This window comes from Ruegeria sp. BB10, from assembly GCF_056535725.1.
Genome location: NZ_JBQFIW010000001.1, coordinates 1526890 through 1580370, shown reverse-complemented (window position 1 = coordinate 1580370; position 53481 = coordinate 1526890). Strand labels below are relative to the sequence as shown.

The window sequence follows — 53481 nt, the reverse complement described above, 5'->3', positions numbered from 1 at the left end:
CTCATCCCTTTGCTGCACAAATGAGCCTGAACGCCATTGCCGCCTGCCGCGATACCGGGCTGCCGCTGGCTGCGCTGACTCGTCCGGCCTGGACGTCGCAAGACGGGGATCGCTGGCAGCACGTTCCCGATATCGGCGGCGCAGTGGCTGCCCTGTCCGGCCTGGCGCAACGTGTCTTTCTGGCGGTAGGGCGGATGCACCTTGAGGACTTCGCCGCCCAGCCCCAACACCACTACCTGCTGCGGCTGGTGGATGAACCCGGTGAATTGCCCTTGCCGAATTGCAATGTGGTTGTGTCGCGCGGGCCGTTTACCGAAGCGGATGACCGGGCGCTGATGCAACGCCATGAAATCGAATTGGTCGTGTCCAAGAACGCAGGCGGCAGCGGCGCACGTGCCAAGATTGATGCCGCGCGGGCGTTGGGCCTGCCCGTACTGATGATCGACCGTCCGATCCTGCCACAACGACACGAACTGACGAGCGTAACGCAAGTTTTGGACTGGCTGGCTCATTCCGGTGTGAACCTCGGGGTGTAGACGATCGGGGCGCTGTTGCGATCAATCACACGGGTCAGGGATGATCCCACGATAACCACCGTCTGCATGTCCGCCATATCCGGCGTTGCCTCGGCCAGTGTCGAAACCCGGATCGCCTCATCCGCGCGGGATACGGCGCGGGCGAACAGGATCAGACGTTCGGGCTCACATTCCTCGCGCAGGATTTCCAGCGTCTTAACAAAGCCTTCGGGGCGGGATTTTGAGCGCGGGTTGTAAAACGCCATCGCGAAATCACCCTGCGCCGCCAATCGCAGACGTTTCTCGATCAGCAACCAGGGTTTCAGATTGTCGCTGAGGTTGATGGCACAGAAATCATGCCCCAAAGGTGCCCCAGCACGCGCCGATGCGGCCAGCATCGCGGTGATTCCCGGCAGCACGTCGATGGGAATTTCGCGCCATTCAACAGGGCCATTTTCCAGCGCCTCAAACACGGCGGCCGCCATGGCAAACACGCCTGGATCGCCCGAGGACACAACGACCACGCGTTTCCCCTCGGCCGCCATCTGCAACGCGTGCTGAGACCTGTCAATCTCGACCCGGTTGTCGCTGGCGTGCAGCGTCAGGCCGGGGCGTTCGGCCACGCGCGCGACGTAAGGGATATAGCCGACGATATCCGTGGCCTCGGCCAATGCGGCGGAAACCTCGGGCGTTACAAGGTCCTCGTTTCCGGGTCCGAGGCCCGCGATCTTGACCCAACCGCTCATGGCCGCCGCCCCTGACCATGCACGATGATGATCGAGAAGTAGGGGGTGACCTTGTCACATGCCTCGGACAGTTTCGTCACGGTCTGGTTCGGCATCTGAGCGTATTCGACGATCCATGCTCGATCATACAGGCCAGCCGTTTTCAGGGCCCGTTTCACCTTTTCGATGTTGCGCCCGATCTTCATCACCACCAAAGCATCGGTCTGCGCCATGCGTTCCGCCAGAGTATCTTCGGGGAGTGTACCGACCAGAACGGTCAGGACATCATCGCCCCACGTGATCGGGTCACCGGTTGCCGTCCACGCGCCGGACATACCGGTGATGGCGGGAACAACCTCGACGTCAGCTTCGTCACGCAAGCGGCTGTAAAGATGCATGAAAGACCCATAGAAAAATGGGTCACCTTCACACAAAACCACCACATCCTCACCTTCATCCGACAGGTTTTTTAAATGCGCGGCGCAGTCTTTGTAGAAGGCAGACAGCAGCTCGTTATAGCGCGGATCGGTTAGGGGGATTTCCGTGGTGACGGGATATTCCATCGGAAATTCCACAGCATCGCCGGGAATCATGCCATTGACGATCTTGCGTGCCTGACCGCTGCGGCCGGGCTTGCGGAAAAACGCCACGTGGCGCGCATTGCGCAGTAGACGGTCGGCCCGAACGCTCATCAGGTCCGGGTCGCCGGGGCCAAGGCCGACGCCGTATATCTTGCCCGCGCTCATTCCGCGCGGCTCGCGATGGCGTTGACGGCGGCGACGGTGATGGCGCTGCCGCCCAGACGACCTTTGACGATACAGGATGGCACCGGTTGCGCCGCCCACAAAGCGTCCTTGGATTCGACCGCGCCGACAAAGCCCACCGGGCAACCGATGATGGCTGCAGGACGCGGGCAGTCGGGATCTTCCAGCATGTTCAACAGGTGGAACAGGGCAGTCGGAGCATTGCCGATGGCCACAACAGCACCTTCAAGATGCGGGCGCCACAACTCCAGCGCTGCGGCCGAGCGCGTGTTGCTCATCTCAGCGGCCAGCGGACGTACGCGTTCGTCATGCAGGGTGCAGATTACCTCATTGTCGGCGGGCAGGCGGAATCGGGTCACGCCCTCGCTGACCATACGCGCGTCACACAGGATCGGCGCGCCGTTTTCCAAAGCGGTGCGGGCAGCAGAGACGAAACCGGGCGAGAAATGCACGAACTCTTCCAGCCCGACCATCCCGGCGGCATGGATCATGCGGACGGCAACCTGCTCTTCGTCGGCGTCGAACCGGGCCAGATCGGCCTCGGACCGAATGGTGGCAAAGCTTTCCTTATAGATCGCTGCGCCATCGGTTTCATATTCATAGGGCATCAGGTCAGGTCCATGGTCATAAGTGTTTCGGGGGTCAGCCCGCGTTGGCAGGGCTCATCCCCTGCGCGGCCGTGTTTGACAAGGTCAAATCGCCCATCGCGACCGACCAAAGTGACATCCGCTGTTCCCATTCGGGCGCATCCTTTTGAGCAGCCCGAGACATGCAGGCTGCCTTCCACATGCGGTGCCAGCGCTCGGGCGACAGCACGGGTTTCTACCTGCGCCTGCGGGCAGAACGGTGCACCGGTGCAGGCGTCGGTGGTCATCAGCGGATCGGTGCCATCTGTGACAAAGGCCGGGGCCGGGATCGCCGCCCCGCCTTCCAGCAGGAACAGCCGCCAGGGGGTCACCCGCAGGGCGGAAGCGCCTGTGTCCTCGATCAAGCTGAACAGACGCCGCGCAGGCAGTTGCCCGAATGCTGCACCATAAAGTGTGCCCAGTTCACAAATGCCAGGTTGGAGCAGTGAGCCAACAGCGTTGGCTGGGCTGCCTTGCCATTCCAGAGGCAAAGCTTGTGCTGCGACCACGCGGGCCATGCGGCGATTGTCCGAGGTTTGGTTTTCGGCAAACCATTCAGCCAACGCGATAAGCTGGTCTATGGCTTCGACTTCTGAGACGGCGCGCCCCGTCTCGCATCCATCGGCGCGAAGGATCAGGCCCTCCGCGCCGGTCTCCAGCCGGATATCCGCAGAATCCGCGGCCATCAGACGGGCCGGGCCAGTGTCGATGGCAAAACCGAATTTCGCAGGCACGGCGGGCAGGTCTGCCAGTCGATGGATCAAAGATTGCGTCAGCCGCGCGGTCAGATCGCCCGTTTCGTAAAGCGGTGAAACCAGAATGTTGCGGCGTACTTCGATGCCCGACTCGGCGTCCAAAAGATCCAGCGCGGAAAGCTCAGAAAGCAACGATTGATGATCGGCCTCTTTCACGCCACGTAATTGCAGGTTGGCTCGGTTGGTCAGGTCGATGGTGCCATTGCCAAACCGCTCGGCCAACTCGCACAAGCCCAAAGCCTGCGTCGCATTCAGACGTGCCAACCGGGGGCGCACCCGCACCACCAGTCCGTCGCCCGACATCATCGGACGATGGGCGCCGGGGCACCAGCCCTGAACAACAGGTTTTGAGGTGGGGGCGCTCATCCCAACCCCTCCAGATCCGCGCGGATCGAGTTCCGGCGTGTGTTCCACAACCCCGCGTCAAGCAATGCGCGGAACCGGTCCTGCATGGCTTGATGTGCTTGCGGATTGGCCTCTTGCAGGAAGGCGTCAACCTCGGCGTCACCCAGCGTGGCACCGTGGTACAGATCGAACAGGTGCGGAGCGACTGTGCCGGACAGGTGGGCAAAAGACGCCATATGGTCCAGCGTCGCCGCGATCTCTGCGGCCCCGCGGAACCCGTGCCGTTGCATCCCTGCAATCCAGCCGGGATTGGCAGCGCGGGCATGAACCACGCGGCTGATTTCTTCGGACAGGGTACGAGCGCGGGGAGTGTCGGGGTTGGTATTGTCGAGGTGGTACAATTGCGCGCTGCCGCCGGTGACGGTCTTGGCAGCGGCAAACCCGGCCTCGTGCGTGGCATAGTCGTTGGCCAGCAGCAGGTCGGTCTCGGTCAGGTCCTGCAGGTGGACAAAGCTGTCGGCATTGGCGACGCGTTCGGTGATGCCGGTGACATCCTGCGCGATATGGTCGCCCTCCAACGCAAAAGAGCTTGCCTGCAGCCATGCTTCACCCGCCTGCGCGCGGGCTTCATCGGTATAGATTTCAGACAGATGCGTCATATTCACGCCATAGCTGCCGGGCGCGGGGCCAAAGACTCGCGCGGCAGGGGCTTGCCCGGCATAGGGGTTCCAATCCGGGGCTTCATCACGGTCAGACAAGGCACGGACGGCCTGACCGAACAGTGCCGAAAGCGTCGGGAACACGTCGCGGAACAGGCCCGATACGCGCAGGGTCACATCAAGGCGGGGGCGGCTGAGATCGGTGATCGGCAGCACTTCGATGCCTGACACTCGCTCGGACCCCTTGTCCCAGACTGGCTTGACGCCCAACAGGTGCAGCGCCATGGCGAATTCTTCGCCTGCCGTGCGCATGGTGGCCGAGCCCCACAGGTCGACGATCAGGCCCTTGGGATAATCACCTTCCTCTTGCAAATGCCGCCGCACCAGCTCTTCGGCCAGCTTCACGCCTTGGGTATAGGCGGCGCGGGTAGGAACCGAGCGCGGATCGGTGGTATAGAGGTTCCGACCGGTAGGCAGCACATCCGACCGCCCACGATAGGGTGAGCCGGACGGTCCGGCCTCGATGCGTTTTCCCGCCAGCGCGTCAAGCAGAGCCCTGCGTTCCGCACGGGCGGAAGGAGCGGGGTCGAAATTACCGGTGACCTCAGGCGTGCGACCAAAGATGTGCAACCCGTCACCGAACTGGCTTTCCTTGATATCGCAGACAAAGCGGTCGATGCGAGTGATTGCCTCGGCAGTGCAGGTGGCCTGATCCAGACCCAGATCGCTTTCCAACCCGATGGCCTGCGCCTCATCCCGGATATCTTCTTGCAGGCGGTCCCGGCGCTTGGGGTCCAGCCCGTCGGCGTTCGAAAACTCGTCCAGCAGGGATTCCAGCCGCACCATCCTGTCGGGCGTGCCGCTTTCCTTCATCGGGGGTGGGATATGACCCAACGTGACCGCCCCGATCCGGCGCTTGGCCTGCGCGGCCTCGCCGGGGTCATTGACGATGAAGGGGTAGATCACCGGCAGATCGCGGATCAGCGCCTCGGGCCAGCAATTCGCCGACAGGGCGACCGATTTGCCGGGCAGCCATTCCAGCGTGCCATGCGCGCCGATATGGATCAGCGCATCCGCGCCCAACCCTCTGCGCAGCCACAGATAAAAGGCCACATAGCCGTGGCGTGGGGTGCGTGAGAGGTCGTGGTAATCATCCTCGCGCAACTCGGGCGTGCCGCGTTCGGGTTGCAGCGCGATCAGGGCCTTGCCACGACGCAAAGCGGTGAAATTGAAAGCGCCGTCTGCTAATGCTGGATCATCCTCGGGCCGTCCCCAAACGGTTTCGAGGTCCCTGCGCAATTCATCCGGCAGATCGGCCAGCGCCGCCAGATAATCCGCAAGCGGCCACGATACCCTTGCATCCATAAGGGTTTCGGTAATGGGTTGGGCGGGGGCGGTGTCGTACCCTTCGCCCTGCAGATCGGCCAACATCGCCTCGGCTGAGGCCAGCGCGTCCAGCCCCACAGCATGGGCCATCTGCCAGTCCTTACCAGGGTAAGTGGACAGCACCAGCACCGGGGTTTGATTGGCCTTGGGCTTGTCATGCAAAGCTAGCCACCCGGTCACCCGGTCGATGATGGCCTCGATCCGTTCATCTTCGACCCGGTGGGCAAATCGCGAGTATTCCAGATGTGGGTCACGTTTCCCGGGTTCTTTGAATGAGGCGATGCCCGCCGAAATCCGCCCGTCTACCTCGGGCAACACCACATGCATGGCAAGGTCGGCGGGCGAGAGGCCACGTTCCGCCTCGGCCCAGGCCTTGCGACGTGCAGTTGACAAAGCGACCTGAAACACAGGGACATTAGCCGCGTCCAGCGGAGATGTGCCAGACGCGCCCTTGCCCGAGAATGAAGTGGCGTTGATGATGGCCGACGGCTGCATTGCTACGATGTTTCCGCGCAACCATTCGGCGGCGGTTGGGGCTTTCAACGACGGCGCGAACAGGCCCACAGCCTCGAACCCGCGCGCGCGTAGGTTACGGATCAGGGCCGCGACCGGGGCGGTGTCCGCAGAGGTCAGGTAAGCGCGGTAGAAACTCACGAGAATGCGTTTTGCATCGCCCGTGAACGCCTTTTCCACTGGGATCACGCCACGGTCAGGGCACCAGGCGCCGCACTCGGGGATGGTTTTGGCCCCCATCACAGGGCCTGCATAAAGCCCCGCCGCCAGCGCCATTTGTGCCAGCGCGGCCTGCGCTGCAACTTCGCCGCCGGTATCGCACAGATGCGCCAGCCGCCGCAGAGTTGACACGGGTAGGGTGGAAAAGTCGTCCAACCGCGTATCTTCGCGCCCATCCGCTGGCAGGACAGCCAGCGCGATGCCCTTGTCTTGCGCCAGCGCCAGAACCTGCTGCAGGCCATAGGACCAATAAGGCACGCCGCCGATCAGGCGGATCAGAATGCCTTTCGCACCTTCCAGAGTTTGTTCGACGTAGGTATCGACGGACAGAGGGTGTTTCAGCGCCGTCAGATTGGCCAACCGCATCGTGGGCATCCGCCCCTCAGCTCCGCCACCGCGATGCCAGCCTGCCGCGAAAGCTCCGAGGTCGCTGTCCGAAAAGGACAGCACCACCAGATCCGCCGGGCTTTGGCCCAGATCGGTCGGGGTCTCGGTTTCCTCGAGCCCGTGGCTTTCGCGGAAGACGACGTGCATGGCTTACTCGGCGGCCTCGGTCACACCCACGAGGATCTCGCGGATCGCGGCCTCTTTGATGTCGTCATGTTCGGCAATCACCACCAGACGCGAGCGGCGCTCTTCGCCGGGTTCCCATGGGCGGTCGTACTGATGTCGCACGCGTGCGCCAACCGCCTGCACCAACAAGCGCATCGGTTTGCCCTGGACAGCGGCGTAACCTTTGACCCGCAGGATGTTCAGCTCATTTGCCAAGCGTTCGATATTGGCAACCAGTGCTGCCGGATCGGTCTGTTCCGGCAACTCGACGATAATGCTTTCGAAATCGTCATGTTCATGATCGTGGTGACCGTCGTGATGCGAGGGGCGGGCATCCATGTCATCTTCGACCGCTGCCTCAAGGCCCAGAACAACGCGGACATCTACAGCCCCCTCCGCGACCTCAACGACGGGCAGGGGACGCGGAGCTTCGGCCGCGATGACCTCTTTGGCTTTGGCAACGCCTTCCGGGCCAGCCAGATCGGGCTTGGTCAGCAGGATGATGTCGGCGCAGGAAATTTGATCCTCGAAAACCTCGGACAGGGGTGTTTCGTGGTCGATCGAGTCATCGGCCAGGCGCTGGGCGTCCACAGCCTCGACATTCGGGGCGAAGCGACCGGCGGCGACAGCCTCGGCATCGGCCAGAGCGATCACGCCGTCCACGGTGATTTTCGAACGGATATCGGGCCAGTCAAAGGCTTTCAGCAGCGGCTTGGGCAGGGCCAAGCCCGAGGTTTCGATCAGGATGTGGTCAGGGCGCGGTTCCAGCGCCATTAGGGCTTCGATGGTCGGGATGAAATCATCGGCCACGGTGCAACAGATGCAACCATTGGCCAATTCCATGATGTTTTCTGCGGGGCAATCGGGAATGGCGCAGGACTTCAGGATATCGCCATCGACGCCAACATCGCCGAACTCATTGACGACAACGGCCAGACGCTTGCCCTGCGGGTTCTGCATTAGATGTTTGACCAGCGTGGTTTTGCCCGAGCCCAGAAAGCCGGTGATCACAGTGACGGGGAGTTTTTCGAGGTTGCTCATTTCAGGGCTCCAATCGGGGGAATGCGGGCCGCACAGTTTTTGCGGAAATGTTCGGGACGTTCGCGCCATTTGACCAGACCGTCTTCGGCGGCGAGATACTTGGAGACGCCTTCGACGATGGTGTCGACATGGTCGATTTCGTTCAGGTTTTCGTACACAAAGGTCCAGCGGGTCGGTCCGCCGCGCAGCACTATGGAACAACCCTGATCGCAATTTGACAGGCACTCGACCGGCTTCAGCACGATACCTTCGGGCAAATCTGCGTCTTCCAGTGCCTTGTGCAGCAGGGCACCTGGACGTTGCGCATCGTCTTCAATCGGCAGGCCACGCCGACAGGTCGTGCAGACCAGCAGCTCGACTGGTGCAGTCTCGGTCACGTCTCTCATCCCCCCAAATCCTCTTTGCAGGGGACGGGGTTTCATGCGGGCCACGTCTGCACATGGACCCGACACCGGATCACCCCGTCCGGTTTCAACTTCGGGCGCTGGCAGGTCTCCCGGCTTGCGGATGTCGGGGCGTTTGCCCCGGCAGATGTCCCGCCTTCCCGGCCTTGCGGGCCAGTGGCATTGGGCACCCTCTCCGGTCACGGTCGCGGGGGCGGCTGCGTTTGACGGTTGCCCGCTGACGCATTCCCTTTTCATCCATCCGAAGATGGACACCAACGCATGCGACATGCGGCACGGGCAGGGGGCTTGTCAAGCACGAGGCGCATGGTGAAATCGTTCAAACCAAAAAAGCGACCAGCCTGTGTCAATCTGCGGCATGCATGGACAGCCGTTCCCGCAGCCAGGCGCAAAACAACCCTGCCGCAGCGGTCGGTTGCGCAGAGCCTTGTGTACTGATCAGGTAATGCGACTGGGCAAAGGGAATCGCAGGGCCCGCAATTGCAATCGGCGCAGCCTGCCGGATCGCATTCCTGGCGAACCGTTCCAGAACCGTTGCATAGCCCGCCCCGGCCATCACAAGTTGCAGTGCTGCGACCGAGGTGTCCACAGAATGTCGGGGCGGCTGGTCCGGAAGCGAGAGCCCGTTGGCCTGAAAGTACCGCGCCCAGTTATCTTCGTATCCAAGGATATGAATCAGAGGGCCTTGCCACAGTACGTTCAGGGTCGCGGGCGAGTCCCCGGCCCGGCATACCGGTACCAGCTTTTCATCTGTCAGCTTTTCGGACTGAACGCCGGGCCAATCGCCATAACCCAGCCGGATTTCCACATCCACATCGCCGGGGGCCACGCTGTCATTCCAGATGTGCGAGACAAGGCGTACGGGGATCTCGGGGTGGCGAGCGGTAAAGTCGGGCAGTTCCGCCGCGACCCAATAGGTGGCCGTCGATATCGCCGCACGGATTGTCAGGGTCTGGCGCGAGGCAGGGCCGAACAGGCTGTTGGTGGACAGGGCGATGTCGCCAAGCGCACGCCGCAGAGTCAACGAATAAGACTGCCCCAGCTCAGTCAGTTCCAACCGGCGGGCATTCCGGGTGAACAACTTTTGCCCAAGCTCGGCCTCAAGCGACCGGATATGCAACGAGACCGCCGTCTGCGTCAGGCCCAGCTCTTTTGCTGTGGTGGTGAAATTCAGATGCCGCGCGGCGGTTTCAAAGCTGCGCAACCATGTGGGGTTTGGAAGGCGATCCATATATCACCAAATTATTTTGACCATAATTGGCATTATTAATCATTTTCGTTTCTAACAGACAACACTGATACTCGGCCCGAATACGACCGTCAGGAGGGAAACATGAAAGTCGGATTTATCGGTTTAGGAAATGTGGGCGGCAAACTGTCCGGCTCGCTTCTGCGCAACGGGATTGACCTGACGGTTCACGACCTTAACCCCGATTTGGTGGCCGAGTTTGTGGCCAAGGGAGCCGAAGCCGCGGAAAGCCCGACGCAGATGATGCGGGACTGCGATGCCGTTATAACCTGCCTGCCGTCCCCGGCGGCCTCGGACGCAGTGATGCAAGATATGCTGCCCGAGGTCGGGCCGGGCAAGATCTGGATGGAGATGTCGACCACCGACGAAGCCGAGGTTAAACGACTGGGCGCCATGGTGATCGAGCGTGGAGGTGCGGCGGTGGATTGCCCGGTTTCGGGCGGGTGCCACCGGGCGGCTACTGGCAATATCTCGATTTTCGCCGGATGTGATCGCGAAACCTTTGAGCGGATTCTGCCGTTTTTAACCACGATGGGGCGGCGCGTGCTGCACACGGGGGAGTTGGGCTCAGCCTCGGTCCTAAAAGTTCTGACCAACTATCTGGCGACCGCCAACCTGATCACCTGTGCCGAAGCGCTGGTAACGGCCAAAGCGGCCGGGATGGATTTGAATACCACTTATGAGGCGATAAAGATTTCGTCGGGCACTTCATTCGTGCATGAAACGGAAAGCCAAGTCATTCTGAACGGGTCCCGCGATATCTCTTTCACCATGGACCTTGTCAAAAAGGACATCGGACTGTTCCAAGACGTCGCAGACCGCGCCGGAGTGCCCTTGGAAATCAACCCGGTAATGATCCGCATCTTCGACGACGGTATCGCCCGCTATGGTGAACGCGAACTGTCACCGAATATTATCAAGCGGTTGGAGGACGCGACCGGGCTGGATATCACGGCGCCCGGTTTCCCGACCGAGATGCACGATGATGAACCGGAGGAGCCGGGTTATGAAGTTATCCCACAGAGAGGTCAGGCCGAATAGCGCAGACTGCGCGCATTTGAAAACTTGTTAGATAATCAAAGAAGTGGAGGCGAGTACCGGAATCGAACCGGTGTACACGGATTTGCAATCCGGTTAAAAAGCAATGAAAAACATCGGGTTAGTGTTTCAATTTGCCCCGGGACATACTGCGAACAGATCGCGAATGTTTCAAATGCGGAATTGTACTGTCTAAACGCAACAAAGAAAAGACCCGTCACAGCGGCAACTGTGATCGGAGCCCAAATTTTCAAAGCCTCATCGCTTCCAGCAAAGCGTAGCACGTTATCGTGTGCCACCGCAATCGCGGGAGGCGCACATGCCTAAGCTCAATCGCTTTGAATGGCTGAAGGCTGTTTTACAGTGTGCAGACCTCAATTCATCAACGAAAGCAGTTGCCTCTGCGCTCTCCGTTCAATTTGCCAATGACAAGACGGGGCAGTTGAACCCTTCGCTAAAGACTCTGAACGAGTTCTTGGCGGGTATGTCGCTCGCTACCATCAAACGCTGCCTGAAGCAGCTTGTCGAGTTCGGCTGGCTGTTCCGTTCGGAAGGGCGCGGGGCCGGTAATCACACAGAATATGACCTTCGTGCTCCGGCAAAAATCATCCCGTTTCGCTCGAAGAAAAGGATGCATCGGTGAGCCTTTCAGGAGGGCGAAAGGGTTCACCTGTAACAGACAAAAGGTGCATGGGTGATCTTTCCTATATGACGATAGAACAATCTACAGAACAAAGCCCCGCGCTTGAACCGGATCTGCCGAATGGAGGACCATCCGGCTCGGCGCGCGAGGGCGTTTCGCGAGCCGTCTTCGTTTCGCGCCAATCTTTCGGTTGCCGCCAATGGGAGCAGTTCACCGAACGAATGTTTGCAAGATGGATCGATCGGGTTCTTCCGGAAACCGTTGTAAACGGCGAACGCGGCTACTGGCTTCCTAGGAGGTTCCCTCCGGCCAACAAAGATGATTGGCCAATGTGGCGAAACTGGCTCATCACCGAACGCTGGACCTTGTTAACATCATCAAAGCATGAGCTTCACCATGCAGTCTGAGCAAAGAGCAAGGCGACCCAGTTCTAGGTCTGCGACCTGCGAACCGGGACCTTGCGAGGGGCGGCAAGCCTCCCCTTCGAACCCCAACCAGACCGCGCAGGGCGCGGTCTCTTCAGAGAAGCAAGAAGCGGTGTTCTTTTATTGCTCCTCCGATGAAAAGGTGCTGATCCGACAGGCGGCGGCGGATCGCGGGCTGTCGATGTCTGCCATGCTTCGGCAGCTTGCCACCGGTGCGGCTCCGAAGCGGCGCAAACCCCCGCCCCATGTCGATCCGGCGCTTATTCTGGCTGTGTCCCGCTACGGCGGGAACCTCAACCAGATTTCTCGTTGGCTTAACACCGCAACCCGCGCGGGCTCAGCCAGAGAGGTTGATGCCCTGCGTGTGGCGGCGGCCTTGGTGGGCATCGAACGGCGGTTGGCGGAAATTGTCGCTCAGCACAGGAGGCCGTCCTGATGCTGATCAAATTTTTCCCCAACGGCCAAGGCAGCGGCGTGGGTCCTGTCCAGTATCTGACCGCCCGCACGGTGCTTGCCTATGACGACAACCGCGACCTGATGCGCGATGCCTCGGGGCGGCCCATGTCCGTGACCCGCGAGCCCTTGCCTGAAATCGTGCGCGGCGATCCCGTGGCATGATCGACCTAATCAATGCCTGCCCGCACAAATGGACCTACCGCGCCGGCGTTGTAAGCTTTGCTCGCGAAGACGCCCCGACCGAAGAACAGCAGCAGGAGGTGATTGATCGTTTCGAGGAGATCGCTTTTGCCAGCCTTGATTTCGATCGTTACGCCTGCCTTTGGGTGCGACACACTCACGAAGATCGTGTTGAGCTGCATTTCTGCACACCGCGTATGGAGCTGCACAGCGGGCGCAGTCTCAACATCGCTCCGCCCGGCTATGAGCGTGCCTTCGACAGTCTGCGCGACCTGATGAATATGACCCACGGCTGGGCCGATCCCATGGATGTGGATCGGGCGGCGGAGGTCAAGTCGGTGTTGGAGGCCCCGGACCGTTCAGCCGGGCGCGACGGGCTCCATGTCTGGATCAGCGACCAGATTTCCGTGGGCCTGATCAACGATCGAGCTGAGATGATTGCCGTTCTGACAGATGTTGGCTTCGAGGTGCCCCGTGCGGGAAAAACTATCTGACCGTCAAAGACCCCGATACCCAAGAGCGGTTTCGGCTGAAAGGAGAGATTTTCATGAAGACTGGCGTGCCGAAACAACGTCTGAGCGAGAAACTGAACGAGGATATGGAGCGGATCAGAACAGAGAACGCCGCCTTGATAGATTCTCAATTGAAGAGCTTCAGGAGCGATTTGAAAGCCACTGCCGAAAGCGCGCTAGCTATAATCAAGACCGATACGGAAGGGTATCTTCTGCGGGTGAGGAAACACCTGCTGAGGCAGAGCGCGAACAAAGCACACTCGGAAGCGAGGGCGATGATCTGGCCGGTGTTGGTGGCCTGTTGCCTGATGATCAGTTCGTCGACGGCCACGTGGTCGGTGCTGAACTGGTTGACGCCATCAATGGCGTCGATGGGTATCAGGAAAGTCGAACGACCAGAGGCGACTTATTTGATTCCACTAAGCGACAACGCGGTGCTGACCAGATGCACGCTCGCAGCTCAAACAGTGAGCTGTCTGAAAATCAGCGAGGACTGAGCAATGGATGGTCTGACACCGCTGGAATGCGAATTGCTGAGCTACGTCGAGCGGTTGACGAAAGCCTCCGAGGCATCAGCGAGGGAATTGGTCAATTCAAGGAAAGGCCTCGAGGAAGAAGTGGATTGTTTACGCAACTCCGTGATCGCGTTGCTCAGATCACAGATCTCATTGGTCGAAGCATTAAACGGTTGGATGCAGGATGCCTCAGGCACGGAGCAGACCTCGTCGAAGCTGAAAGACAGCATGGAGCACGTAAAGAGAGCCCAAAAGCAACTCGCGACACGCTAAGCCACCAAGATGGGGAGGAACTTCATGGCCTTCGCCACTGATCTGCAGGGAACAAGCAACATGTTGCAGGGAACAACGAACACGGCACCTTCAACAGGCAACAGGCAACAGGCAACAGGCAACAGGCAACAGGCAACAGGCAACAGGCAACAGGCAACAGGCAACAGGCAACATGGGAGTAACTTTATGACATTGAAAATTTTTTTGACTTGCTGCGTTGGTGCGGCATCGATCGCATTTGCCGATGCTCCACAGCCCCAATTCAACAATGAAGGCCTTGAGGTTGATCGCTTCGGATGTCAGATCTTGCAGCGCCCGGAACATCTGACATTTATCACATTCCGAGATGCCTGGCGTTCGATTGCCGCTGACAAACTCTATGATATCCATCGCTATGGCGCGTCGTTAAAAAATCAGAGCTGCAATTGTGCAACTTTGCGACCCGATTGGTCTGTCATAGAGGGTGAATATCAAGCACTGGGGTTTGCAGGAGGAAAATCAAGCGCTTATGATAATTGGGTGGAAGCCGATTACTTTCCGGTAATCTCAGATATTCGCGATGCCGTGCAAGTGCTTTGCGGGGAGAATGAGTGATGGGGATAGTCAGCTTCATTGTAGATGCGGCCGACCAAGGTCTCGAAACCGTAGCTGCCTCTCAGTTTGCCGCTGTAGCAGGCGGCCTCGGAACGGTAATCCTCGTCGTCGCCACGTTTGCCATGATTACATTGTTCATCAATTTAGCCTTGCAGATCAAACCAATGGTCGCCAGCGAGGTTTATCCCCTTCTGTTCAAAATTGCGTTGATCAATGCTTTTGCCTTCAACTGGGTGAATTTCAACTATGTTAGTGGCTTAATCTTTGACGGCCTTGATAACATCGCTGGCATGCTCATTGGGTCAATAACCGGCGATAATGGTTCAGGTGCTGGGTATTTCTCCGATCGGTTCGATCAGATGATTGATGATCTTGCCGACTATGCCAATGAAATCGGGTCGAACCTAAATTGGATGACTGGAGCAGTATTGAGCGTGGTTCTTACTGTTCTGCTTTCAATTCTTGGCGGTGCGGCGGCGCTCGTGCTTGTGCTGGCCAAAATGGTGGTGACACTGTTGATCGGCATCGCCCCGGCGATGATTATGATGTCACTGTTCAGAGTTACTCACGACTACTTCCAGCGCTGGTTGGCAGCGCTAGTAAGTTGGTCGTTCTATCCCGTTGTGATAGCGGGTGTTTTTCGGTGATATTCGGCCTTATGCGCGTAATGCAGAGCGCGTTAGGTGGTTCTGGCAATGCAACCAGCATCGGTGCTGCTATTCCCTTTCTTGCGCTTATTTCACTGTCGCTGGCGCTGATTTGGTTTATCCCGACCATTGTGCGGACCCTTTCGGGTGACATCAACGCCGGTATCGTGGGATCGTTTGCGGGGGGCATGGGGCAACGTATGACACGACCTCCACAAGCTGGCATTCGGTCAAGACCAGATGTCATCCACCGAAATATGGAGCGAGGAAATTTTCCTAACAGTGATGCGACGATTGGCAAATCAGATCCACAGAGTAGTGGCACAGGCGCTAAACTGCTAAGAATGAAGGAACGGGCGGATCGACTTACAAGTTAGTCCACTTGAGCCGGATCGATCCATCGTCGATCACCGTCTTCGACCTTTCTCCGCAAAGCGGTATGTTTTCATTTGTAATATCTACAGGACGAGGCTATTCGCTTTACGTGGTGCAAGCAGATGAGGAATTGGGAATGGGAAAAATTGGTCAAAGCCTCATCCGAGGTGCACATGAAGCTTTGGCGATAGCCAAGAGTGTAAACATGCCTGATGTCGTCTGTTCAGTTGAAAAAGAGCATTCTAACTCCGAGCCAAAGGCTGACATCTCACCTAATACTTCGTTTCAAATACGAGAGAAGTAGCAAGCGCACGTCGACCACTTGCCGAATCCTGCGCCTAATTTGTGAGGCAATAAGCACCTGCACATTCATCTTCCTCATACATCCTCGGGGAGCGCCGTCAGGTGCGGGGTAGACAGCCCCTACATTTTTATTGATCGGAGGTTTTGAGTGCTGACGATTGACTAAAGTGCTCTTCGGACACCAGAACAAATTCCCGTTTTTCCGGATCGATGAAATAGATAGGTTCTTTTGGCAACCGACAACACATCATCTGTCTGCCTCATAATAAATCCCGTTGAAATCGGCTGTTCCCGTGTGGACGGATTGTAGCCAACTTTCAGAGCAATTATCTGACTAACCAGTGTCTCCGCGTCTGTTACGTCAGCCTTCGCAACTTGATTGATGCGCTCGTGAAGCTCATCCGAAAATTCGATTGTAAGGTCTGGCATAGCAGGGTCATACCGGTTGCTAACAAAGTAACTTCAGTCGAGCATGCATTGGCACACAATTCAACCAATGCTTTGTCTTGAAGTCGGTGATTTCTTCCATGTTTCTGGACAAATCTTAAAGGGCCCTGATGGTCTCATTCTTGGAACGCTCGCGGATACATTGACCACTGAAGAGAGTGGGTCGGCAGCTCAAATGTGCGCTATATCTTGCTATCCCAAGGCAAGGAAGCCTGCAGCAGGGATCTCAGACCGGCCCTTGGTGCAGATCGCGGTGAAGATGCCGGAGAGCCCTAAGGAAACCTCTGACCTTTCCGCTGGGCGTGCTGGCAGCGGTAAATGTTCTGCGAAGGCACGCAACACTGTGACGCAGCGTAGCGGCGGTTCCGGCCATTCGTACCGGGCCTGCAAAACCTCGGCGACAAAGCGGAACCCGGCTCGCCGATACAAGGCAATCGCAGGCTGATTGGCGGCGGAAACCTGCAACGAGACAAACGCGACCCCGGCCCGGTCCAGCCGCCTGACCAAATGTAAAACCGTGTTCAGGGCAAGGCCTTGCCGCTTATGGTCCGGACGCGTTTCGACATTGGCTATGACCGCACAACGCTCTTCATGCGAATAAATATGCGTTCCTGCCAGAGACACCAGATCTGCTCCTGAAAACACTCCTGAAAACCTGCCATATCCCATTTGCAACGGTTCAAAGAATGTCTCGTCAAATCCTGTCAGGAACGCTTCGATCTTGGGCACGTCGCCCATATTCAGCGCGCGCGGTACAAAACGCGTTCTGGCGGGTGCGCGGCTTGCATCAGTCAGCCCCATGATCCAGTCCAAACTTGTTTGCCGAAACCGTGTATCGTCTGTTCAGGCATCATAATGCGACGCGGGTATCTTGGCCCAGCCATCGCGCGGCAAGGCAACGGCCTGTTCCGAGAGGATTACAGCATGCCCAGCGTCACCCGCGCTTAGCACACAGGGCTCGGCCAGCTCTTCAAACAGCAACACGACAGAGACCAACCGGTCATCCCGCCGGGCGGTGAACCAATGGCACCAATCGAAAAACGGTGCCGCCAGATCCCCGATCAGATAGGTATTCAAGTGCGGATCGTCATGCAATACCGCCCGCAATGCATCCCGATCGCGGGTTTCACCGATACAAAGAGGTGAGGCATGCGGCATCACCCGTACCCTAGTTCGGCATTCAGGGCGCAATAGGGGTCCGCAGCAAACACGTTGCCGATTTCGGCTAACGCATGCGCACGACAACCGCCGCAGGCCCAGCGTTTTTTTCACCCGCCACAGTCGCCGCCACGGAAATCGCGATCCTTCAGCGCAGCAATGATGTCGGAACGGTCATAGCAATCGCGCAAATCCTCGGTCAGCACATTGCCAATCTGCACAGGAAGCAACGGGCATGGCGTCACATCCCCGTTGGGCATCACCCCCAGCCAGCCGATTCCGGCGAAACAGCCGACCTCGGTCTGCAGGCTTGGGATCGTTTCATCCATCAGCCCGACGGTGCGCCAGTGTTCGTTCAGGGCCGGATCTTCACTGCGCACGCTGATGCCCCGCCTGCGGCCGGTCTGAACCATCTGGGCGGCCAGGTTGCGGTAGTCTTGCAGATCAAGCCCTAGGTTTTCCTGTTCTTCCAATCCGCGCCCGACCGGACGAAAGCGTTTGATGTAAACCGCCTTCGCATCCAGCGACGCCGCCAGCTTGACCACGTCCTCCGCCTCGCCACCATTGTAACGCGTCGCGGTGTAATCGATGAAAACCTGAACATTCCGATTGCGCAGTCGCGAAATCGCCACCCGCGCCTTGGCCAAGGCGCCTTTTAAGACGCGGAAACTGTCATGCACATCCGGATCGGCGCCATCCATGCTGACGCTGACCCCAAGCACACCGGCATCAGAAATTTTTCTGCAACCCGTTCGGTGATCGGAGACCCGTTGGTACAGATCCAACTGGTCATGCCATGGCGATGGATACGCTCGATCAGGTCGAATATACGCGGCACCATCAACGACTCGCCGCCTGACAGAAAAACATTGCGTACCCCGGCTTTGGCAAATTGATCGATAGCGGTTGCGCGTTCATCGAAATCCATTTCAGGCGCGTCGTATTCCGGCCCGGATTCTGGATAGCAATGCACACAGTGCATTTTGCACTTGCCGGTGATGACAAAGCTCACCATCGGGGAAAGTCCGGCAAAACCGCGTTTGCCGCGCCACTTTCGATCGTCGCATTCTCTGTTATGCCACTCCTCCGTATCCGCCCACCAACTGCCCGGCCGCGGCTCCCGGCACATCCTGCACTTTGCGGGCGCCTTCCTCATTCAGAGTCCGCAATGTAAGCGAAACGCGAAATCGCGGGTCGCCCGTGCCAAGTTCCGGGATCGCATGATACCAGGTCCAACGCGCTGGACCTGTCATCAAAGCAGGCTGCCTTCCGGCAGGTAATATCGATGGCGCTCCGGTGCATCTTGCGGGCTGAACCGCATCGGCGCCTCACGGCCCAGCGATAACGACCCGATCACCGGGCCCCAGAAACCGCCGTCAGTATGCAGATCTAGGCTCTGGCCTGGCGGTATTCGATCACCATGATCTCGTTCGGGAGTTCGTGGAAGTAGCTACCCATTCGGTTCAGTGCTGATTGAATGATCGGCGGCACGAGGGCTCGCTTTTCCGGGTCCGGATCAACCGATAGTTCGGGATAGGCGGCGCCGTAATGTTGCGTTCTTTTGGGCGTGCACACATCTGTGCGCCAGGGCCGGCACACCAGATAGGCAAACAGGGCAGACGCCTCAGCCGGGGCCAGGAACCCGTAGTGAACATAAAGCCCGGGAACCCAGGCCGACATATCGCACAATTGCCCTGAAGCCGTCTGCGCCGTGTCAATTCGAGAGGACATCATGATCTTTCTCCTTGTCTGCGCATTATCCGGCCGTCACCGCATCCCCGGCCAGACGAGCCGCGGTCCAGCGATGCGCCCATGCTTCCTCGATCGGATAGGCACCCTGCGCCTTAGCCAGCGCCACAAGACGCCGCCCTGCATCGGCGCCGTGTTCCGCAAAGAAAGCCTCGGGCGTTCCCCAGACGGGTAGAGCGTCTGACAGAAAACGGAAAATCCACTTGTACGTGGCACGCGAAATCAGCTCGTGGCGCAGATAGTAAAAGCTGGAAAATGCTTCGGGCATGGCGCGAATCTGCGCTTCTTCCCAATCGGTCAGGCACGTGACCGACGACGCGGCGGCAACGAAACCGTCATATCTCAATCGGTCGGCCCGACGGTCATGGATTTCCGTGCCGGACATCGGTGCAAGCAGGTGAAGCTGGGCCGACTGCAACCCCGGCGTGGCAAATTTCAACCTGAAAAAGACATCCAGTGTTTCTGCCAGATCCCTTTCGTCCTCTTCCGGAAAGCCGATGATCAAGGCGCAGGTCACATTGAAACCGCGACGGATTGACATCGCAACCTTTTCTGCCGCATCCGCAAGGTCGAGCTTTTTCAGAATAGTCGCCTGCATGCGCTGCGACCCGGTCTCCAGCCCGAAGAAGATATCGCGGCAACCTGCCCGCCGCATCAGGTCTAGAAGCTCGGCATCGACACGGTCGGTGCGCGAACTGCAACTCCATTGCACCGGCTCGTCCCGGGCAATCAGAGCGTGGCACATCTCGACCACCAGCTTGCGGTTGGTGGTGAACATGTCATGTACGAAATCCAGCTCGCCGATCTCGATGCCGCTTTCTTCAATCGCATCGATTTCCGCCAGCATTCGGTTTGGCGATTTTAACCTAAACCGCCTTTTAAAGAAGGTCTTTGTAGAACAAAGGTACAGGCATACGGGCAGCCGCGGCCAACCTCGACAGCAATGCGCTGTCCCGGCACGAACCCGTCGTAGGTCCGGTAATCCGTGAAAACCGTTTCATCCAGCTCAGCAATCTCGGCCATCCCGGGTGAAGCCACTTCGCCGGCGGCCCGAATCCACAGTCCGGTTCGGTTTTAGGGTTGACCCCTGCAGCCAGTCAACCATCGCCGCAACAACATTCTCCGCTTCGCCCAGCACCACCGCATCGATGAACGTGTAATGCTGCGTCAGCCAACCAAAGCTCAATGTAATTTCGGGTCCACCGAAGACGATGGGGATCTGCGGATGGCGCGCACGCAGCAACCGGGCAAGCGACAGTGACCGTGGCATCGTGTTGCACATCGTCGAAAACCCGACAAAAACGCAGTCATCCGGCACAATGTCGTCCCAGAACGCCTCAAGCTGCGCCTCCAGCCGATCCGGCTGTTCCATCGGCAGGTCGATGACACAGGTACGAATTCCGTGCTTTGCCTGCAATATGCTGGCAACGGCCATCGGCCCCAACGGCATGCCTTCCTGAAACGGCTGGTTGCTGGAATTGACGATCAATGCCCGAGACATGCCGCCATCCCCTCCAAATATGCAACCGCCCGCCCGGGCAGATCGCATGTTTCAGGATATCGTCGCCCGACATTTCGCATCAGGTCTTGTCCGGCTCGTTCGGGTTGTCGATGTAGAACCCGCTGCCATTGTCGCTACTCACCCAATCCAGCGTGCTGCCGTTCAGGTAAACCGCGGCATCGGGTGAAAACAAAAGCGTACCCGCTCCAAACGCCACTTCAATATCGTCCGGCTGGCATTGATCGAAGTAAAAGTCATAGGCATAACTGAATCCGCGCCGCCGATGATATCGATCCGCAGATGCACGTCGTCCGGCAAACCGCTATCTTCGGCAAATTTAACGACCATTCGTTCGGCCTCAGCCGACATGTTGAATTGCAGGTTGCTCATAGATCATGCTCGTCATCAAATGGTGCGTGTAGGTCCGTTTGGCCGTGCAATAGCCATCGACATCGAAGAAACCCCGGCCTTAGACCATGCAAACATCGCGCTGCCCGACTGGCACAGATCGAAGATGCCGCAGCTACGGCATGCGGGTATCAGCGTCTCGCGCGCCTTGCAGCCCAGAATGGCGCGTTCCACCTTGGCCGAATTCCACGACGTACTAAGGTTTCCTGGCAAATACCGCCCCAGCTGGAACGGCTCTGCATCCAGATAGGCTGTCAGGAACATGTCTCCCTCTGCAGTCAGCCGCAACGTCCGGTCAATTGCCTCGACACGCGCAATTCCGCCCAGAACCCGCTCGGGAAATAGCGCAGGTTCGGAACTTCCAGTGCCGTACCGCCGGGACGGGCCATGATCGCGACAACCGTTTCAATCAGTCTCAGTTTCTGTACGTCGTCCAGCCCGATCGCCTCGTCTTGTTCCGTTGCGCGTCCGCGATCTTCCAGCAGCGAAACATACACTCGCGACCCCGCGCAACTCGGCCCAGCGATGCAACGCTTCGATCTGATCCCAGTTATGCCGCATCGGCGAAATACACAGTGTGATCCTGTCGCCCAGGCCGCGATCCAGCAGCCGGTCGATTGACGCCACTGTCCTAGCGAACGATCCCTCTCCACGGATGACATCGTGCCGTTCGGCATCAGCCGATTCCATACTGATATCGATGCCAATCTCGCGCTCGGCTAGAAAGTCCAGGTCGCGGTCCAACAGACGCGTCCCGTTGCTGATAATCTCGGTCATCAGCCCCGCATCAAGCCCTGCGTCGAGCATGTCGTGCCAGCGCTTGTGCAACGTGGGTTCTCCACCGCTCAGGGTGAAACGTTCACCGCCCATCGCCTTGAATTCATCAACGGCAGCATTCACAGTCTCGAAATCCAACTGTCGCAACCGGCCAACCCCGGCCTTAACGTAACAATGCGGGCATGTCAGATTGCAGTTGCTCGTCACCTCAACGAAAAGCTGGCTCGGCGGCGGCACACGAGTCATTTGACAACCTCTTCGCCAGGGCCTCGAAATCGCGTTTGATCTGCAGCATCGGCAAGGTCACGCGGCGCTCCGGCGCATCGGATTTCCGCTCCTTGATCTTCAGTGTGCCTGCGTCTTTCGATTTGGTCGGGGGCGGCGGCACATAACCGTTGGGATTATCGCCGAACCGCAACCAGGGCGCCGAGGGCGGATCCTGAACCTTGCCGGATTGAATCGCTTCCGTCAGCGCAGCCGCTTCATTATAGACAGCGCGCCGCAATAGGTTGCGTTCGAAATGCTTGGTTGAATAAGTCGGATTGCTCCAGCGGAAGTCTTCCCAATCCGTCGTTTCCAGCGTCACACCGTATTTTTCCAAACCCAGATAAAGCGGAGTTCCCGGATAGGGCGTGGTGATCGAAAGATAGGTGCCCGCACCCAGCTCGCGCATTTCCTGCAGCAGATTCAGAGTCGCTTCGATTGAGGCCGGCGTATCGTCCGGGTGCCCCACCTGGAAGGTGAACATCGGCTGCATGCCCAGATGCAGGATGATCTCGGCCGCGCGCCGCACCTGTTCGATCTTGATGTGTTTCTTCATGTTGTCGATCACCGCCAGATCGGCGGATTCCACGCCTAGTTCGATCCGGTAGCAATTCCCGGCCGCCAGGTCCTGCATCAACTGTGGTGATACGTAGTCAACCCGCGACACACAGTACCAACCCAAGGGCAGGCCGGAGTCCCGCACCATGTTCGCGATCTTACGGGCGCGCCCGCGGTGAGTAGTGAACACGTTGTCGACAAAATAGAAATCGTTGATGCCCCAAGTTTCATACATGTGCTTCATTTCACCGAACACATTCTCTGGACTACGATAGCGGTACGCATCCTCGAACGTGCTGGCGATGCAAAAATGCACTTTAACGGCAACCCCGGCTCGACATGATCGTGCCGGGCCGGATGTATTTTTCGATCGGAAACAGATCCCGTGCCGGATAGGGAAGCGAATCCAGCGTCCGCTCGCGTTCTCGCGTCGGTGTTTTGACAATCTTTCCCTTCTTGTCCAGAAAGGCGATCCGGGGATATCCTTCAGCTTTCCCTTGCCGCGAAGCTGCGCATCCGCCACTTCAACCGAGGTATATTCAGCCTCGAAGATGAAAACCACGTCAAATCCGGTTTCCTTCAGCGCATGCGCGTATTCATAACTGACATGCGGACCGCCGACCCATGTGATTGCGTCGGGGCAGATTTCCTTGCATATCGCAAACAGCCGTTCGGTCAGGTAGATATTCTGCGTCAGCGAATAGAATCCCATCACCTTCGGTTTCGTCCGCTTCAGGAATTCAATCATTTCCGACAAAGGATCATCAGCCACCGCCAGATCGATTGCATCCACAGTATACCCGGTCTCCCGCAGCATCGCAGCGACATAACCGATCCCCAGTGGCGGCGCCATGACCGAGTATTCGGCGTGTTCCGCTGGCGACGGGGTCGGCGGGCTTATGAAGGCGAAATCAACCATGGCGAAATTCTCCGGTTATGGTCCGGCGAACCGGAACGGGATGAAAATGGCAATCATTGCACGACCTGCCCCAGGCACTTCTGGCAAACGGGTTCGGTCAACACGCCCCCGCTCATGGCGTCGCGGATTCGGGTCAGACGCGCGCTGGTCCAGATCTCATCAATGCCCTGGTCACGCAGATTTCCTAGATTTACCGTGTTTTCGTAATCCGGTTGCAGAACGAAACCGACCCGTCGACAAAGATCGACATCTGCTGATACGGCTGTTGAAGGGGCATCGCCCTGCTTTGTCGGCCGAACACTTAATCCGTCCGGCAAGGTGGCATTACCAAATGAACATCCGCTTTTGATTGCAAGGTGAATGCCATGGCCCAGCGCCAACCGTCTGGTCGGGTCGCCACCCGGCGCGATCGGGTCATCCAGGTCCTGCGGCGCGATCGTTGCCAGGCACCGCGAAGATCTAACCTCGCCGCGATGGATGTCGCGAACATCGGTCTGCCACCGCTCGTACAGCCGCCAGACGGCGGAATTGTCGGTCAACAACCCTGTCGCATTCACCGTCGCATCCGGCGCAGTCATGTATTGAAGGTCCACACTGGTGCCAAATGCCCGCGCTTCTACACGACGCTGCAAATACCGCCCGACTCTTTCGTGCTGATCAGCCAGTGTGTCTTTCGCCCCCAGTTCGGAATAGCCACCCTCATCAGATGCGTTGACGCTCAGCGTCACCAGCCTGGCTGCGCAGCGATAAGCTTTTCAATGTTCTTTGCATTCAACAAAGTCACGTTTGTAAACAGCCCGACCGCCAACCCCGCCTTGTGGGCCAAGGCGACAATCTCGGTCAGTTTCGGGTGCAATACCGGCTCACCCATTACGTGCAGGAAAACCATCGGACGGAACTGGACATAGGCCTCGCGCAGGTCCTGTTGGGCAAAATATTCGCTTATCTTGTTAAACACTGTCTTGGCTAGATCCAGCGTCATGTGCTGCCGAGGGCGCTTTAGATCCTTGCTGGGGCAGAATGGACATTCCAGATTGCAAAAGGTCGTGATTTCCACATAAAACCACTGCGCCGGGGTGGTAAGCGCGCTTCCATCCACGTTGAAGTGCCTGTCGATCCGCAACCAAACCCAGATCAACCGGGTACAATTGGGAAAACGCCGGCCACCCGCCTCCACTCGCCACATGCAAAAACAACTGTCGGTGTGGATCGGGCAGGGCATTGAGGGAAAACCCACGACTTACCGGGTTTCCCGTCCCGCCCGAAAACAAAACGCTACCCTGATCCAGCGTTGTCAGATCAATCCGAAGATGCGCCCCCTTGTCCGCAGACATCGGTGCGAAGTCCCACTGTGCAAACACTGCGCCCTGTGCGTCTGTCAGGGCAACTGCCACAGCAACGTTGCCCTGGAATGATGCCGGCAATACGATACGGCCAAGCCCGCCACGCTCAAGGCGCGACCCGTGCGGTTCCGTCTGCACCGGATTGGACGTACGCACCGGCATCGACCGTCACTCCGCGCTTTTCTTCGGTGACAGGTTCTCTTTCGACACATCCTCGGGATAGAGCGTCACGAGATCAGCAATCGATGCGTTCACCAGGAAGTCACCGACAACCAGGCGCAGATCGTCCAAATCGCTCGTGCCGAGCTTGTCGGCAACCTCCTTGATCATATCCGATGTCTTAGTTTTGCCCATTGCAGTCCAGACCATGCTGGCAGGCGGCCACAGCGTATATTGCTGCCCTGCGCGGCGCACATGCACGGTATCGTCGTCTTCATAGTATATGTCCGTGTTGCGCTGCGGCAGGGTGGAATCCAGCGCGTCGAGCATTGATTCGATTAATTGCTTAGGCATCACACCGGCCATCACCATTAGGCTCACGCATGGACTGCCGGCCTGCATCATGTCCATCCCGGCATGCCCCAGCGCCATGTTCGGTGTCACAGCAAGGCCCCGCGCGGCGACATTGCCATGTTTGGCGTCACCGCAGGCCCCGCGCGGCGACATTGCCATGTTTGGCGTCACCGCAAGGCCCCGCGCGGTGAGGTCGCCATGTTTGGCGTCACCGCAAGGCCCCGCGCGGCGAGGTCGCCATGTTTGGCGTCACCGCAAAGGCCCCGCGCGGCGAGGTCGCCATGTTTGGCGTCACCGCAAAGGCCCCGCGCGGCGACATTGCCATGTTTGGCGTCACCGCAAAGGCCCCGCGCGGCGAGGTCGCCATGTTTGGCGTCACCGCAAAGGCCCCGCGCGGCGACATTGCCATGTTTGGCGTCACCGCAAGGCCCCGCGCGGCGACATTGCCATGTTTGGCGTCACCGCAAGGCCCCGCGCGGCGAGGTCGCCATGTTTGGCGTCACCGCAGCGCCCCGCGCGGCGACATTGCCATGTTTGGTGTCACGGCAAAGGCCCCGCGTGGCGAGGTTGCCATGTTCGGAATGCCACCTGGACGTGCGGCAAAGGGTTGGTCAGGCATAATTTCCTCCACTAATGGCTAAACTTGAATGGTGTCGCGCGCTAAAATTTTGGGGCTGCCAGCTGGGCAAGCACATCAACCTGTGCAGCTGTGCGTGCGCCGACCACCGCCAGCGCAAATTCCAGTCGTTCAAGGGTGAACCGCGTTGCAAATGACACCCAGGTCTCACCTGGTCGGCGAAAGCGTGACCAGTCTTCACGCAGCGCATTCATTCGTTGACGCAATTCAATCGACCAACTTGACCGCATGTCATCCGGGTCGAAAACATGGTTGGGTGAATACCGGTCCGTTAAAAGCCCGTTGGCAAGAAGCTCCCGCGCAATTAGCGTTTTGCCATCCTGCGCAAGTGCGGCTATCAGCCCGCTTTCGGTTTCCCAGATCAAAGGATTGTACGGCAACTGAACAACTTCAACCGCTGCGTTGCCTATCAATGCGGCTGCGTGCTCAAAACAACGGACGGACACACCAACAGCACGAATATCCCCTGAGGCCCGCCTTTCCAAAAGCGGAGCAAGAACCCGAGGATCTGAAAGCAATTCAACCGGCGGTGAGTGAATCAACATTACCGGCGGACGATACCCCGACAACCGGCTCAGTGATTGGGCGACCTGCCGTGCGATTGTAGCAGTATCAGTTGCGAAGCTGCCGCGATCCAAGTCCCAGCCGCATTTTGTGATAAGGTCGGGATCGCTAGCTTTCAGGACTTTGGATTCCCCAAGGACCCGTTCGATAAGGCCGTTCCCATAGGCCGCCGCCGTGTCAATGACATCCAAGCCCGCATCGACAGCTTGTTCCAGTAACGCTGCAGCAGAAGCGTAGTTGGACGGGCCGTACCCGCACATGCCAACGTTCCCTGACATCGGCCACGTTCCCAATCCCAGCCGACTACTGAACTGGAAGTCATTCTGGCAGGAAGCCAACACGCGAAACACTCCCGACTAAATATCGGTCATCCAATCGGCATTTGAAATCGAAACGGCAAAGGCTGAACAATGCAGACGCCGAGAGGTATTCTTATAAAAGTCGCGGCGCCTACATCAAATCACAGCGTTTTCGGCGCGCACATCCATTGATTGAATATAATCCAGTAGCACGCCTTTCACTTTTTTTCAACACAGCAAGAGTATCTAACGGGGTTTACTTGCCGGAGCCGTTATTGGTGCCGGTGGAGCAAGAAAGTGGTTTACATTTCGTCGAGATCAGCACGTATGAATGTCCGGTTCGGCGCACTTGTTGCAATGCAGCAATTTCGCTGCTGCTGTTGCGAGCATTTTTGGTTGGCGAAAGCTGTACTGGCAAAAGACCGGAACGTCCGCATCTTTCTAGTTCGTGAGTGGCGCAGCGAACGAGCGGTCTCGTACGGAGTGAGGCAAATAGGACCCTTTCGCGGCGCTTATTCCGCAGCTCCTAAGTCATTGATTCCAATTGTGCCGGATCGCCGCAAAACCTGGTGCAAAAAGATTCTATGAAAATTGGCTATGCAATGGTGTCTACAGAGGAACAGAACCTTGATCTACAGATTGAGGCGCTGACCGAGGTTGGGTGCGACCGTATCATAACCGACCAAGCGAAAAGCGGCGCGACTACAGCCGAAAGCCGGTCTGGTTTTTCCGAAGCGATGGAGTTTCTTGGTGAAGGTGACCTTCTGGTGGTTTGGAAGCTCGACAGGGTAGGGCGGTCTATTGCTGATCTCATCCATCTCTTGAGGCTGTTCGGGGATCGCGGCGTCGAATTTCGTAGCCTGACAGATGGGATCGACACGACGACCGCTGGCGGGAGATTGGTTTTTCACATTATGGGGGCCTTGGCCGAGTTCGAGCGTGACTTGATCCGGGAGCGAACCAAAGCGGGCCTACGTGCTGCGAAAAGCGCGGCAAGCGGCTTGGCCGTCCGCCGGTTCTCTCCGCAACGCAAATCGCCCACGCAAGAACTGCCATCGAGGCGAAGCGTGAGACCGTTTCCGGTATGGCTGAGATCCTTGGCGTTAACCGCAGCACGTTGCAGAGGGCGATGGTACGTGCATTCTCGGAAACCCTGACAAACTGTGAATGTCAGATTGACTCTCGGATTATCCTTGACAAAAGCAAAGTGACGATTCAATTAAGTTGGAACGAAGAGAGAACAAACTGCAATGCCTCCTGCCTTACGTACACGAGAAGAGACTGAGGGAAGCGAAGTCTGCCTTCGACTTGCTCTCGCGAGCAGGTTCAGGTGTGCGTTCCTGGATACAGGCGCAATCTTGGCCACTGAAGCACGGTATGGTGCGGGTGATCGACGCGCAGATTTTTGGTGTTGCGTGAGAGTGCACACGCGTTCGAGATAAAATCCGATTTCGACAGCTTGACCCGTCTTGACGACCAGATTGCAGACTACTCGTGTACGTTTGACTTCGTTTCAGTCGTCACCACACGAAGACATATTCGGCGAGTTAAGCAATCGGTCTCAAAGAAAGTTGGGTTGTGGGTTTACGAAGAGGGTGAGCTCAAACTCATCCGTGACGCTTCCAAAATGCACGTCTTTCCAAACTTCACTTGGCTAGTGGTTGCAGCAGAGAAGTATTATTGGAAGCGTTGGGTGGGGCGCGAACAACTGATAGCCTTGAATTGTTGAAGGAAAAGGCGATTAAACACATGAAGGTTGCAGACCTTCGAGAGCTTTTCACCAGGAGCTTAAACGCCGGTTTTCGGCGACATCTCACTGTTTTATGCAAGAGACGGATGGCAATTTGCATGCTGAAGACCTCCTTCTATTGCGGAAGGCATGTAAGATCGCTGCATAGCCATCCGGCGTTTGCAATCAATGGGTGTCAAGGCCGGTATTGCAGTAGCCTTATGATATGAATCTCCATGCGAACTGATATCCAGTGTGACGGAGAATTACTCGGAACATCTCCATTTGCAGCCGCTTCAATTTCTCCACAACCCCACGAAGATTCTAAATCTTGATAATATGGCGAACGGCTTCGAACCTTGTTCGCTACGGATGTGTAATGACGTGAATAAGGAGCAAGGATGTTCTTATTTGTCTTAGGATTTTCCCGAGGACAAGCCGTTTTTCTCGATAGTAATAAACGGAAAGCCCATCGTAGCTTGAGACGTAGTCGATCCGGGGCCTCCAACCTTGGGTGATTATTACTTCATCATTTCTGATGGGATTAATAGAGCCATAGTCCCCATACTGAACATTTGGATGATCTCTTAACCATTTCGAATAGATATGCTTCCTCGATCGGGAAAGAATCAAATTCTTCCTCACCAATATCGGTGACAGCTTTTGGGAACGATGTAGCAAGACAAACGATCTCAACCTCACTGACAACCGCCAGTATAGATGAAATAATTGCAGAGGTTCGTTTCGAATGAGCTTGACCATTACGGGGTCGAATATATTCGTGATCGAGAACTACAAAGAATGTCCCGCCGGATGCTGAGAAATTTCTTATCTCTCTTTCAATAAATCCAGGTCGTAAACAAATTCGGCGTCCTCAAGTATGGATACCCGGTAAGCAATCTTGCTGTAGCTTCCTGCAAACTCGTCAAATTGCCTTTCAATGTTGTCCTTGTACGTGGCCTCGTCTTCGTCCTCAGAGGGGTTCACAATAATGGTTGGCAGCATTTCCCAAGTATCTCGCAAATTCGCGAGATACTGAACCCATGCCTCATAGCCATTGTTTGAATTGCTGAGTTGGTCTGTTTCGAAGCAACTTAAACTCGGTTCTCGAGTTAGGTCGATGAACAATTCATCACATGGCTTCATTAGTTCAAGCGTGGAGCGCCAATTACTCTCAAAGCCATAAATGCCTGGATTCCACGAAGCTCATTCGCTGGAAGAGGATTGCCGTCCTCGTCCTTACCGACTTTGGTCTCTTCTTGCCACGAGTCAGTTCGACAATCGGAAATAAGGCACGCTTTCTCTCATCAATGAGGTTCCTCCAAGCCCGCTTCTCGGCGTCGGCCGTCTTAAACAATAGAAAATAATTTTCAGACACCGTGGCCTCTCATTCCAAGGTTCTTTGCTCGGTATCTCAAAGCGAGCGTCGACACTCCGAATCTTTTTGCAAGCTCGGATATATCTCCACCAGTCCGCCTTACCTCTTCTCTAAATATCTCTTCTGGCATCAAGATTTCAGCAGCAAAACTATTCGCCTGCTGTTCCACTGTGTTCCAGTCGTCGGAACGATGCAAAATTCTCTCACCTTGTGCCAAATCTGCGAGGTTGTCCTGGTGCAAGCGATAATGAGCATACTCGTGCGCCATGGAGAACTTCTGACGGGTGGCACTATGCTTCGAGTTGATCCCGATTTCGTACTTACCGGGTGATACTTCCTTTATGTATGCATCAATCCCGTCGCGTAACGGTACTTTCACCAATTGAAGGTTTGGGTCTAACTCAATCAAGCCTTCAATATTCGTGCTTGCGCCGTCGATCAGACCATTCTGACAGCAAAAATCAATAACACGCTTTGTCGTATCTAGGCATCGATCTCTAGAGGTGGAGTCGTGACACTGGAGTGTCCTATTGGCCTCTTTGGTGCTTTTCTCATTCTGAAATTTTCCGGTATCTTCGACATCTTCTTCGTTGACCTCTTCATCGTTGAGTCTGGCGACGACTGCCTTGAGAGCTTCGTATTCGCCCTGAAGTCCGTAGAAGTTCTCTTCCGGTCTGATAGCTTGTCCTGCAGCTCGGAGGTCCTTTGTACAACCGCATGCTCGACGGTATCGGAGCTAACTTCTGTAACAACCTTCTTTATTGTGTCATGCGCTTTCATTGTTCCAAAATATGCGGGCAGCTGTACTTCAACTTCATCTTCAATAGCTCTGCGGTTCGTGCTTCGAACAAAGATGAATGCAATGCCCGATACGAGCGCCTGAATAGCAACCAGAACTGCGATGATTGTTGAGTAAAAGCCACTGACAGCTGACAAGTAGGTAGACTGATCCCAGTCGCTACCATAAAAGCAATAAGTAAATGTCGAATACCAGGTGTTGTTTCGAACCGGCGGCACACCGCGTCGGAAACAAAGCTTATATCAACGACATGTACAATAGTCAGCCCAAGCAGCAAAAGTAGAACCACGGCAGTAACAACCGCACATAGAAGATAACCTAAAATATTGGGCGCCATGGCGAGGTTGGGGTTGGTTTTCTTCGGTCACGTGTCTCTATGTTCCGTTGTGCTCAAGATTTTTTGTTGCAGTTAGAAAGATCAAAAACCAGCTTGTCTCGTACAAATTTGGATAGGTGAATTGGTCATGCTATCGACTAGATGCTAATTTGATTAGCCGGATTATCTCGTCGTTGCTGAGGCTCCGTAGTGTGGTTTCCTGTTCCACCGTGATCGCAATTATGTCTGGCAATTTCTTCAAGTCAGGACTGAGCCGCGAAGCTGACGCTAGATCAACGATTTCTTCGAGAGCCTTACGTGAGGCCTTAACTGGATCTAAATAATATGGTCCGCCATGACCCGTAATCAGCCAATGACTATTTAAGCCAAATTTCACGACTAACCTTGAGACTACAGAAATTGGCACCTCTCGGATTCCTAGTTCATAATTTTGATAGCTGCGCGGTGACAACTCTAATTCCTTGGCAAACTCAGACTGAAGAAGTCCAAGGAGGTCTCTAAACTGAGCTAAGCGCGCACCAACTTCTTCACGAAGGCTTGTAATGTCGTTATTTGTGCGTATCATATACCTATATGTGCTGTCATGGTGCAATGCTGGCGACAGCATGCGTTAGTTGGTCTGATCTGGCAACAGCTAGGAATATGAAAAATGAACAAGGAATCCGATACAGTTAATACTGAGCCCTCCAAGAATCTTCCTGCTGCGTTGTCACGCGGTCGAACTGTCGAGGCCTGGTGCGATGCCCTTCGGCAAACTCACGGTGTGAGGGTTGCCGTCCGGACTATGAAGAAGCGAGCTCGCGAGCGAGGTCATTCATGATGTGTGGCAAGCAAATGCTGCTTCTACCGGAACATGTCGACGCACTCCTAGAAGACTAATGGTGGCAAAGATGGCGAATCCGCGCCCTTACACCGCTGCCAAACAAACGATCTCTGCATTGCTCAGGGAGGCTCGTGAGGCGGGCTGGTCTCGGGCACGCTTTGAAATCAAACCAGACGGAAGCGTCACAATTGATGCGGGCATGGGTGACGCAGAGCCTCTAGATGATTTTCTCGACACCGAACTGAGAATGGGCAAGTGACCAGAAAAATTTGCCGACATATGTTTATGAAGATCGCGGCTACCTTCGCTTCATTCGCAGGTCTCGCGGTCAGTCGGTGATGAAAGAGGTATTTGGATCCCCTGAATTCTGGGATCACTACAACCGACTGATTAAGGGAAGGAGCCCGCCCAACACGGCGCACCTTGAAGTCCTGATCCTCAGTTATTTTGAAAGTGAGGCGTACAAGAAGCTCAAACCCCGTACGCAATCAGACTACCGAAAACATATTGAGCACATCCGGAAGATCTGGGGTAGAAAAGACCCGGCGAAAGTCGAGCCTCACCATATCTACAAGCTTCATCAGGCAAACGCAGATCGTTGGCGTCAGGCCAACTACTTGGTTCAAGTCCTGGTCGTCTTGATGAAACATGCGCGCTTAATCGGGTTTATTGGGAATGAGCACGGCAATCCAGCAAAGGTATTCCCCTTTTTAAACAGCAGAGCGACGGCTGGGAACCTTGGCCTAAGGAAGTACGTGACGAGTTTGAGGAAATAGCACCTCCGCGAGCGCGGTTAGTCTATGAGCTTTGTTTGGGTCTTGGCCAGCGCATAGGAGATATTCTGGAGATCAAGTGGGGGCATATCGAAAACGGCTTCTATGACTTCAAACAGGGCAAAACTGACAAGCCCATGTGGATTCCACTCACAGACCGTTTGAAGGACTTCCTGGAGAACGTTGAAAGATGCGGTGAGAATGTTGTTTGCGACGCAAAAGGCCGCGCCGTGAGGTATCGTACAATCGCTCAAGAAATGCGTGACGTAAAAGCCCAAATGAAGCACTCCGATGCTTCAACCTATGTAACGCACGGACTACGAAAAAACGCGACAATCGAACTTTACCTAGCTGGTAGCGACGACGAGATGGTTAAGGCAGTCACCGGCCATTCTGGGGTGGAGATGCTCAAAAATATGGTGGGATGGTGCGTCAGCGCGAGCTGGCTACACGCGCGCAGAATGCTAGAAATCGTATGGAACAGAGCAAGATCGAAACATGAAAGTTTCAACGCATGTTTCAAAAATGGAGCAGAAGGAGAGCGAAAGCTATGCAACCCACTGAATTTGTTGGAGGCGAGTACCGGAATCGAACCGGTGTACACGGATTTGCAATCCGCTGCGTCACCACTCCGCCAACTCGCCTTTTCAAGTAAAATCAAATACTTGCTGTGGTGTGGCAGGCGTTTTAACACCTTTCGTCAGGGGCGTCCAGTGGGTTGATTGCAAAAATCCACCTCCATGTGTTGCGGCATGGCGCGGCGCGACACCAAGTCTCTACGATCTGGTGAAACTTTCGACGTTGCAGCCGTTGCCGGTTTCTTCTGAATGTGGCAAAAGCCGGACGTACTAGGGAAAAACATGGGCGATCCAATGACAGATTTCGCAACCCGGCGCCGCACGATGGTCGATACGCAGATCCGACCCTCGGATGTAACGAAGTTCCCCATCATTGACGCGATGCTGACCGTCCAGAGAGAGAATTTTGTACCTGACGCTCAGCGTGAAGCGGCCTATGCCGAAGGCGTGATCGACCTGGGGGGCGACCGTTGTCTGCCAGAACCGCGGACGCTGGCCAAAATGCTGGATGCGCTGAATATCTCGAATGACGAGGCTGTATTGGATATCGCCCCGGCGCTGGGCTATTCCACCGCGGTTTCCGCGCGTATGGCGCAGCTGGTGGTTGCCGTGGAAGAAGATGAAGATATGGCCGCCGAAGCGCAAACGATCTTGATGGAAGCAGACGCCGACAACGCGATTGTACATGTTGGGCCGCTGGCGCAGGGCGCGACCGAACACGGCCCTTATGACGTCATCATGATACAAGGCGGGGTTGAGCAGGTTCCCGAGGCATTGATCGCCCAGTTGAAGGATCATGGACGCATTGCCTGCCTGTTCGTCGAAGGAGAGCTTGGAACCGTTCGGATCGGGCATAAATCCGGCGGTCGGGTGACGTGGCGTCATGCATTCAACGCCAATGCCCCGGTTTTGCAGGCATTTTCCGCTGAGTGTGCATTTTCGCTATAATTTCATCGCTTATTTTTCTGCGACCTTGATTAGTTGAAAACATCGGCGCAAACTACGCTCAGGGCAGCGTAATTTTGATTTGAGAAGGATTTCGACATGCGTTCAAGGACAGGGGGAAAGCTAACAAAGGCGATGGCGCTGACTGCGGGGCTCGCGCTCAGTGTTGTACCAGGGCGTGCGGTATGGGCTGATAACCTGACCGACGCGTTTATCGGGGCTTACAATACAAGTGGGCTGCTGGAACAGAACCGAGCCTTGTTGCGCGCGGCTGATGAAGACGTCGCAATCGCGCTGTCGGCGCTGCGCCCGATCATCAACTGGGCGGTCGAGGTCAGTCAGAATTACAATCGCAACAGCACGAGCGCTGGTGTTGTGCGGGATGAGCCTGCAAACTTTTTCACCGGCCTCACCCTGAGCCAACTGATCTACGATGGCGGCTTCTCGGTTCTGGGCAAGCAATCGGCGCAGGAAACGGTGCTGGCTACACGGCAAACCTTGCTGGACGTCGAACAGGACGTCCTGTTTCGCGGCTTGAACGCGTATTTGGGTGTTCTGCTGGAAGAAGAAACCGTTCAGATTCGCCTGAACAACGTAGATGTGTCTGCCGAAGAATTGCGCGCCTCTCAGGACCGCTTTGATGTGGGTGAGGTGACCCGGACGGACGTCGCGCTGTCCGAAGCACAGCTGGCCAGCTCGCAAGCGGATCTAGCGGTTGCGCGCGGTAACCTGAGCATTGCGCAGGCGGAATATGTGAACGCCGTGGGCAAGGCGCCAGGCCGTACTGCCGGTCAACCAAGCCTGCCGAACCTGCCGCGATCCGAAGGTGAAGCCGTTAGTCTTGCACAGCGCAACCATCCGGCTATTCAGTCAGCACAACATCAGGTGCGGGCGCTGGATTTGTTCGTTCAACAGCAGCGTGCCAACCTTGGTCCGAATGTCAGGCTGAATGCGGATGCGGGCCTGCGCGAAAGCTATGACAACGATGACAGCCTCGAAGATGCGACTGTCGCGTTGCGCTTTGAACAGCCGATCTATGCCGGTGGCCGTCTGGCCGCCACGGTCCGTCGGGCAATGGCAACACGCGATGCGTCGCGCGCCAATTTGCTGAACGTGCAAAAGGATATCACCCAGGGGGTCGCGGACGCCTATGCAGCTTACCAGGCCGCCAGCGCCAGCCTAAGGGCGTCTACGGAACGGGTTCGGGCCTCGCAAGTGGCATTTGACGGTATCCGCGAAGAAGCAACCTTGGGTGCGCGGACCACGCTGGACGTGCTGAACGCGCAGCAGGATCTATTGGACGCGCAACTGGCCGAGGTTGCATCGCGCACCGAACGGTCGCGTGCCGCTTATCAACTGCTGGATGCGCAGGGTTTGCTGACGGCTGAACGTCTGGGTCTGGCTGTCCAGATTTATGATCCAACCCTGTATTACAACTTGGTTAAAAAGGCTCCGGCGCAGATCAGCAGGCAAAGCCGGGACCTGGATCGCGTCCTCAAAGCGTTGCGTCGCGACTAAGGGCCAATACTACCTGTTGTTAGGACCGGTTTGATTAGCTACACTCGATCCCGAGGATAGAGCGGTAGAGAACAATGACGGATAAAGTCGTAAAAGCGGGAATCGAGGACGTCTTGTCCTCGATTAAGCGTCTGGTCACCGAAGAAGATCGTAAAATTCCGGGTGTTATGGCGTCATCCAACACGCGAAAGCCCGGCAGGCTGGTTCTGACCGACGCATTGCGAGTCGGTGAAGTGGCCGTGAAAGAGAAGCCTCAGCCAGAAAAAGCGGAACCGGTTTACAAGGCCGAAGATTCTGTCAAACCGATGCTTCTGCGGGCTTGTGATATCGTGAAACATGCCGAACCCGCGGTCGAACAGCAAACCACGACTGAGCCAGAGGACGGCCTGACCGGCAGTCTGAGCGCCAAGATCGAAGCGCTGGAAACCGCAATTGCCCGAACCGAAGATCAGTGGGAGCCGGACGGCGACAGCGAAGATGCTTATTCCGGCACGCCGACAAAGCCGCTGGAGTGGGCGGCGGAGGTCGAGACACCGGCAAAACCGCTGGAGTGGGCCGCAGAAGATGAGTTCAACATCACCTACTCGGCAAAGATCAGCCAAGCTGAAACGATACACGAAGACGTTGACACAGCCACAAAGGCAACCTTCGTCCGGGACCCTGCGGTCGTGGCGTCTGCGCAGGCGGTGAAATCAGAAGCAAAAGAACTGCACGTGCGGCCAACTGGCAAAAATGCGCAGACTGCAGGCAAAGACTTGCCAGTGATGAACACAGCTCCTCTGGCTACCGGACAAGGCGCGCTGACCTTGGACGAAGACGCACTGCGCGGTCTGATCGCGCAGGTCGTTCGGGAAGAGCTGCAAGGCGTTCTGGGCCAGCGTATCACTCGCAACGTTCGCAAGATGGTGCGGCGTGAGATTTACCGCGCACTGGCCGAGCGCGAGGTCGATTAACCCTTAGGGCCGCTTCGGCGGCCGGGCCATACCCAGCAGGCGATCCAGGTCCATATGCTGTTCCAGATGGTCCGCCAGCGCGTCCAGCGTATCCTCGACCCCATCCTCATATGACAGGTCCGATTCTGCGCCCAACTGCTGCAGGTAGCGGGCGCGGAAAGCGTCAGAAGAAAAGATGCCGTGCAGGTAGCTCCCGCGGATGCGGCCTGTGCTGTCAGCAGCACCTTCCGGCCGCTCTTCGATCTCAAGCCAGGCGCGATCGCAATCGGGACCTTCGGTTCGGCCCATGTGAATTTCATACCCGGTGACTGGCTCATGTCCCGGAATGGTGCGTGCCGTGCGCAGGGTGACCTGCTTTTGGCCTGCCATCAGGGTGGTCACGTCCAACAAGCCCAGCCCGTCAACAGTGCCGGGTCGGCCATCGACGCCATCGGGATCGGCGATGGTTTTGCCCAGCATCTGATAGCCACCGCACAGGCCCAGCACATGGCCACCCCGGCGAACATGGGCATATAGGTCGATATCCCAGCCCTGCGCCCGGAAATAGGCCAGATCGCCGATGGTGGATTTGCTGCCGGGTAACAGCACCAGATCGGCATCACCCGGCAAAGGACGCCCGGCTGGGATGATTTCAACGCTGACCCCCGGTTCGGCGGACAGCGGATCAAGATCGTCGAAATTCGCCATGCGTTCCAATTGCGGGACAACCACTTTGCAGGCCCCGCCACTGTGCGAGCGGATGTCCATCATATCCTCAGCGGGTAATTTCCAGGCGTCATGAAACCACGGAACTACGCCCATGCATGGCCATCCTGTACGGGTGGCGATGTCGTCGCGCCCTTCGTCAAACAGGGAGACGTCGCCCTTGAACCGGTTGACGGCGAAACCTGTGATCATCTCAAGATCACCGGCATCCAAAACCGCCTGCGTGCCGACGATTTGCGCAATGACTCCGCCTCGGTGGATATCGCCCACCAGAACGACCGGTACATCAGCGGCACAGGCAAAGCCCATATTGGCGATGTCGCCCTTGCGCAGGTTGGTTTCAGCCGGGCTGCCGGCACCTTCGATCAGCACCAGATCGGCATCGCTGCACAGCCGGTCAAAACTTTCAAGCGCGGCACCCAGCAGTTTGGATTTGTCCTTACGATAGTCACCCGCCTTCATCGTACCCGAACGCTGGCCTTGAACGATGATTTGAGCGCCAGTGTCCGTTTCCGGTTTCAACAGAATCGGGTTCATATCCGTATGGGTCGGACGCTTGGCAGCACGTGCCTGCAGGGCCTGGGCGCGGCCAATCTCGCCACCATTCTCGGTCACGGCGGCGTTGTTGGACATGTTCTGCGGCTTGAACGGCGCCACTTTCAGCCCGCGCCGCGTATAAGCGCGCGCAAGCCCGGCCACCAAAACTGATTTTCCGACATTGCTGCCGGTGCCCTGAATCATGATGGCGCGAACCATGGTCGTCTCCTATACGTTAGGGCGCAGATGACCTGATTTGACACCAAAGGGAAAGCCCCGGATGAACACGCCCGCGCATCTTTTGATCGGCGCCGCTGCTTTTGCGCGGCCTGCGCGGGGGGCCATTCTGTGGGCTGCGGTGCTGGGCTCGGTTCTGCCCGATCTGTCGCTGTACGTCATGGCTGGGGTGTCCTTGCACGTCTTGAGCATCCCGCCACAGGTCGTCTTTGACGAACTATACTTCTCACCAGCCTGGCAGACGGTGTTTGCCATCGACAACTCATTCATCCTGTGGGGGTTGGCGTTGATGCTTGGGTACTGGCGGGGATGGCGGTTTTTGACGGTCACCGCATCCGCAGGGCTGCTGCATCTGTCGATGGATTTCCTACTGCATGCCGGTGACGGTCGGCCGCAATTCTGGCCGCTGAGCGATTGGGTCTTTCACAGCCCGGTCAGCTATTGGGACAGTGCGTATCATGCGCTTTTGGTAACGCCTGTTTCTGTCGTTATATGTGCTGGTTCTTATGTGGTGCTATGGAACAGGGGGCTGTCAGCGCCCGCCAAGCTATTCTTTGCCGCATTGCTAGGGGCCGAGATTTGGGTTGCCCGCCAATGGCTGCTGTTTTTCTGACCCGGAAATAGAAAAACGCGCCCGGAAAGTGGGCGCGCTTTTTCCTGCAGATGTTGCCTTGGTTTAAGCGGCTTCTGCCTGCTGAGCGGCATTACGACGCTCGCTTTCTTCACGCGACAGCGCGACCGAGGTACGCACGCCACGACCAACGAACTCCATCAACCCGCCGACAACCCGCTCGTTGGGGTCGATACCTGCGCAGGACAGCACCTCGCGGCCATCGCGCGAGCGGGCCCAACGGGCGATCTGTTCCGGGCCGTTGCCGTATTTCTTGTCATCGGCAATAGCGTCGTCCAGTGCAGCCAGCACAACGGCTGCGAAAAGTTTGCGTGCACGATTGCCTTGCTCATTGTTAAAGGCAGTGCCGTCAACGAAATCTCTCATCTCGTCTTCCTTGTTGTTCTTGCTCTTGCATTTTCGGCGTGACGGTCCTTATGACCTATTAGATGTGATTCGGATACAGCTAAAATGCATAGTTGCGTTGCGTCATTTGCATGGCTTGCTGCAAGTGCAGCACTAGGTCTCGTTGTCTTGTCAGGTGTGGTTACGCCAGATATAGGGACGGGAACTGACGCATCAACCGTTTGTGAAGGATTTATGTCATGCCCAAGATAAATGGGAACGAAATTCGCCCCGGCAACGTGCTTGAGCATAACGACGGGCTGTGGGCTGCTGTTAAGGTCGACCATGTAAAGCCCGGTAAAGGCGGTGCTTTTGCGCAGGTCGAACTGCGCAACCTGCGCAATGGTTCGAAATTGAACGAACGTTTCCGTTCGGCGGATAAGGTCGAGCGCGTGCGCCTGGAACAGAAAGATCAGCAGTTCCTGTACGAATCTGACGGCATGCTGGTGTTCATGGATTCCGAGACCTATGAGCAGATCGAACTGCCCGCCGAATTGCTGGGCGAACGCCGCCCGTTTCTGCAGGACGGCATGACCATCGTGGTCGAATTCTATGAAAGCGAAGCACTGAACGCCACATTGCCGCAAAAAGTGACCTGCAAGATCGTCGAGACCGAGCCGGTGGTCAAAGGTCAGACCGCTGCAAACTCGTTCAAGCCAGCCATTCTGGATAACGGCGTCAAGGTCATGGTACCGCCCTTCATCGGTCAGGATGAGATGATCGTGGTGAACACCGAAAGCATGGAATATTCCGAACGCGCGTAAATCGGTGCTTTGACAAAACACGAAAAGACCGCGATGGCAGGGGCCGCGCGGTCTTTTTTAGTTTAGCTTTCTGGGTCGACGATATCGTTCTGGGTTCGGACCGAACAATTCCAGCATCAATTCATATTTGATGCGATTGGCACTCACTTGTCTGTAAAAGGCGATCAAAAAGGCCGTGGGGCCCTGAATGCGGCCAAGACCGCTGGTGGCGGCTACCACGGTGCCCACATCCGTTTTGCCATTCAGAACCAGGTACCCGCCCAGCATCAGAACACCGACCGTGCCTGCGCCGTTAATTACGCTCAGCAGAAATTTTGCGGACAGCTTCCACAGGAACATGCGGCGGCGCGTGTTGTAGATATCGTCGAACTGAGCCTCGATATCGCGCGCCACAGCGTCAATGTCTTCGGTCGTCAGCCTGTCGGTAGAGCTGCGCAATATGCGGACCCTTTCGGCAACGAAGACGTTCACCTTTCGCTGCGAGACCAGCACAATCACGATCTGCGGCACGATCATTGAAAAGGCGATCATGCCCAGCCCGGGTTGCGTTGATGAGATGTAGCCAATGACGCTGATCAGCGTGCCGATCTGCACAACCGGGTCTGAAAAGGCGCCACCGGCGAACTTTCCCAACTCCTCGGCCTCGGCGGAAATAGCCGTGGTCATGGTTCCCGAGCGCATTTTCTCACCGGTTTCACTCAGGTCCGATGAGCGCAACAAAAGCCGCTGGCGGATCATGCGGATCAGATCCTCGCCCAGCGTCCCGGCGCGATAGCCCAGCAGCCACTTTAAGGCGAGGCTCAGCAGGATGACCGACATCATGCCTGCACCCAGATATAGCAATCGCTCGGTGCTGATATCGTTCGAGGTCAGATGGTTAACGATATCGCGCTGAAACTCTAATGGCACCGCAGCAAGGCCTGCGATGGCGATGGACAGGACAATAAGAAAGATTTGCCGTCCGGCGCTGGCACGCCAGATCGCAGCGTATAACTTAAGCATATGCGCATCCGTTCAGTGGACTGACCGCAGTGTGGCAGCGCCCCGAATGGGTTCAAAGGGTACCGGGCCGCGCAACGGTTCAGCCGTGCCGGAATAGCAACATGTTAGGCGTCAAGCGTGACCGTGGCCTCGGCGGCCTGCATATCGTCGTTGGCGCGGTCAAACCTCAGATAGGCGATCCCCTGACCGTTCGATTGGGTGAACAAGATACCGGCCGGTTTGCCGCCCGATGTGATCTCGGTCCCAACGGGCGCGGTGCCATTGACCCGAACGCTACGCAGCCCTTTGCGCAACTCGGTCTTATGCTTCATCCGGGCGGTGACTTCCTGCCCGACATAGCACCCTTTTTTAAAGTCGACGCCGTTCAGACCCTCGAATCCAGATTCAAGGATATAGCTGTCGGGGGTCAGCTCGATACCGGTTTCCGGAATGCATTGTCGCACGCGGATGGCGTCCCAATCCGTACCATCGTCGCCTTCGGCCTCGACCGTATACGCCCGCCACCCCATATCTGGATGGCGCGGGTCGGGCAGGGCGCCTGCGGGTGCTGGGCCTGTGCCGTGTTGCAGATTCAGGCCGCTATCTTCGATCGAAACATCGGCGCGCAGCTTGTACATGCCCAGCCGCTTGACGAACCCGTCGGCGATATCCTCGGCGACATCCAGTAGCACCGTATCGCCGTCGCGTTTCAGAAAGAAATCCGCCAGATACTTGCCCTGCGGGGTCAGCAGTGCGGCATAAACCAGTCCCTGATCCAGCCCGGAAATATCATTGGTGACCAGCCCTTGAAGGAAGCTGTCAGTGTCCGACCCGCTAAGGCGCAGAATACGGCGATTGGGCATGGGGTGGTCCTCGTCTTTTCCCTTGGCCCCGTGATATAGGAGATCGCGTCGCCATGACCAGAGGATATCCGCCTTGCCAGCACCAATCAGCATCGTCATTCCGACCCTGAACGCGGCTGAGGCTTTGTTGGACTCCTTGCCGGCTTTGATGGAGGGTTTGCACACGGGGTTGGTCCGAGAGCTGATCGTTACCGATGGCGGTTCGACCGACCAGACCCTTGAAATTGCAGAAGAGGCAGGGGCTGAGATCGTGACCGGGCCACTCTCACGCGGGGGGCAGTTGCGGCGGGGCTGCGCGGTAGCCAAAGGTGAATGGCTTTTGGTCCTGCACGCCGATACCGTCCTGCAAGAAGGGTGGAGCAAGGACGTGGGAGAGCATCTGCCCACGGGCAACCCCGCGGCTTTTCGTCTGACCTTTCAGACCAGCGGGTTCTGGCCAGCCTGGGTTGCGGGCTGGGCCAACATGCGCAGCCGGGTGTTTAGCTTACCTTATGGTGATCAGGGACTTCTGGTGTCACGTCGCGCCTATGACAAAGCCGCAGGCTACCCGGACCAGCCGTTGATGGAGGACGTGGCGCTGGTGCGCGCCTTGCCCCGCATCACCCTGTTGAACACCCGCGCGGTTACGAGCGCGGACCGCTATGCACGGGCGGGGTGGGTGCGTCGGGGGGCACGGAATCTGTGGACCCTGACACGATATTTTCTTGGGGCTGATCCGGAACGCTTGGCGCAGGCGTACCGACGCTGAGCGTTGTGCGCAGTTCGACAATGGATTTGCCTAACCGGAAGGGCGCGGCAAAGCTGACCAGACACAGGGCGACGATTTGCAACACCAGTATATGTGCATTTTCCTGCAGGTATTCCCATTCGTCTTTTAGCTTTCCGACCTGTTCAACCAGGTCATCATAGCTTTGGGCAAGGATCAGATAATCCCCGGCAATGGCGGGCACTTTCCGGCGCATGTTGTCGATCGCAACCTGTGTTGCATCGTCCAGCGTGGTGAAAACAAGGAACTGATCGATGCTGAACGCATCGGCCTTGGCGGCCATAGCGCGAATTTCCTCCTGTTCATCTTTCGCTTGCCCACCAAGCAGGAAATGCAATCCCTGCAGCGGCGCCACTTCATTGGTCACAGCGATGAACAATGGCAGGTCAGCATTGCTGGCGGTCGAGGCCGAAAGGAATTCAACCTTATCGCACAAAACGGCGGTGTCCGGGTCATAGGCCGGATCGCAGAACCGCAGTCGGAACCGCGCGGCGTCGCGGTCAAAAGCAAGCGTCGCGGCATAAGCCACATCGATTTGCCGGTCCAACCGCGAACTGTCCGAGGTGTAGAGCCCGGCCAGAACCGCCACCAGTGCGCCGATCCCGCCCAGAACGACCCAGACAAGGTCGGCCAGCTTCCATGCCCGGTGCCCGGCCGGTTTGCGAAATAGAAACGCGGTGCCAACCGAGCCAATAATAAAGAACAATATCAGCAGGGGCAGTTGATTTTCGGTCACAAATGTCATGACACCAAAGTGACCGCGCGCCAGCGCGCTGGCAACACTCCTCACGTTCAGTTGTAGAGATTTCGCATCAATAGGGCTTGGCCTGCAGGGCAGCTATCTTGCGCTGGTCAACGGCACAATCACCGCTTCCTCCTGCGGTGGAAACCCAAACAGACTCACCGAAAACATTCTCAAAACACTGATCGAAGCTGCGTTGTGATCGGCCTCAACCTGTGCAAATAACTTAGCCGGTCCGATTTGCAGGACAGTTTCTTCCTTTACGAAAGGTTCGGATGTGACCCTGTTTGTCATTGCCATCATTTTGACGGCGGCGGTGTTGCACGCGGTTTGGAATGCGATTGTCAAAACCGCGGCTGATCGGACCACCACTCTGGGTCTGGTGGCGTTGGGGCATGTCATTCCAGCAACGGTAATGATCCTGTTGCTGCCACTGCCCAGTGCCGAAAGCTTTCCTTACATCCTGATCTCAACCGTGGTGCATTTCGGCTATTATTTCATGCTCGGCAAAGCCTATCAGCACGGAGACCTAAGCGTCGTATACCCAATTGCCCGCGGTATCGTTCCGGCGCTTGTATCGCTGTGGGCGATGCTGTTGGTGGGCGAGGTGCTGCCGCTGCAAGCGTGGGGTGGGATCGCCCTGATTGCTGTTGGTATCCAGCTCAGCAGTTGGAAGGCATTGCGCTCTGGTGTGGGCCGTTGGGCCCTTGGATTTGCACTGGGCACGGGCTTTTGCATCTCGATTTATTCGGTCGTGGACGGTATTGGCGTGCGCTTGTCCGGCAATACGCTTAGCTACTGGGCCTGGGGTGCGTTTCTGCATCTGTTTATCGCGGGGTTTGTTGGTATCCGTCGACGGAAGACCCTGGCTGAATTGCCTGCCAAAGTCTGGATGATCGGCATTCTGGGCGGGCTTGTTTCGATGACAGCCTATGGTCTGGTGCTTTATGCCAAGAACTTCGCACCGCTTGGTGCAGTTTCGGCGCTACGGGAAACCTCGGTAATATTCGCGGCGCTGATCGGGTTTGTTTTCCTGAAAGAGGGGAACTGGATGCGGCGGCTTGGTGCAGCGGTTCTTATGGCTGTCGGAGTGGCGCTGATAGGCCTGTCCGTCTGATAGGCCTGCGACACAGCCTTGCTGAAGTCGCCCCCGATCTCTCATAGTAGCGAGAGAAAAGGGAGCGTTTTCATGACCAAAGAGATTGTTCTGATCCACGGTGCCTTTGCAGGGCCATGGTGTATGCAGGATTATGCCGGGTTTTTCCGCGACAGGGGCTGGACGGTACACACCCCCGCGCTGCGCTATCACGGTGGGGACTCAAAGGCCGAACCCGACCCGCGCCTGACCGATACCAGCGTGATGGACTATGCCAACGACATAGCAGAGTTCGTGCAGGGGTTGGACAGCAAACCGGTTCTGTTGGGCCACGCCATCGCCGGAGTTGTGGCGCAGCAGGTGGCCTCACGTGGGTTGGCCAGTGCGATTGTCCTGATCAATCCGAACGCGCCTTGGGGCACCTTGCCCGAAACCGATGACGAACGCGCCATCCCGCGTGCTTTGATGGAGGGCGGGGCCTTCTGGAGACAACCCATGCGGGTCGAGTTCGACCTGATGGCCCCCTTCGCGCTGAACAAAATGCCCGAGGCGCAACAGCACGCGGTGTTCGACCGTTTGGGCGCCGAAAGCGGGCGGGTGATGTTCGAGATGTTTTTTTGGATGTTCGACGATCACCACGCGATGAAGGTCGATATCGACAAGGTCGACTGCCCGGTGCTGGTCGTATCAGGGACTGAGGACAGGGCGGTGAACCCCAACACCTGCCGCGCCCTGGCCGATTTGTATGGTGACCGAGCGACTTTCATGCCCGTCGAGAACCACGCGCATTTCTTGTTTATGGAGCCCGGCTGGGAAAAGCCCGCCGCGCAGATCGCGGAATGGCTGGAGCAGAAGGTGGGCTAGCCCGCCCACCTTAAGCGTTCAGTTATTGGTCGAGAACGTGCTCTGCGGTTTCCACTTCATCGTGCCGTCGTCCTCACGGTGACAACGCAGCAGGCGTTCCTGGATCGTGCTGACCGTCTGGGTAACGGTGTTGTCGCCGACCAGCAGAACAAAGGCGTCCTGCGAATAGGCCATGCCGTTGTAGTAGCAGAACTTGGTCTCGGCCCCGTCCGGAATGGGGGATGCGGTGGTCAATGTCTGCTGCGCGGACGCTTGACTGGCCAGCAGCGCAACGGCCAGCCCAAGGGTTAGTGTTTTCATGTCGTCCTCCCGTTCGAAAATCTATTGTTGGTTTCATTGCGTCTTGGACGCTCGGAACCTCAATTGTCGTTCTTGAATGACGGTTTGAGAGTAAGTGTGAACGAGATCAACAGGTTAGGCAAGGGGGGTGTTTGGGAGCTGTTTGAGGAGGATCTCACGCCATCCACCCAATGCTTGATGCGACGCATCAAGCACGCGCCCGACTCGCCCCCATAGGCGGGGCACGAGGCTCGTCAGGTTACTATCAGATTTACGACCGTCCGGTTTTTTTTTGATTTCTCTTAAACAGGCCCGCTGGAGGTCAGGGAAACCCTACTTGGCGAAGCCTGTTAGCTAAGCTCAACTTCTTAGAGAACAAATGCGCACCCAAAGTTTTTGCGTGAAATGAAAGATAGTTCAATTACCAAATTTTTGATTCTTGCAGTTGCAATTTTTGCCGCTTCTATGCCTTTGGCGGCGGAAGGGCCTGAGGCTGATGTATGGACGGACTGCAGACCGACGGATACGTGTGAGATCGAATATGATCATCTTTCCAACCAATCCGCCGAGCCATTTTTATTCTTGGGTTACGTTATGGATAGTGAACAGGCGCGATGGAAACAGTTCCGAAAAGCTATTCGTAACTATCCAGATGTACAAAGCTGTTTGATCAAAGAGGAACAGAAGAAAGAAAGCCCAAACTTGCTGAAGCTGGATTGGAAAAGAGTAGGTTACGGGAGTGGCGTAGAGGTTTGCATTTTCCGTATTTCGCGAAGTCTGGGTACTCTAGATAGAATTCAAAGCTGGATGAGTTATCACGACTTCCGAGTGGTGGGATACAGCAGATACAGAAGTGAGAACTTTGTTCCTACTAGAATAAACCAACCTGTCGGGAATGTCGCAGGCTATTGGACCGTAGAACAGTATAGGGAAAGAAATCCTACGCTATTTTGGCGTTTATTTGAGTTTGACCTGATATATAGCTACGAAATTGTTTTGGGCATATCAGATGAGTTCAAAGTAGTGGGAACTCATGTCATCACGCCAACAAAATAGACTCACGCAATAGGCCTAAGCCAAATTGTCGTCCAAAACGTGGAGTGTTGGAGGCTCTTTAGGTCAAACATCCAGCTCCTCCACAAACCGCGCGTTCTCCTGAATGTACTGGACCGCATTTCGGGCTTTTCGCTCATCAGGCGCTTGCTCTTCAGTGTGGTCAATTTTGATCTCACCTATTCGATTTATTGAACTCATACAACGCGTTATGCAGCGACACAAATGCACAATTGGGCTCAACAGGTGAGGCGTTGAACAACACGACAACGGTCTCTCCGTCCGAAAATCGAAAGACGGTTGTGAAGATGCCTCGGACCCCGCCCCAATGGGTCAGGTGCTGGCCGTTCTCTTCCGGCCAGACATGCCAGCCCGACGCGTAGAAATCACTTTTGTCGTCCTGTGATGCCGTCGCCTCGAAAAACGGTTGGGGCGCTGAGGCCATGGTCCAGACCGCCTCGGCCGTGCCGATTGCCCCACCAGCGATACCCAAGCCTGAAAGCCAGCCTTGATCGTCCTTAGAACTCAGCACACGGGTCCAACCGTCGCTGCGAAGTTCCCAATTGGCCCCGGCGGGCCCCTCCAGATGGATATCGGCAACCTGCTGCAGGGCGTCTTCAGCTTCCGCCCCCAGCAGATCGGTCAGAAGGCAGAAGCCAACATTCGAGTACGCCGTCTTGCTGCCCGGCGTGTGATCCAACGGCATGGTTTGCCACACGGTCCGGGCCACTTTGGCGCAACTGGCCGACCAGTCAAGGCCAAGCCGATCGGGCGCGAAGATCGGATCAAAACTGATAGTTCTATCGAACCCACCCGTATGCGCCAAAAGCTGCCGCGCCGTTATCTGCGCAGCCCGCGGGTCATGCGGCGGGGGCAGGTCGGCAAGCTCAGCTATGGGACGATCCAGGTCGATTTGGCCACGTTCCTCGGCTTTGATCAGTGCTCTGGCCGCGATGGGTTTTGTGACCGAGGCCAGGCGAAATGGCTGGTCGGTCGACATGGGCGTGTTCTCAATCGGGTCGGACACGCCGAAGGCTACGATTTTGGGCTCTGCATCCGAGGGGCCATAGGCCAGCACAGCCCCCGGAATATTATGTGTCTGAAGAAAGGACTCGACGATGTCTTCGACAGTGGCCGGTTCGCGGTAGCGACTCGCGAACATCACAATCACACCAACGAGAACAAGAATACCAGCTGACCAGCGCAGTCTTGCCTTACGTGATTTGAACATTTGGCCTCTGCACTGATTGATGTCTTTCGCCTTCGATCGTCTTAGACGTCCAACTCCTCCACAAACCGCGCGTTTTCCTGAATGTACTGGAACCGCAGTTCGGGTTTTTTGCCCATCAGGCGCTCGACCAGATCGCCGGTCTCGCCGGGTTCGTCCTCGTCGATGGTGACGCGGATTAGCTTGCGCGAGGCCGGGTCCATCGTAGTTTCTTTCAGGTCCTTGGCGTCCATTTCGCCCAGACCCTTGAAGCGTGACACGTCGATCTTGCCCTTGCCGCCCAGACCTTTCTCAAGCCATTCGTCGCGCTCGGCCTCGTCCAGGCAATAGACGCGTTTTGCGCCTTGGGTCAGACGGTAGAGGGGCGGGCAGGCCAGATACAGGTGTCCCGCGTCGATCATCGGACGCATCTGGGTGAAGAAGAACGTCATCAGCAGCGAGGCGATATGCGCCCCGTCCACATCTGCGTCGGTCATTATGATGACCTTGTCATAGCGCAGGTCGTCGACGTTGAATTTGGTGCCAAGCCCCACTCCCAAAGCCTGCGTCAGATCGTTGATCTCGGCATTGGTGCCCAGCTTGGAACTGGCCGCGCCCAGCACGTTCAGGATCTTGCCGCGCAGGGGCAGCAGGGCCTGTGTCTTGCGGTCACGGCCCATCTTGGCGGACCCACCGGCCGAGTCGCCCTCGACGATGAATAATTCCGTGCCGTCGCGTGTTGAACTACTACAGTCCACCAACTTGCCGGGGAGACGAAGTTTCTTAGTGGCGGACTTGCGTTGTGTTTCCTTCTCGGCCCGTCGGCGCAGGCGTTCCTCAGCCCGTAGGATGAGGAAGTCCAAGATAGCGCCAGCGGATTTCGTGTCCGCGGCCAGCCAGTTATCGAAATGGTCGCGGACCGAATTCTCGACCAGTCGCTGTGCCTCGACCGTGGCAAGGCGGTCCTTGGTCTGACCCACGAATTCAGGTTCACTGATGAAACAAGAGACCAGCGCACAGCCGCCGGTGATCAGGTCATCACGTGTGATCTGACCGGCCTTTTTGTTGTTGATCAGCTCGCCATAGGCTTTAATCCCCTTGAGGACCGCGGCCCAGAACCCGGCCACATGGGTGCCGCCTTCGGGCGTAGGGACGGTGTTACAGTAGGACTGGATGAACCCGTCGCGTGAAGGCGTCCAGTTGATCGCCCATTCGACCTTGCCGGGGGTGCCGAATTTCTCGTTAAAGTCCACGGTACCGGCAAAGGGTTGCTCAGCATAGGTGGACGAGCCATTCATCGTCTCTTTCAGGTAATCGGACAGGCCACCGGGGAAGTGGAAGGTCGCTTCGGTCGGGGTCTCGCCATCGTCGATGGCGGACTTCCAACGGATTTCGACGCCCGAGAACAGATAGGCCTTGGAGCGGATGGATTTGAACAGCCGCGCCGGTTTGAATTTGTGATGGCCAAAGATCTCGGCATCGGCGTGGAAAGTGACTGTGGTGCCGCGTCGGTTCGGGGCCGCGCCGACCTTTTCCACCGGGCCTAAAGGAATGCCGCGTGAGAACCGTTGTTCGAACAGCGTTTTATCTCGCGCCACCTGCACGACCATCGAATCCGACAATGCGTTTACCACAGATGCGCCCACGCCATGCAGACCGCCCGAGGTCTGGTACGCCTTGCCCGAGAATTTGCCACCCGCGTGCAGAGTACACAGGATTACCTCCAACGCTGATTTGTCGGGAAATTTCGGATGTGGATCGATCGGGATCCCGCGTCCGTTATCCCGCACGGTCAGGGCGTAGTCGGCATGCAGTTCAACTTCGATCCGGTTGGCATGGCCCGCGACGGCTTCGTCCATCGAGTTGTCGAGGATTTCGGCCACCATATGGTGCAAGGCACGCTCATCAGTGCCGCCGATATACATACCGGGGCGTTTTCGGACCGGCTCAAGACCTTCCAGTACCTCAATCGAAGAGGCGTCGTAAGTGGTGGTCGCGCTTGGCGTCAACAGATCGTCGGGCATCGGGGCTGCTCTTGTTTTTAGGTTGAGACCCATTATGGCAGGTGATGTGGTCCGGGGGAAGAGGGGCGCGAGGTGTTGTGGGCGATTGGCTGTGATCTTGACGGGTGACACCTCTGCACGAAGCCGAAGTTATTAAGGTTTTTCCGCCGTCAATCGTACCCCGCCGATCCTTCTTTGTTTCACGTCGCTGACAAATTGCGCGTACATTTTCAGGAAAGTATCCCCCTTGGACGGGTTGCCAGCGCGTTCGGCCTCGGCATCCAGGGTTTGATACATGCTAAGCCGACGCGCCAGAATTTCGCCCCAGGACGCCGTTACATCGTTGGCCGAGGCAACCGAAAATCCAGTTTTTTTCAACACAGTTTCGTACTCGGGAATGCTCAGCAGGGACTGGCAGGCAAAACGTTGGTGGTACAATTCCATCTCATCATCTGGCAGGGGCTCATGCATCACCCAATCGGTAAAGGCGAACCGTCCGCCAGTGCGCAGAACGCGGAACACTTCGGATAGGGCTTTGAGCTTGTCGGGGATATGCAAGAAGGATTCCTGACTAACCGCCGCATCGAAATGCGCATCGTCAAAGGGTATATCCATCGCACTGCCCAGAATTGGATGCACCTGATCCTGTAGTCCGACAAGCGCGTTCAGTTCCTTGGCACCGTCGACGCGGTTGGGGCTGATATCGAGGCCAGTGACGTCAACGTCATGCTCAGAGGCGTACCATCGCGCAGGTCCACAAAGCCCGGCACAAACGTCCAGAACGCGATCACCAGATTTCATCCGGACCTTGTCCGCCAGTCGGGCGTTGGCATTCAGGCCGTCATAGTGATCCTGATCATAAGGGTAGAGCTCTTGCGGGGTCACATCCTCAAGCGATCCGCGAAGGCTTGTCAGCTTGGTCAGGATATGCGGCGCGGAAATTGGGTGGTTGGCATAGAACTCAGTGACAGTTTTCTCCGCCATTTCCATGAGATACTCCCTTACTTGCGTTTCGTCAGCTTAGCCTGACATGGTGGGGCGATCCAGTTTTGTCTCAGAAGGATACGAGTGCGAAACTGGGAGGCGAAGACGCGACACGACAACAGGGCGAGGACCACATGAGCTGGATTAAGACTGTTCCATTTGACGAAGCCACCGGCAAGCTGAGAAAGCTTTACGAGCGGGTCACCGGGCCTGACAAAAACGTGGACAACATAATGATGGTGCATTCTTTGCGGCCGCATTCGATGGAAGGTCACATGGCGCTGTACAAGAACGTCCTGCATCACTCGGCCAATAAAGTCCCGAAGTGGTTTCTTGAGGTGCTGGGGGTTTGGGTTAGTTCCCTGAACCAGTGCAGCTATTGCGTCGAGCATCACTTTAGCGGGTTGCAGCGGTTGTTGGCAGACGCGGAACGGGGCGACGCCATCCGCGCCGCGATTGAGGCCGGAACGCCGGATTCCGCACCGCTGGACGACGCCCAGATCGCTGCTATGTGCTATGCGCGCAAGCTAACCGAAGCACCTGCGCAGATGGTTCAGGCTGATGTTCGCGCCCTGCGGGACGCCGGGTGGGACGATGGCGAGATCCTCGAGATCAATCAGGTTTGCGCGTATTTCTCATACGCGAACAGAACGGTTCTTGGGCTTGGATGTTCTACCACAGGCGACGTTCTGGGTCTTTCACCCAACAACTCGGATGATCCGGCGGATTGGGGGCATAGCTAGAAGTCTGCCGCAGCGTGTTGAACTTCATTAGTGGAAAAATTTCCTACGCTACGGCTCAAAAATTTGACCCGTGTCAAAGCGAAAATCTGCGCCTTTTGCTAGACGTTCCTGCGGATAGTGAAAAAGGAAAAATTGAATGGAAGCAGCGGCGCAAATTGAACAAAAACAATCCTCTGTCAAAATTGTCCCAACACCCAATCCTGAGCCATCGCAACCCAGCCCCGAGCGAATTCGGCAGGCGTTCGAAAGCGGCAAGTATCCCTACGATCGCAAGATGGCGCGGGGCAAGTACGAGGCGCAAAAGGCGCAATTGCAGGCCGAATTGCTTAAGGTGCAGCTTTGGGCGCAAGAGACGGGGCAACGCTTTGTTCTGCTGTTCGAAGGGCGTGATGCAGCAGGCAAAGGCGGTACGATCAAGCGGTTTATGGAACACCTGAACCCAAGGCAAGCCCGCGTCGTGGCCTTGAACAAGCCGACCTGGGAAGAGAAAGGCCAGTGGTATTATCAGCGCTATATTCAGGAACTACCTACGGTCGGTGAAATGGTGTTCTACGACCGCTCTTGGTACAACCGTGCGGGCGTTGAGAGGGTCATGGGCTTTTGTTCGCCCAACGAGTACCTTGAGTTCATGCGACAGACGCCCGAGTTGGAGCGGATGTTGGTCCGCTCGGGTATTCAGCTCTACAAATATTGGTTCTCGGTCACGCAGCCGGAACAGCAGCGCCGCTTCAAAAGCCGGGAAACCGACCCGTTGAAGCAATGGAAGCTGTCGCCCATCGACAAGGCGAGCCTGGATAAATGGGACGACTATACCGAAGCGAAAGAGGCGATGTTCTTCTATACCGACACCGCCGACGCGCCTTGGACCATCGTCAAGTCGAACGACAAGAAACGTGCGCGTCTGAACTGTATGCGCCACTTTTTGTCGACGCTGGATTACCCGGACAAGGACCACAATATCGTGGGCCAGCCCGATCCCATGATCGTAGGGCAGGCGCATCACGTCATTCATCAGTCCGAGCATATTTTGGGCACCTCCCTGCATCCTGACGCGCGATGAACCAAGCGGCCAATTGCCGGCAGCACTAGTCTCACCTTGAAATTTCACTGATCACCTCTTGTCCCGGCCTCAGGCCGGGCATAAGGCTGGTGAAATGAATAAGGTAATGACATATCGCGCCCACTTCCGGGCCATTGCAGTTCTGGGTCTGCCGCTGGTCGGCGGGCATCTGGCGCAGTTTGCCATTGGTTTGACCGATACGATCATGCTGGGCTGGTACGGGGTCGAGGCTTTGGCCGCAGTGACGCTGGCCAGTAGCTTTTATTTCGTGCTGTTCCTGTTTGGCGGCGGTTTCGGACTAGCGGTGATGCCCATGGTGGCGACTGCGGCCGCCGAAGAGGATGAGACCAGCATTCGCCGCTCGACCCGTATGGGGGTGTGGCTGTCCTTGTTATACGCCGTGCTGGTTATGCCTTTGCTGTGGTGGTCCCACCCGATTTTGATTGCTGCAGGGCAAGATCCGCAGGTGGCTGAAACCGCATCGCAATATCTGCGTGTTGCGGGATGGGGACTGTTCCCGGCGCTGGTGGTTATGGTGCTGAAATCTTATCTGGCCGCTTTGGAGCGCACGCAGATCGTTTTGTGGATCACTGTGACGGCCGCTGTCGTCAACGCACTGACCAACTATGCGCTGATCTTCGGCAATTGGGGTGCGCCCGAACTGGGCGTGATGGGGGCGGCAATTGCCTCGGTGGTGACGCAGATGGTGTCGCTGGTTGCGGTCGTGGTCTACGCCGTGCGCGTATTGCCCGAACATAACCTGTTCCAACGGTTCTGGCGCCCGGATTGGGAGATGCTGTACAGCGTGCTGCGTCTTGGCATTCCCATTGGATTTACATTGCTTGCCGAGGTGTCGCTGTTCGCCATGTCCGCCTTCATGATGGGTTGGATCGGGCCG

Annotated in this window: 64 protein-coding genes, 2 tRNA genes, 1 pseudogene and 1 riboswitch (2 of these 68 cut by a window edge); of the genes and pseudogenes, 30 read left to right on the top strand and 37 right to left on the bottom strand. The window is 56.9% G+C overall.

Annotated features, from left to right (window positions below; all coding sequences use genetic code 11):
* Positions 1-536: the 3' portion of a cobalt-precorrin-6A reductase gene (locus tag ACR3EP_RS08020; RefSeq protein ID WP_480637205.1), read on the top strand. The gene continues 214 nt to the left of window position 1, outside the view; 536 of the gene's 750 nt are visible here — the last part of the coding sequence; its start codon lies off the left edge, out of view; the stop codon is at positions 534-536.
* On the opposite strand, the gene cobJ is transcribed toward ACR3EP_RS08020, so the two are convergent.
* The 8 genes from cobJ to ACR3EP_RS07980 all read right to left on the bottom strand — a co-directional run bounded on the left by cobJ (position 509) and on the right by ACR3EP_RS07980 (position 9735).
* Positions 509-1261, bottom strand: coding sequence for a precorrin-3B C(17)-methyltransferase (cobJ, locus tag ACR3EP_RS08015; RefSeq protein ID WP_480637203.1), 753 nt, complete (start codon positions 1259-1261; stop codon positions 509-511). The genes ACR3EP_RS08020 and cobJ overlap by 28 nt on opposite strands.
* Positions 1258-1986 (bottom strand): precorrin-2 C(20)-methyltransferase, encoded by a 729-nt coding sequence (locus ACR3EP_RS08010; protein ID WP_425080360.1) that lies wholly within the window; start codon positions 1984-1986, stop codon positions 1258-1260. The genes cobJ and ACR3EP_RS08010 overlap by 4 nt, the downstream gene beginning before the upstream one ends.
* Entirely contained in the window at positions 1983-2612 is a 630-nt protein-coding gene (locus ACR3EP_RS08005) for a precorrin-8X methylmutase (protein ID WP_170349248.1), read from the bottom strand. The genes ACR3EP_RS08010 and ACR3EP_RS08005 overlap by 4 nt, the downstream gene beginning before the upstream one ends.
* Positions 2612-3751: a cobalamin biosynthesis protein CobG gene (locus ACR3EP_RS08000; RefSeq protein ID WP_480637200.1), complete on the bottom strand. Its 1140-nt coding sequence runs from the start codon at positions 3749-3751 to the stop codon at positions 2612-2614. Before ACR3EP_RS08000 ends, ACR3EP_RS08005 begins: the two co-directional genes overlap by 1 nt.
* Positions 3748-7041, bottom strand: a complete 3294-nt coding sequence (cobN, locus tag ACR3EP_RS07995; protein WP_480637199.1) for a cobaltochelatase subunit CobN — start codon at positions 7039-7041, stop codon at positions 3748-3750. Before cobN ends, ACR3EP_RS08000 begins: the two co-directional genes overlap by 4 nt.
* A 3-nt stretch (positions 7042-7044) precedes the next feature.
* Positions 7045-8100 carry a cobalamin biosynthesis protein CobW gene (gene cobW, locus ACR3EP_RS07990; protein WP_480637197.1) on the bottom strand — a complete coding sequence of 352 codons (1056 nt, stop codon included), beginning with the start codon at positions 8098-8100 and terminating at the stop codon, positions 7045-7047.
* The gene (locus ACR3EP_RS07985; RefSeq protein WP_480637195.1) at positions 8097-8486 is read right to left on the bottom strand and encodes a DUF1636 family protein; all 390 of its coding nucleotides are present in this window, start codon (positions 8484-8486) and stop codon (positions 8097-8099) included. Before ACR3EP_RS07985 ends, cobW begins: the two co-directional genes overlap by 4 nt.
* Before the next feature lie 83 nt (positions 8487-8569).
* Positions 8570-8778, bottom strand: a riboswitch (cobalamin riboswitch).
* Between the two features lie 72 nt (positions 8779-8850).
* A complete protein-coding gene (locus tag ACR3EP_RS07980; RefSeq protein ID WP_480637193.1) occupies positions 8851-9735 on the bottom strand; it encodes a LysR substrate-binding domain-containing protein in 885 nt (294 codons plus the stop codon).
* Between the two features lie 102 nt (positions 9736-9837).
* Between ACR3EP_RS07980 and ACR3EP_RS07975 the strand changes: the two genes are divergently transcribed.
* Positions 9838-10794 carry an NAD(P)-dependent oxidoreductase gene (locus ACR3EP_RS07975; RefSeq protein ID WP_480637192.1) on the top strand — a complete coding sequence of 319 codons (957 nt, stop codon included), beginning with the start codon at positions 9838-9840 and terminating at the stop codon, positions 10792-10794.
* A 44-nt stretch (positions 10795-10838) separates the two neighbouring features.
* Here ACR3EP_RS07975 and ACR3EP_RS07970 read toward each other — a convergent pair.
* Positions 10839-10930 (bottom strand) — tRNA-Ser (locus ACR3EP_RS07970).
* Positions 10931-11110: 180 nt separating this feature from the next.
* On the opposite strand from ACR3EP_RS07970, the gene ACR3EP_RS07965 reads away from it, so the two are divergent.
* The 10 genes from ACR3EP_RS07965 to ACR3EP_RS07920 all read left to right on the top strand — a co-directional run bounded on the left by ACR3EP_RS07965 (position 11111) and on the right by ACR3EP_RS07920 (position 15715).
* Positions 11111-11434 (top strand): helix-turn-helix domain-containing protein, encoded by a 324-nt coding sequence (locus ACR3EP_RS07965; RefSeq protein WP_480637190.1) that lies wholly within the window; start codon positions 11111-11113, stop codon positions 11432-11434.
* A 47-nt stretch (positions 11435-11481) separates the two neighbouring features.
* Complete coding sequence (locus ACR3EP_RS07960; RefSeq protein ID WP_480637188.1) at positions 11482-11841, top strand: hypothetical protein; 360 nt, start codon at positions 11482-11484, stop codon at positions 11839-11841.
* A gap of 130 nt (positions 11842-11971) precedes the next feature.
* Positions 11972-12295 (top strand): plasmid mobilization protein, encoded by a 324-nt coding sequence (locus ACR3EP_RS07955; protein WP_480637186.1) that lies wholly within the window; start codon positions 11972-11974, stop codon positions 12293-12295.
* The gene (locus ACR3EP_RS07950; protein WP_480637185.1) at positions 12295-12477 is read left to right on the top strand and encodes a hypothetical protein; all 183 of its coding nucleotides are present in this window, start codon (positions 12295-12297) and stop codon (positions 12475-12477) included. Before ACR3EP_RS07955 ends, ACR3EP_RS07950 begins: the two co-directional genes overlap by 1 nt.
* On the top strand, positions 12474-12989 hold the full coding sequence (locus ACR3EP_RS07945) for a relaxase/mobilization nuclease domain-containing protein (RefSeq protein WP_480637183.1): 516 nt from the start codon (positions 12474-12476) through the stop codon (positions 12987-12989). The genes ACR3EP_RS07950 and ACR3EP_RS07945 overlap by 4 nt, the downstream gene beginning before the upstream one ends.
* A 53-nt stretch (positions 12990-13042) precedes the next feature.
* A complete protein-coding gene (locus tag ACR3EP_RS07940) occupies positions 13043-13504 on the top strand; it encodes a hypothetical protein (RefSeq protein ID WP_480637181.1) in 462 nt (153 codons plus the stop codon).
* A gap of 3 nt (positions 13505-13507) precedes the next feature.
* Positions 13508-13795, top strand: a complete 288-nt coding sequence (locus ACR3EP_RS07935) for a hypothetical protein (protein ID WP_480637180.1) — start codon at positions 13508-13510, stop codon at positions 13793-13795.
* Between the two features lie 24 nt (positions 13796-13819).
* Entirely contained in the window at positions 13820-14389 is a 570-nt protein-coding gene (locus ACR3EP_RS07930) for a hypothetical protein (protein WP_480637178.1), read from the top strand.
* Positions 14389-15036: a TrbL/VirB6 family protein gene (locus ACR3EP_RS07925; protein ID WP_480637176.1), complete on the top strand. Its 648-nt coding sequence runs from the start codon at positions 14389-14391 to the stop codon at positions 15034-15036. Before ACR3EP_RS07930 ends, ACR3EP_RS07925 begins: the two co-directional genes overlap by 1 nt.
* Positions 15037-15418: 382 nt before the next feature.
* The gene (locus ACR3EP_RS07920; RefSeq protein ID WP_480637175.1) at positions 15419-15715 is read left to right on the top strand and encodes a hypothetical protein; all 297 of its coding nucleotides are present in this window, start codon (positions 15419-15421) and stop codon (positions 15713-15715) included.
* Between the two features lie 638 nt (positions 15716-16353).
* Here the strand turns inward: ACR3EP_RS07920 and ACR3EP_RS07915 are convergent.
* From ACR3EP_RS07915 to ACR3EP_RS07845, 15 genes are all read right to left on the bottom strand, one after another.
* Entirely contained in the window at positions 16354-16962 is a 609-nt protein-coding gene (locus ACR3EP_RS07915; RefSeq protein ID WP_480637173.1) for a GNAT family N-acetyltransferase, read from the bottom strand.
* A gap of 42 nt (positions 16963-17004) precedes the next feature.
* Positions 17005-17319: a hypothetical protein gene (locus ACR3EP_RS07910; RefSeq protein WP_480637171.1), complete on the bottom strand. Its 315-nt coding sequence runs from the start codon at positions 17317-17319 to the stop codon at positions 17005-17007.
* Between the two features lie 110 nt (positions 17320-17429).
* A complete protein-coding gene (locus ACR3EP_RS07905) occupies positions 17430-18020 on the bottom strand; it encodes an SPASM domain-containing protein (protein WP_480637170.1) in 591 nt (196 codons plus the stop codon).
* On the bottom strand, positions 17975-18334 hold the full coding sequence (locus ACR3EP_RS07900; RefSeq protein ID WP_480637168.1) for a radical SAM protein: 360 nt from the start codon (positions 18332-18334) through the stop codon (positions 17975-17977). The genes ACR3EP_RS07905 and ACR3EP_RS07900 overlap by 46 nt, the downstream gene beginning before the upstream one ends.
* A 58-nt stretch (positions 18335-18392) precedes the next feature.
* A complete protein-coding gene (locus ACR3EP_RS07895) occupies positions 18393-18572 on the bottom strand; it encodes a hypothetical protein (protein ID WP_480637167.1) in 180 nt (59 codons plus the stop codon).
* A 136-nt stretch (positions 18573-18708) separates the two neighbouring features.
* A complete protein-coding gene (locus ACR3EP_RS07890) occupies positions 18709-19053 on the bottom strand; it encodes a hypothetical protein (protein ID WP_480637165.1) in 345 nt (114 codons plus the stop codon).
* Positions 19054-19075: 22 nt separating this feature from the next.
* Complete coding sequence (locus ACR3EP_RS07885) at positions 19076-19978, bottom strand: B12-binding domain-containing radical SAM protein (protein WP_480639005.1); 903 nt, start codon at positions 19976-19978, stop codon at positions 19076-19078.
* Between the two features lie 96 nt (positions 19979-20074).
* A complete protein-coding gene (locus ACR3EP_RS07880; protein ID WP_480637164.1) occupies positions 20075-20569 on the bottom strand; it encodes a cobalamin-dependent protein in 495 nt (164 codons plus the stop codon).
* 162 nt (positions 20570-20731) lie between these two features.
* Positions 20732-20959 (bottom strand): hypothetical protein, encoded by a 228-nt coding sequence (locus ACR3EP_RS07875; protein WP_480637162.1) that lies wholly within the window; start codon positions 20957-20959, stop codon positions 20732-20734.
* A 15-nt stretch (positions 20960-20974) separates the two neighbouring features.
* On the bottom strand, positions 20975-21241 hold the full coding sequence (locus ACR3EP_RS07870; RefSeq protein ID WP_480637160.1) for a hypothetical protein: 267 nt from the start codon (positions 21239-21241) through the stop codon (positions 20975-20977).
* Positions 21242-21382: 141 nt separating this feature from the next.
* Complete coding sequence (locus tag ACR3EP_RS07865) at positions 21383-22000, bottom strand: radical SAM protein (protein WP_480637159.1); 618 nt, start codon at positions 21998-22000, stop codon at positions 21383-21385.
* Positions 21963-23495, bottom strand: a complete 1533-nt coding sequence (locus ACR3EP_RS07860) for a B12-binding domain-containing radical SAM protein (protein WP_480637158.1) — start codon at positions 23493-23495, stop codon at positions 21963-21965. Before ACR3EP_RS07860 ends, ACR3EP_RS07865 begins: the two co-directional genes overlap by 38 nt.
* Before the next feature lie 53 nt (positions 23496-23548).
* Complete coding sequence (locus ACR3EP_RS07855; RefSeq protein WP_480637156.1) at positions 23549-24223, bottom strand: SPASM domain-containing protein; 675 nt, start codon at positions 24221-24223, stop codon at positions 23549-23551.
* Positions 24220-24681, bottom strand: a complete 462-nt coding sequence (locus ACR3EP_RS07850) for a radical SAM protein (protein WP_480639004.1) — start codon at positions 24679-24681, stop codon at positions 24220-24222. The genes ACR3EP_RS07855 and ACR3EP_RS07850 overlap by 4 nt, the downstream gene beginning before the upstream one ends.
* A 325-nt stretch (positions 24682-25006) precedes the next feature.
* Positions 25007-25510: a hypothetical protein gene (locus tag ACR3EP_RS07845; protein WP_480637154.1), complete on the bottom strand. Its 504-nt coding sequence runs from the start codon at positions 25508-25510 to the stop codon at positions 25007-25009.
* A gap of 80 nt (positions 25511-25590) precedes the next feature.
* Between ACR3EP_RS07845 and ACR3EP_RS07840 the strand changes: the two genes are divergently transcribed.
* Positions 25591-25992, top strand: coding sequence for a hypothetical protein (locus ACR3EP_RS07840; protein ID WP_480637153.1), 402 nt, complete (start codon positions 25591-25593; stop codon positions 25990-25992).
* Between the two features lie 19 nt (positions 25993-26011).
* Here ACR3EP_RS07840 and ACR3EP_RS07835 read toward each other — a convergent pair whose 3' ends face one another.
* Complete coding sequence (locus ACR3EP_RS07835; RefSeq protein WP_480637151.1) at positions 26012-26893, bottom strand: aldo/keto reductase; 882 nt, start codon at positions 26891-26893, stop codon at positions 26012-26014.
* 542 nt (positions 26894-27435) lie between these two features.
* Here ACR3EP_RS07835 and ACR3EP_RS07830 point away from each other — a divergent pair.
* Together ACR3EP_RS07830 and ACR3EP_RS07825 are read left to right on the top strand one after the other, a co-directional pair.
* Positions 27436-28008: a recombinase family protein gene (locus ACR3EP_RS07830; protein WP_480637149.1), complete on the top strand. Its 573-nt coding sequence runs from the start codon at positions 27436-27438 to the stop codon at positions 28006-28008.
* 251 nt (positions 28009-28259) lie between these two features.
* Complete coding sequence (locus ACR3EP_RS07825) at positions 28260-28580, top strand: sce7726 family protein (RefSeq protein WP_480637148.1); 321 nt, start codon at positions 28260-28262, stop codon at positions 28578-28580.
* A gap of 196 nt (positions 28581-28776) precedes the next feature.
* Here ACR3EP_RS07825 and ACR3EP_RS07820 read toward each other — a convergent pair whose 3' ends face one another.
* From ACR3EP_RS07820 to ACR3EP_RS07810, 3 genes are all read right to left on the bottom strand, one after another.
* Positions 28777-29088: a beta family protein gene (locus ACR3EP_RS07820; protein WP_480637146.1), complete on the bottom strand. Its 312-nt coding sequence runs from the start codon at positions 29086-29088 to the stop codon at positions 28777-28779.
* Between the two features lie 862 nt (positions 29089-29950).
* Positions 29951-30337 (bottom strand): ImmA/IrrE family metallo-endopeptidase, encoded by a 387-nt coding sequence (locus tag ACR3EP_RS07815; protein ID WP_480639003.1) that lies wholly within the window; start codon positions 30335-30337, stop codon positions 29951-29953.
* Positions 30338-31224: 887 nt separating this feature from the next.
* Positions 31225-31659 carry a helix-turn-helix domain-containing protein gene (locus tag ACR3EP_RS07810; protein ID WP_480637145.1) on the bottom strand — a complete coding sequence of 145 codons (435 nt, stop codon included), beginning with the start codon at positions 31657-31659 and terminating at the stop codon, positions 31225-31227.
* A gap of 325 nt (positions 31660-31984) precedes the next feature.
* On the opposite strand from ACR3EP_RS07810, the gene ACR3EP_RS07805 reads away from it, so the two are divergent.
* The 3 genes and pseudogenes from ACR3EP_RS07805 to ACR3EP_RS07795 all read left to right on the top strand — a co-directional run.
* Positions 31985-32176: a hypothetical protein gene (locus ACR3EP_RS07805; protein ID WP_480637143.1), complete on the top strand. Its 192-nt coding sequence runs from the start codon at positions 31985-31987 to the stop codon at positions 32174-32176.
* Positions 32177-32255: 79 nt separating this feature from the next.
* Complete coding sequence (locus ACR3EP_RS07800) at positions 32256-32693, top strand: hypothetical protein (protein WP_480637141.1); 438 nt, start codon at positions 32256-32258, stop codon at positions 32691-32693.
* Between the two features lie 35 nt (positions 32694-32728).
* Positions 32729-33043: pseudogene (locus ACR3EP_RS07795) on the top strand (tyrosine-type recombinase/integrase); the annotation flags it as partial.
* 217 nt (positions 33044-33260) lie between these two features.
* On the opposite strand, the gene ACR3EP_RS07790 reads toward ACR3EP_RS07795, so the two are convergent.
* Positions 33261-33334: transfer RNA gene (locus ACR3EP_RS07790), tRNA-Cys, on the bottom strand.
* 228 nt (positions 33335-33562) lie between these two features.
* Here ACR3EP_RS07790 and ACR3EP_RS07785 point away from each other — a divergent pair.
* From ACR3EP_RS07785 to ACR3EP_RS07775, 3 genes are all read left to right on the top strand, one after another.
* On the top strand, positions 33563-34216 hold the full coding sequence (locus ACR3EP_RS07785; RefSeq protein ID WP_170515156.1) for a protein-L-isoaspartate O-methyltransferase family protein: 654 nt from the start codon (positions 33563-33565) through the stop codon (positions 34214-34216).
* A 96-nt stretch (positions 34217-34312) separates the two neighbouring features.
* Entirely contained in the window at positions 34313-35731 is a 1419-nt protein-coding gene (locus ACR3EP_RS07780; RefSeq protein ID WP_480637140.1) for a TolC family outer membrane protein, read from the top strand.
* 74 nt (positions 35732-35805) lie between these two features.
* Positions 35806-36684, top strand: coding sequence for a hypothetical protein (locus ACR3EP_RS07775; protein WP_170505360.1), 879 nt, complete (start codon positions 35806-35808; stop codon positions 36682-36684).
* A 3-nt stretch (positions 36685-36687) separates the two neighbouring features.
* Here the strand turns inward: ACR3EP_RS07775 and ACR3EP_RS07770 are convergent, their stop codons facing one another.
* Positions 36688-38145 (bottom strand): cobyric acid synthase, encoded by a 1458-nt coding sequence (locus tag ACR3EP_RS07770; RefSeq protein WP_480637138.1) that lies wholly within the window; start codon positions 38143-38145, stop codon positions 36688-36690.
* 61 nt (positions 38146-38206) lie between these two features.
* Here ACR3EP_RS07770 and ACR3EP_RS07765 point away from each other — a divergent pair, with 61 nt between their 5' ends.
* Positions 38207-38776, top strand: coding sequence for a cobalamin biosynthesis protein CobQ (locus tag ACR3EP_RS07765; RefSeq protein ID WP_480637137.1), 570 nt, complete (start codon positions 38207-38209; stop codon positions 38774-38776).
* Between the two features lie 63 nt (positions 38777-38839).
* On the opposite strand, the gene ACR3EP_RS07760 is transcribed toward ACR3EP_RS07765, so the two are convergent.
* Positions 38840-39160, bottom strand: a complete 321-nt coding sequence (locus ACR3EP_RS07760; protein WP_008757056.1) for a DUF6280 family protein — start codon at positions 39158-39160, stop codon at positions 38840-38842.
* Between the two features lie 218 nt (positions 39161-39378).
* On the opposite strand from ACR3EP_RS07760, the gene efp reads away from it, so the two are divergent.
* The gene (gene efp / locus ACR3EP_RS07755; protein WP_170349189.1) at positions 39379-39942 is read left to right on the top strand and encodes an elongation factor P; all 564 of its coding nucleotides are present in this window, start codon (positions 39379-39381) and stop codon (positions 39940-39942) included.
* A 57-nt stretch (positions 39943-39999) separates the two neighbouring features.
* On the opposite strand, the gene ACR3EP_RS07750 is transcribed toward efp, so the two are convergent.
* Positions 40000-40944, bottom strand: coding sequence for an ABC transporter transmembrane domain-containing protein (locus ACR3EP_RS07750; RefSeq protein WP_480637135.1), 945 nt, complete (start codon positions 40942-40944; stop codon positions 40000-40002).
* Positions 40945-41048: 104 nt separating this feature from the next.
* The gene (gene ygfZ, locus ACR3EP_RS07745; protein ID WP_480639002.1) at positions 41049-41786 is read right to left on the bottom strand and encodes a CAF17-like 4Fe-4S cluster assembly/insertion protein YgfZ; all 738 of its coding nucleotides are present in this window, start codon (positions 41784-41786) and stop codon (positions 41049-41051) included.
* Positions 41787-41859: 73 nt separating this feature from the next.
* On the opposite strand from ygfZ, the gene ACR3EP_RS07740 reads away from it, so the two are divergent.
* From ACR3EP_RS07740 to ACR3EP_RS07730, 3 genes are all read left to right on the top strand, one after another.
* Positions 41860-42534 carry a TIGR04283 family arsenosugar biosynthesis glycosyltransferase gene (locus ACR3EP_RS07740; protein WP_480637134.1) on the top strand — a complete coding sequence of 225 codons (675 nt, stop codon included), beginning with the start codon at positions 41860-41862 and terminating at the stop codon, positions 42532-42534.
* A gap of 1037 nt (positions 42535-43571) precedes the next feature.
* Positions 43572-44411, top strand: a complete 840-nt coding sequence (locus tag ACR3EP_RS07735) for an EamA family transporter (RefSeq protein ID WP_170349185.1) — start codon at positions 43572-43574, stop codon at positions 44409-44411.
* Between the two features lie 72 nt (positions 44412-44483).
* Positions 44484-45254, top strand: a complete 771-nt coding sequence (locus ACR3EP_RS07730; RefSeq protein WP_480637132.1) for an alpha/beta hydrolase — start codon at positions 44484-44486, stop codon at positions 45252-45254.
* 18 nt (positions 45255-45272) lie between these two features.
* On the opposite strand, the gene ACR3EP_RS07725 is transcribed toward ACR3EP_RS07730, so the two are convergent.
* Positions 45273-45554, bottom strand: a complete 282-nt coding sequence (locus tag ACR3EP_RS07725; protein WP_170349183.1) for a hypothetical protein — start codon at positions 45552-45554, stop codon at positions 45273-45275.
* A gap of 384 nt (positions 45555-45938) precedes the next feature.
* On the opposite strand from ACR3EP_RS07725, the gene ACR3EP_RS07720 reads away from it, so the two are divergent.
* Complete coding sequence (locus ACR3EP_RS07720; RefSeq protein ID WP_170349182.1) at positions 45939-46589, top strand: hypothetical protein; 651 nt, start codon at positions 45939-45941, stop codon at positions 46587-46589.
* 172 nt (positions 46590-46761) lie between these two features.
* On the opposite strand, the gene ACR3EP_RS07715 is transcribed toward ACR3EP_RS07720, so the two are convergent.
* From ACR3EP_RS07715 to ACR3EP_RS07705, 3 genes are all read right to left on the bottom strand, one after another.
* On the bottom strand, positions 46762-47817 hold the full coding sequence (locus tag ACR3EP_RS07715; protein WP_480637130.1) for a serine hydrolase domain-containing protein: 1056 nt from the start codon (positions 47815-47817) through the stop codon (positions 46762-46764).
* 41 nt (positions 47818-47858) lie between these two features.
* Positions 47859-49817, bottom strand: a complete 1959-nt coding sequence (gene parE, locus ACR3EP_RS07710) for a DNA topoisomerase IV subunit B (RefSeq protein WP_170396358.1) — start codon at positions 49815-49817, stop codon at positions 47859-47861.
* 132 nt (positions 49818-49949) lie between these two features.
* The gene (locus ACR3EP_RS07705) at positions 49950-50780 is read right to left on the bottom strand and encodes a class I SAM-dependent methyltransferase (protein ID WP_170349179.1); all 831 of its coding nucleotides are present in this window, start codon (positions 50778-50780) and stop codon (positions 49950-49952) included.
* 134 nt (positions 50781-50914) lie between these two features.
* Here ACR3EP_RS07705 and ACR3EP_RS07700 point away from each other — a divergent pair, with 134 nt between their 5' ends.
* The 3 genes from ACR3EP_RS07700 to ACR3EP_RS07690 all read left to right on the top strand — a co-directional run.
* Positions 50915-51523 carry a peroxidase-related enzyme gene (locus tag ACR3EP_RS07700; RefSeq protein ID WP_170396354.1) on the top strand — a complete coding sequence of 203 codons (609 nt, stop codon included), beginning with the start codon at positions 50915-50917 and terminating at the stop codon, positions 51521-51523.
* A gap of 136 nt (positions 51524-51659) precedes the next feature.
* Positions 51660-52583 (top strand): polyphosphate kinase 2, encoded by a 924-nt coding sequence (ppk2, locus tag ACR3EP_RS07695; RefSeq protein ID WP_170396352.1) that lies wholly within the window; start codon positions 51660-51662, stop codon positions 52581-52583.
* Between the two features lie 106 nt (positions 52584-52689).
* On the top strand, positions 52690-53481 hold the 5' portion of the coding sequence (locus ACR3EP_RS07690) for an MATE family efflux transporter (protein ID WP_254429489.1). Its footprint extends 561 nt past the window's final position; 792 of the gene's 1353 nt are visible here — the first part of the coding sequence; it begins with the start codon at positions 52690-52692; its stop codon lies off the right edge, out of view.

What these genes read in the sequence shown, in the direction of transcription:
- cobJ (WP_480637203.1), bottom strand. Translation starts at nt 1,261, where the DNA reads ATGAGCGGTTGGGTCAAGATCGCGGGCCTCGGACCCGGAAACGAGGAC.
- ACR3EP_RS08010 (WP_425080360.1), bottom strand. Translation starts at nt 1,986, where the DNA reads ATGAGCGCGGGCAAGATATACGGCGTCGGCCTTGGCCCCGGCGACCCG.
- ACR3EP_RS08005 (WP_170349248.1), bottom strand. Translation starts at nt 2,612, where the DNA reads ATGCCCTATGAATATGAAACCGATGGCGCAGCGATCTATAAGGAAAGC.
- ACR3EP_RS08000 (WP_480637200.1), bottom strand. Translation starts at nt 3,751, where the DNA reads ATGAGCGCCCCCACCTCAAAACCTGTTGTTCAGGGCTGGTGCCCCGGC.
- cobN (WP_480637199.1), bottom strand. Translation starts at nt 7,041, where the DNA reads ATGCACGTCGTCTTCCGCGAAAGCCACGGGCTCGAGGAAACCGAGACC.
- cobW (WP_480637197.1), bottom strand. Translation starts at nt 8,100, where the DNA reads ATGAGCAACCTCGAAAAACTCCCCGTCACTGTGATCACCGGCTTTCTG.
- ACR3EP_RS07985 (WP_480637195.1), bottom strand. Translation starts at nt 8,486, where the DNA reads ATGAGAGACGTGACCGAGACTGCACCAGTCGAGCTGCTGGTCTGCACG.
- ACR3EP_RS07980 (WP_480637193.1), bottom strand. Translation starts at nt 9,735, where the DNA reads ATGGATCGCCTTCCAAACCCCACATGGTTGCGCAGCTTTGAAACCGCC.
- ACR3EP_RS07975 (WP_480637192.1), top strand. Translation starts at nt 9,838, where the DNA reads ATGAAAGTCGGATTTATCGGTTTAGGAAATGTGGGCGGCAAACTGTCC.
- ACR3EP_RS07965 (WP_480637190.1), top strand. Translation starts at nt 11,111, where the DNA reads ATGCCTAAGCTCAATCGCTTTGAATGGCTGAAGGCTGTTTTACAGTGT.
- ACR3EP_RS07960 (WP_480637188.1), top strand. Translation starts at nt 11,482, where the DNA reads ATGGGTGATCTTTCCTATATGACGATAGAACAATCTACAGAACAAAGC.
- ACR3EP_RS07950 (WP_480637185.1), top strand. Translation starts at nt 12,295, where the DNA reads ATGCTGATCAAATTTTTCCCCAACGGCCAAGGCAGCGGCGTGGGTCCT.
- ACR3EP_RS07945 (WP_480637183.1), top strand. Translation starts at nt 12,474, where the DNA reads ATGATCGACCTAATCAATGCCTGCCCGCACAAATGGACCTACCGCGCC.
- ACR3EP_RS07940 (WP_480637181.1), top strand. Translation starts at nt 13,043, where the DNA reads ATGAAGACTGGCGTGCCGAAACAACGTCTGAGCGAGAAACTGAACGAG.
- ACR3EP_RS07935 (WP_480637180.1), top strand. Translation starts at nt 13,508, where the DNA reads ATGGATGGTCTGACACCGCTGGAATGCGAATTGCTGAGCTACGTCGAG.
- ACR3EP_RS07930 (WP_480637178.1), top strand. Translation starts at nt 13,820, where the DNA reads ATGGCCTTCGCCACTGATCTGCAGGGAACAAGCAACATGTTGCAGGGA.
- ACR3EP_RS07925 (WP_480637176.1), top strand. Translation starts at nt 14,389, where the DNA reads ATGGGGATAGTCAGCTTCATTGTAGATGCGGCCGACCAAGGTCTCGAA.
- ACR3EP_RS07915 (WP_480637173.1), bottom strand. Translation starts at nt 16,962, where the DNA reads ATGGGGCTGACTGATGCAAGCCGCGCACCCGCCAGAACGCGTTTTGTA.
- ACR3EP_RS07910 (WP_480637171.1), bottom strand. Translation starts at nt 17,319, where the DNA reads ATGCCGCATGCCTCACCTCTTTGTATCGGTGAAACCCGCGATCGGGAT.
- ACR3EP_RS07905 (WP_480637170.1), bottom strand. Translation starts at nt 18,020, where the DNA reads ATGGATGGCGCCGATCCGGATGTGCATGACAGTTTCCGCGTCTTAAAA.
- ACR3EP_RS07900 (WP_480637168.1), bottom strand. Translation starts at nt 18,334, where the DNA reads ATGGTGAGCTTTGTCATCACCGGCAAGTGCAAAATGCACTGTGTGCAT.
- ACR3EP_RS07895 (WP_480637167.1), bottom strand. Translation starts at nt 18,572, where the DNA reads ATGACAGGTCCAGCGCGTTGGACCTGGTATCATGCGATCCCGGAACTT.
- ACR3EP_RS07890 (WP_480637165.1), bottom strand. Translation starts at nt 19,053, where the DNA reads ATGATGTCCTCTCGAATTGACACGGCGCAGACGGCTTCAGGGCAATTG.
- ACR3EP_RS07880 (WP_480637164.1), bottom strand. Translation starts at nt 20,569, where the DNA reads ATGTCTCGGGCATTGATCGTCAATTCCAGCAACCAGCCGTTTCAGGAA.
- ACR3EP_RS07875 (WP_480637162.1), bottom strand. Translation starts at nt 20,959, where the DNA reads ATGAGCAACCTGCAATTCAACATGTCGGCTGAGGCCGAACGAATGGTC.
- ACR3EP_RS07870 (WP_480637160.1), bottom strand. Translation starts at nt 21,241, where the DNA reads ATGTTCCTGACAGCCTATCTGGATGCAGAGCCGTTCCAGCTGGGGCGG.
- ACR3EP_RS07865 (WP_480637159.1), bottom strand. Translation starts at nt 22,000, where the DNA reads ATGACTCGTGTGCCGCCGCCGAGCCAGCTTTTCGTTGAGGTGACGAGC.
- ACR3EP_RS07860 (WP_480637158.1), bottom strand. Translation starts at nt 23,495, where the DNA reads ATGGTTGATTTCGCCTTCATAAGCCCGCCGACCCCGTCGCCAGCGGAA.
- ACR3EP_RS07850 (WP_480639004.1), bottom strand. Translation starts at nt 24,681, where the DNA reads ATGTGGCGAGTGGAGGCGGGTGGCCGGCGTTTTCCCAATTGTACCCGG.
- ACR3EP_RS07845 (WP_480637154.1), bottom strand. Translation starts at nt 25,510, where the DNA reads ATGGCAATGTCGCCGCGCGGGGCCTGCGGTGACGCCAAACATGGCAAT.
- ACR3EP_RS07840 (WP_480637153.1), top strand. Translation starts at nt 25,591, where the DNA reads ATGTTTGGCGTCACCGCAAAGGCCCCGCGCGGCGAGGTCGCCATGTTT.
- ACR3EP_RS07830 (WP_480637149.1), top strand. Translation starts at nt 27,436, where the DNA reads ATGAAAATTGGCTATGCAATGGTGTCTACAGAGGAACAGAACCTTGAT.
- ACR3EP_RS07810 (WP_480637145.1), bottom strand. Translation starts at nt 31,659, where the DNA reads ATGATACGCACAAATAACGACATTACAAGCCTTCGTGAAGAAGTTGGT.
- ACR3EP_RS07805 (WP_480637143.1), top strand. Translation starts at nt 31,985, where the DNA reads ATGGCGAATCCGCGCCCTTACACCGCTGCCAAACAAACGATCTCTGCA.
- ACR3EP_RS07800 (WP_480637141.1), top strand. Translation starts at nt 32,256, where the DNA reads ATGAAAGAGGTATTTGGATCCCCTGAATTCTGGGATCACTACAACCGA.
- ACR3EP_RS07785 (WP_170515156.1), top strand. Translation starts at nt 33,563, where the DNA reads ATGACAGATTTCGCAACCCGGCGCCGCACGATGGTCGATACGCAGATC.
- ACR3EP_RS07780 (WP_480637140.1), top strand. Translation starts at nt 34,313, where the DNA reads ATGCGTTCAAGGACAGGGGGAAAGCTAACAAAGGCGATGGCGCTGACT.
- ACR3EP_RS07775 (WP_170505360.1), top strand. Translation starts at nt 35,806, where the DNA reads ATGACGGATAAAGTCGTAAAAGCGGGAATCGAGGACGTCTTGTCCTCG.
- ACR3EP_RS07770 (WP_480637138.1), bottom strand. Translation starts at nt 38,145, where the DNA reads ATGGTTCGCGCCATCATGATTCAGGGCACCGGCAGCAATGTCGGAAAA.
- ACR3EP_RS07765 (WP_480637137.1), top strand. Translation starts at nt 38,207, where the DNA reads ATGAACACGCCCGCGCATCTTTTGATCGGCGCCGCTGCTTTTGCGCGG.
- ACR3EP_RS07760 (WP_008757056.1), bottom strand. Translation starts at nt 39,160, where the DNA reads ATGAGAGATTTCGTTGACGGCACTGCCTTTAACAATGAGCAAGGCAAT.
- efp (WP_170349189.1), top strand. Translation starts at nt 39,379, where the DNA reads ATGCCCAAGATAAATGGGAACGAAATTCGCCCCGGCAACGTGCTTGAG.
- ACR3EP_RS07750 (WP_480637135.1), bottom strand. Translation starts at nt 40,944, where the DNA reads ATGCTTAAGTTATACGCTGCGATCTGGCGTGCCAGCGCCGGACGGCAA.
- ygfZ (WP_480639002.1), bottom strand. Translation starts at nt 41,786, where the DNA reads ATGCCCAATCGCCGTATTCTGCGCCTTAGCGGGTCGGACACTGACAGC.
- ACR3EP_RS07730 (WP_480637132.1), top strand. Translation starts at nt 44,484, where the DNA reads ATGACCAAAGAGATTGTTCTGATCCACGGTGCCTTTGCAGGGCCATGG.
- ACR3EP_RS07725 (WP_170349183.1), bottom strand. Translation starts at nt 45,554, where the DNA reads ATGAAAACACTAACCCTTGGGCTGGCCGTTGCGCTGCTGGCCAGTCAA.
- ACR3EP_RS07720 (WP_170349182.1), top strand. Translation starts at nt 45,939, where the DNA reads ATGAAAGATAGTTCAATTACCAAATTTTTGATTCTTGCAGTTGCAATT.
- ACR3EP_RS07715 (WP_480637130.1), bottom strand. Translation starts at nt 47,817, where the DNA reads ATGTTCAAATCACGTAAGGCAAGACTGCGCTGGTCAGCTGGTATTCTT.
- parE (WP_170396358.1), bottom strand. Translation starts at nt 49,817, where the DNA reads ATGCCCGACGATCTGTTGACGCCAAGCGCGACCACCACTTACGACGCC.
- ACR3EP_RS07705 (WP_170349179.1), bottom strand. Translation starts at nt 50,780, where the DNA reads ATGGCGGAGAAAACTGTCACTGAGTTCTATGCCAACCACCCAATTTCC.
- ACR3EP_RS07700 (WP_170396354.1), top strand. Translation starts at nt 50,915, where the DNA reads ATGAGCTGGATTAAGACTGTTCCATTTGACGAAGCCACCGGCAAGCTG.
- ppk2 (WP_170396352.1), top strand. Translation starts at nt 51,660, where the DNA reads ATGGAAGCAGCGGCGCAAATTGAACAAAAACAATCCTCTGTCAAAATT.